The sequence below is a fragment of the Streptomyces sp. BK239 genome (genome assembly GCF_004217285.1).
Lineage (GTDB): Bacteria > Actinomycetota > Actinomycetes > Streptomycetales > Streptomycetaceae > Streptomyces.
Genome location: NZ_SHKS01000007.1, coordinates 1 through 57164 on the forward strand (window position 1 = coordinate 1; position 57164 = coordinate 57164).

The following is a 57164-nucleotide window of genomic DNA, read 5'->3' on the forward strand; positions in this document are numbered from 1 at the left end:
GGGCGAGGCTTCTTCTTCCCCATGCTCTCCATGATGGACATCCTCCCGGGGCTGAACCCCTGATCTCGGATGTCCGCCAAAACGGATCAAGCCCAGAGGTTGTCCGGGCGGTCAGTGACCGCGTATGCGTGGGTCGTACTCCGCCGCTGGTAACAGACCCAGCACTGTGCGGCGTTCTTCGAGCCAGTCAGGGTTCCGCAACAGGGGCTCTGTCGTCCTCGATCACCCCAGTCGCTCCGCACGACGAGTGGAAGAAGCCTGTGCAGGCCGCCGGTGGACGTCCGCTGCTGGTCTACCTCACTGCGTCCTGAGGAACTTCTGCGACGCCTCGCCGCACGCAACGAACGCCAAGACGCCAATGTCCTGACCGTATCGCCCGAGGCTCTGGGCGCATTCTTCGCTCGGTTCGAACCTCCCGCCGATGACGAGAACGCAGTGACCCACTACGGCGATACAAAGATCATCTACTCCATGATCAGATGGCGCCCTCGGCCATCCCTCGGAGCAGGGGTGCCAGGTATTCGGCTACCACTATCAGGGTCCGGTCCGAATAGGTAGGTCCCACGAGCTGTACGCCGATCGGGAGGCCGTTCGCGTTTCGAGCGACGGGTACGACGAGGCTGGGCAGGCCGACGTGGCTGGTGAGGTTGGCCCAGCCGGTCTGGTCGAAGAAGCTCCGTTCGACTCCGTCGACCATGAAGGAGCGGCTCCCGGCCGGGATCGCCGCGGTGGGAGCAGCGGGGGTAATGAGGACGTCGTGCTGGGCGTCAGCGAAGAACCGATGCCACGTCGCACGAAGCCGGAGGCGCTCCTCGTTGGCGCGGAGCCAGGCGCGGTGTGTCTGCGTGCGGTGACGGAGGATGGCGGCACGTGGGCTCGCGTCATCCGTGTGCAGGTCACGGGCGGCGGCGAGTTCGGCCTCGCCGGCGTCGTCGTCGGTGGCGGCCGTCGTGGTGGCGTGGAGGAGCTGCTCGAAGAGGCGGAGAGAATCAGCGAAGCCGACCGGTCCCGCGGTGCGGCGGACGCTCGCGCCGGTGGAAGCCAGCGCTCGTTCGAGGGCGGCGAGAGCATCGGCGGTCTCGCGGTCGACGGGGCAGCTCGCGTCCTCGGCCCAGACCGCCACGCGGAGCTCGTCCAACGCGCGCCGTGTATTGGGCAACCTGATACTCCAGGGGTTGTTCTCCTCGGGTGCCGGTGTAGTCAGCGCGGCGAGGAGCAGGTCGAGATCCCGGGGGTGGCGGGCCAGGGGGCCGGGGGTGACCATGTCGCTGCTGGTGATCCATCCCGGCGGTCGGGGGATGTGGCCGCGGGCTGGGATGAGTCCGTGGGTGGGGCGCAGGCCGTAGACGCCGCAGTAGTGGGCGGGAAGGCGCAGGGAGCCGGCGAGGTCGCTGCCGAGGTCGGCAGGGGTCAGGTGTGCGGCGACTGCTGCGGCGGGGCCGCCGGAGGAGCCGCCGGTGGTGCGCTTGGGGTCGTGCGGGTTGAGCGTGGGGCCGAACAGGGCGTTGTCGGTGTGCAGGTCCTGGCAGTACGCCGGGGTGTTGGTCTTGCCCATGATGACGGCTCCTTGGTGGCGGAGCCGGGCGACCGCGTCGGCGTCGCGTGTGGGGACGTGGTCGGCGAGGTCTTCCGCGCCGCTCGTGGTGCGCAAGCCGGCGGTCTCGAAGCTGTCTTTGATCGTGAGGGGAAGGCCGTTGAGGACGCCGGTGCTCTCGCTGCGGGCGCGGCGTTCGTCGGCTGCGTGCGCGGCGGCTCGGGCCGCGCTGTCGTCGCGCGTGACGACGGCGTTGATCTGGCTGGCGTCTATCTGGGCGAGGTGCAGGTCGAGCAGTTCGCGGCTGGAGATCTCGCCGCGGTCCAGGGCCCGGAGCTGGACGTGGGCGGGCTGGTGGGTGAGGTCGTTCGTCATGCGGAGACTCGCTCAAGGTGGGGGGCTCGTGCGGGCTGGCGGGGCAGGTGGCGCGCGACGTCGAGAAGAGCGTCGATGTCTTCCATGGGCCCGGTGGTCTGGCGTTCGAAGTCGGCGAACTCTGTGAGCTGGTCGGGCTCCGGGCGGGCGCCAGCGGCCCTGGCGGCGATTCCGGCGAGGATCTGGTCCGCTGTGACGGCCGCGGACAGATCCTTTCCGTGAAGCCCTCGGGCCCGGTGACGGGCTTCGCTGGCCTCGCGGACGGCGGCGTCGAGGTACTGGCGGATCACGAACCGGCCGTCCCGGATCTCGACGGCTCGGCGGTAGAGCCGGATCGAGATACGACGGAAGCGGCGCCGCTGGGCCGGGTCGACCCTGTCGATCGGCAGCTCGATCTCGGGTGCCTCGCTGTAGAAGGCCAGCCACAAGGGGCGCAGGCCGTAGTAGCTGCGGTACTGCTTGATCCGGTACCGGACGCTCTGGGCCTGGTCGCTGACGGTGGGCACGAGCCAGCCGATCAGCGTGAGCATGGCGCCGACATCGCCGCAGGTCCAGGCAAAGCCCTCCCATTCCGCGAGGGAGGTGTCGAAGGCGCCGGCGATCACGTTGCCGATACGGACGGCGCTGTATCCGAGGGTGACGGTCGCGCCGAGGGCGACGATGCGCAGGCCGACGCGGACGGACCCGCGAATGCTGCGGCGGGCCAGGCGCCAGCAGGCGCGGGCGAGGAGGACTTCGCCGATGGTGTAGGCCGTGACGTACAGGGTGAGGTACGCGGCGTACCAGTCGTCGTGCGCGTAGTAGAGCGTGAAGTCGATCGGGTGCGGCGCGTTGGGCGTCAGCAGGGCGAACAGCACCAGCAGCCCGGCGATCACAGCGAAGCCGGTCCAGAGCCACCGGCGACTGCGCCGGCGGGCTACCTCGGGCGGGGATCCCCAGTAGGTGAGGACCACCTGTTGGCAGGCCAGGAGCGCGACCACGCAGCCCTGCGCGAGGGGCACGGAGATGTTGACGGTGCCGAGCATGCGGTCGAGGTAGTTCCACATCGGCGTGATGGAGAACAGGAACGAGAGCCCTGACAGTAGGAAGACAGCGGCCAGCGCGGCGGAGGCGGGGTCGCGGCGCCGGGTGGGCACGTCCCGCAGGAGGCAGAGGAAGCCGAGCGTCGCGACGACGAGGCTGATCGGGTGGAGCAGGTCCTTCACGGCCGGGCCTCCCGCCGGCGCAGCAACGTGTGCGTGACCCGGTCCTGGACCGCGTCACCGGAGGACTCGTCGCTGCGCAACCAGCGGTCGATGATTTGCCGCTGGAGCAGCGAGGCGAGAAGTTCCGTGTCCCGCTCCTCGGCTTCGTCGTACTTGGTGCGTCCCAGCATCATTTGCACGGTGGCAGGGTCCACGCTGCTGATGAAGGTCGGGGCGAGCGCGGACACCGGGCGGCTTTCGTGGTGGCCGAGCAGCAGGTGGCTGAACTCGTGGGCGATGATGTGGTCTTGATGCATGGGGCTGGTCCGCGGGTCGTAGAACACGTGGACCGCACTCTCCGTGACAGCACATGCCCCGCACACCGAGGGCGCCTGCTCCCGGGGCTCTAGAACCACCGTCCGCCCCGTGCGGCGAGAGACCTCGTCGCATAGATCGCGGATGTTGGTGACTTGCGGGAGGTTGAGCTCGGCCAGGAGGTCAGGCTGGCGGCGCCGCCTGCGTGCAGACCACATTGCATTTCCTTGATCATTTACTGAACTGAAGCTTCTTACGTGCCAGTTGAGGGCGGCAAGCCTTCTGATTTCCGGACGCTCTCAACGACCCCGAGGACGGCATCCTTCCCGTCAGCGGACATGTCGGAGAGACGGAGGAGAACGTTCTTGATCTTCGCGTCGCGGAGCAGGGCGAGCAACTCAAGCTCCTGCACGGTCTTTTCAGCGACCACGTCGTCGAACCAATAGGCAGGATCCACTCCGAAAAAGGCTGCGAGTGCTTCGAGGTGACGCTTCGTCGGATTATCCCGTTGCCCCGTCCGCAGGAGCCACAGGTACTGGCCCGACACGGTTCCGAGCCCACGCTTCTCCATCAGCTCGGCCACTTCAGCGTTGCTGTAAGGGCCTCGTTCGGGCGGGTGCACCGTGTCGAACAGGCGGTTTAGGCGATCCATGAGCCCCTTGGGGCTCACCTGACCTTCGGTCACTCTTTCATGATCCTTTCCCGGGCGGGCTTCGTCGTCACTTCAGCCACCCTACCCCGCCATAAACACCAGTTTGACGCGCCGATCACCTGTGTGGAAAGTTCTTCCCCACCAGCACGTTTCCGCGTGGCGCGTACCGCCCGCTTCAGGTCGGCCTGTCCGTTTTTACCGGCAGGAGCATGCCGGCGGCGTGGCGCGAGCCACAATCGCCCAGCGAGAAGGTTACGTCTGGCGCATAAGGCTTTGATTTTCGACCGGAAAGCGCGGAGACGACTGTGGAAACACCTCAACCACATCGCTTTTCCGCCGCGGGGAATATCAGACACCCCCTCCAGTTCGGACAAAATGGCACATTCTCGGCGTTCGACGCAACCGCGGCAACGGTGCGCGTCGACGCGAGGGCACACCCTGCCAGGGCCTGTAGAGACGGCTGCAGCGCACGACCATTCGGTTACTCACTGCAACCAGTACAGAGATTAAGAACCAAGTCTGGATCTTGACACGGGTGCGTGCGTATGTTCGTCGTCCCCGGGCAGCCCGCCTGCGGCGACGAACGCGAGGAGAGCGCGAGCACCGACCGGACCGCGAAGGTCCACAAAACAGCGACGGCGCCCGAGAGCGGTAACTCGCGGACGCCGAACGCGAAGCGGCGTACCCGCCCCGGCAAGGGCGGAGATTGCCCACCATCACCACGTTGAGTCCTTCCGAGGGGCGCATCAGCGTGGCAACACTGCAAAGGGGAGTATCGCATGCCTCCTGTCCTGCGCAAAAGGCCCTTCCGCCTGGCCTGCGCGGCAACCACGTCCGCCTCGGTGCCTCAGTGCCCCGAGCCGGACCGGACCATCCTGGCCCCGGCGAGCCGCCGGGCCCGCCCGCTCGTCGGGAGCAGCCGATGAGCAGCGAAGCCCGCGAGTGGGTATGGGAGCACAGCTCCAGTCGAGGGGCCGCGCGCCTGGTCCTGCTGTCGATCGCCGACCGGGTGGCCGACGATCAGTGCATCTCCTGGGCCTCGCTTTCCAGCCTGGCCAAGCGCACCCGTGCCTCGGTCTCCACGGTGCGCGAAGCCGTCGAGCGCCTGCTCGCGGCCGGCGAGCTGGAGCAGCTCGATGACCTCGTAGGGCCGCAGCGCAGCACGGTCTACCGCCTGCCTCTCGCCGCCGAAGCGGTTGCCCAGGCCCAGCACGAGGAGCAGGAGGACGGCGACACGGCGGTGGCAGACGAGCCCGCCGGCCCCGCGAAACTCCGGCTCTCGGCTCTGCGGCGGTACGGAATCCGCCCGCGTGAGGTGCCGGAATCCCCCGCGAGGGTCCGGAAACCGGCAGTACCGGAAACCGGCAGGTCGAGGCGGAAACCGGCACAGCGACGTACCGGCTACCGGCACAGCGATGTACCGGCCACCGGCACACAGAACCGTAGTGAACCTGATTTGAACCGGAGGTACAGCAGTGGTGGTGCTGCCGTCCTCTCGGCTGCCGAGTGGCAGGTCGACCCCGCCACCCACACCTGGGCCCGCCAGCAGGGGCACCTCGACCGCCTCGGCGAGGAGGGTCTGCGGGCTGCCGACGCGAAGTGGCGTGCCCATCGGGCGGGCCACACCCCGAGGCCGGCGGAAGCCTGGGCTGCCGACTGGCGCTCCTGGGTCGCCCGGGAGCACGCCCCCAGCCGCCCGAACCTCTACGCCGTGTCCGGCAAGAACACCGCCGCACCGGGGGGCATGACGCGGACAGAGGCCCACACCGCCGCCCTGCTGGCCGCCCTCGACGAGCCGACCGGAACGGAGGGCTGACCGTGGACCGCCGCGAAATCGCCGCCCTGCTGGCCTACATCGGCCGACTCGACCCCCGCACCATCCGCACCGACCAGGGCGAAGCGCGCGACCAGCTCGCCCAGTGGCACGAGCTGCTCGGCGAGGTGCCGATGGCCACCCCCCACGGCTGGGACGTCCGCGTCGCCGCCCGCCAGCACATCCGCACCTCGCCGTACCAGATCCTGCCCGCGGACCTGGCCCGTCCCTGGGAGAACTACCGGCGCGACCGCCTGGCGAGGCACTCCGACCCCACGCCGTCCGTCGACCCCGACGACCAGGCCGCCTGGACCGCCGAGCTGGCCGGCACCCGCCGCGCCGTTGCTGCTGGCACCGCGCAGCCCGCGCAGGCCCGAGCGATCACCAGCGGTCGCGACGGAGTCGACCCGACGCTGGAGGCGCGGCTGCGGGAGATCGGTTCCTGCATACCGCCCGCCGCCCGAGCAGCCCTCGTGCCCTACCGGCCCGCCCGCGCAGCCCGTGAGGCCGCTGTCGCGCAGGGGCTGCCCGACGCCCTGAGCGTGCGGTGCGAGTGGTGCCTGGCCCAGCCTGGCGAGCCGTGCCGCCGCCGGAGGATCGGTCCCGACGGCGGAGCCCGCGGGACCACCCCGCGCGCCACCCCGCACCCCGGCCGCCTCGACCTCGCCGCCGCCCAACAGGCCCAGCAGCCCGCCTTGGCCTGATCGGCGCATCCGGCGCGTACACCCCCTCCGGTGCACCGCCACCCGACACCACCATCCCGCACCGGCTGCGGCACACGCCCACGCGCCGCAGCCGGCAGCCGACGCCGCACCCGCCGAGCACCGCCCTCGCCGGCGGCGCGGCAGCACATCGGAGACCCGCCTTGCGCCACATCACCACCCACGACGCGCCGACCACCGGCCTGCGCGGCATCGGAGACACCAGCTGGCACACCCGCGGAGCGTGCCACGGCATGGACGTCGAGGACGCCGACGCCGTGTTCTTCCCCGGGCCCCGGGATCACGAGGAGATCGCGGAGGCGAAGGAGCTGTGCGGCTGGTGCCCCGTACGCCGCGAGTGCCTGGACTTCGCCCTGGAGAACGTCCTCAAGGAGGGTGTCTGGGGCGGTCTCACCGAAGCCGAGCGGCGCCCGTTGCACGATGGCCTGCACCAGCGCCTGGACTACCGACGCGTGACCGCCTTCTTCCAGGGGCGCGACGTGCACCTGACCGAGGCCGAGCGGCAGGTCGTCATCGACCACGCCTACGTCCGGGGCTGGCGGCCCGACCGGCTCGCCGCCGCCCTGCAGATCAGCCACAAGCACGCCCGCGACCTGCTCCGGCAGGCCGCCAACAAGGTCCTCGACCGCGACCGCAACTACGGCGTGCCCCGCCCCGAGAGGAAGCGGAAGAAGACCTCCAAGGCCAAGGGCACGCCCGCGCCCGCAGCTCCCGGCACTCAGCAGCCGGCAGGCCGCCCGGCGGCGTTTGCCCCGGTGCACGCCCCTCTCGGAAAGGCAGCATGACCCACCCCGTCCTCGCCTTCGGTGCTACTTCGGACCTCCCTCTCCTCCTCGCCGCCGTCGTGCCCGCCGCCCTCGCACTCGTGCTGACCGCTTGGACCATCCGGCGCAGGGGAACCCGCTCGCAGAAACGTCTCGGTGGCCCGGCGGTCAAAGTCGCCGCCGTCGCCGCCCTCGGCTGCACCGCCTACAGCGCCGACACGAGCTGGCGCTTCGCCGCCGACTACCTCGACATGGCCGGCGCCGCCGAGCGAGCCGGAATGTTCGCCGCAGCTGAACTCGCCCTGTTCGCCACCGCACTGATGGCACGGCAGAACCTCGCCGTGCAGGGCGCTCCCGGCCTGCCAGGCACGCTGGTCTGGGTGATCACCACGGTGCAGGTGATCCCCGCCTACGCCGAGAGCGGCCCCATCGGCGGCACGGTCCGCGCCTTCGTCGGACCGGTCATGGCGGCGATGCTGTGGCACCTGGCCATGGGCATCGAACTGCGCCTGCGTACCCCCGGCGCCGCCTCGAACGGACTGATCGCCGTCCTGGGACGGGAGGCACGCGAACGGCTGCTGTCCCGCCTGGGCATCGCCGCGCGAGACCGCGACGCCGCGCAGATCACCCGGGACCGAGCCACCGCCCGTGCGGTCACCCTGGCCGTCCGCCTCGCCGAGCGCACACCCGAACAGCAACGAAACCGTCGCGGCCTACGGCTTACCCGACGCCTGTCGAAGGCGGTCGGCAGGGCCTCGGTCGGCACCGACCCCCTCCAGCGGGCACAGCTGCTCGACCAGCTCGCCGCCCGGCGACACGCGCTCGCGCTCGCCACGGTCCCGCTCCTTTCTCCCTGGTCCCCTGCGCACAGCAGTGCATCGGCGGCCACGGTCCCCGCACAGCCGACATCGAATGTGCCGGTCCCCGTCCCCGGTCCCGACGGTTCCGACGAGCCGGTCCCGGGCCCGGGACCGAGGACTCCTCGGGGACCGGTCCCCGAGGAGGCGGACCCGGAAGCCAAGGTCGGCGCGGGGACCGAGGGCGACGAAACGGGAACGACCGCGGGGACCAAGCTGCCTGAAGACGGCGCGGTCCCGGGGACCGAACCCGCCGATCCAGAAGCCGCAGCGGCCACGAGGACCGACCGCAACGCGCAAGAAGTAGCAGCTCAGGTCCCAGATCCTCATCGGGGACCGGGCCTCTCGAAGTCGGGGACCGAGAGCACCGAGGACCGAGGACCGACAGCCACCGCCTCCGGGACCGAGACCACCCAGGACCGAGGACACAAGGTCCCACGCCGCCGGAAGCCGGCCACGAAGTCCCGGACGAAGACCAAGGACGCGCGTGCCCGGTCCCGCTCTCCGCAGACGGAGCGCCCGGCACGCGAGCTGGGCGAGTCCGAGCGCCAGCTTGTCCACGAGGTACGCCCCCACGTTTCCGGCCTGCTCGAACGGGACGGCAACGGAACGATCACTCGGGTGCAGCTGCGCGAAATTATCCGCCGCCAGGGCCTGACGGGTGTCGGGAACGACCGACTCGGCCTCGTCCTCCAGGAGCTGCGGAACGAGGACATCACGACGACGAGGAGCACCGCCCGATGAAGACCTGCCACCAGTTCGACACCGTCCGCGCGGAGTACGAGCGAGAGATCGGATTCATGCTCGCTCACTCCGAGCGGCACGCGGGCAGGCCGGCGGCGAAGTCCAGTGCGAAGCAAGCTGCCTCGGCGAAACAGCGGATGGCGCGCGCGCTCAACAGTCACGTCGGGCGCTGCCCCGAGTGCGGCTGAACCGGCAAAGCACCAGCTCAAAGCCCCTATCCGTAACGGGTGGCCCGGCTCCGTGCCGGGCCACCGCCCCTTGGAGTACGCCGTGATTCCGCGTCCCCCTCGTTCATCCAAACCCACCGTCGCGGAGGCCGATGCCTGGGCCGACGTACTGGTCCGCCGACACCTCCTGTTCGCCGCCGTCCTCACGCCGACCGGCCAGTGGCTCGTCCAGGAACGCCCCGACGGCCCCGTCCGCGTCCTCGCGGGCCCAGCCGACCTCCTCGCGCTGGCCGCGATCCTCCAGCAGTACACCCGCTCTACGAGGCCCGAATCCCGATGACGAACGCACGCAAGAACGGCGCCACCCCGGAACCTGATCCCGACTCCAACTCGGTCTCGCGGCGAGCAAGTTGGGGCGGAAGCGTAGCTTCCGCCGAACCCGCCCCCTCGGGGGCGGGAGAGGACCTGCACCGGGGGGCGCAGGTCCTTGAGGCTTCGACCGGGGGCGGATCGAAGCCAGGGCAGGAGGAGAAGCAGACTGAACCGCGTGTACGCCGACAGCGCGCTCCTCGCGCCCGCCAGCGTCCGCGCCAGTCGCCCGAGAAGAAGCGCCTCCACCAGCCCAACACACGTTTCAATGATGATGAGTTCGCCGTGATCAAGTCCGCCGCCGCCCAGTGCAACCTGTCCGTCGCCGGGTTCCTCGCCCGCTCCGCGCTCGCCGCCGCCCGCGACCTCAACCGCACCAGTGCCGAGATCGCCGACGAACGCGAAGTCATCTCAGCCCTGTTCGACAGCCGACGTCGGCTCGGCTGGGCCGGCAGCAATCTCAACCAGGCAGTAAAGGCGCTCAACTCCGGTGCAGACGTTCCTCAGCTCGAATCGGCCGTCGCCGCCGTGCGGCGTGCCGCCGACACCGCCCACGAAGCCGCCACACGGCTGATCGAGCACCACGGCTCATGATCCCCAGCGTCAACCCGTCCGGGTCGGACACCAGAGGTCTCCTCTACTACCTCTACGAGACCGGCAAGTACGAGGATCACACCGACCCCCATCTCGTCGCTTCCTTCGACGGTATGTCCCCCGACCCCGGCCGCGACCCGAGCGCCACCCTCACAGACCTCCAGCAGCTCCTGGACCAGCCCGTGATGGCCCTCGCCAAGCACGCCCGCCCGGCCAAGCACGTGTGGCACACCTCCGTACGCGCCGACCCCGGCGACCGGATCCTGTCCGACGAGGAGTGGGCCGACATCGCCCGCCGCATCGTGGCCGCCACCGGCATCGACCCCGGCGACGGACAGCCCGGCTGCCGCTGGGCCGCCGTACGCCACGCCGACGACCACATCCACATCGTCGCCACCCTCGTCACCGAGGACGGCCACCGCCCCGACGACTTCCGCTCCGGCGCTCGCGCCCAGGCCGAAGCCCGGCTCATCGAGAAGGAACTCGGTCTCCATCAGGTCGCGCCGGGCGACGGCACAGCCGCACAGCGGCCCACGAGCGCCGAGCGCCATAAGGCCGAACGGCAGGGTCGCGAGCGCACCGCTCGCGAGGAACTGCGCGAAACCGTACGACGCGCGGTGGCCGGGGCGAGGAGCGACGAGGAGTTCTTCGACCGGCTCGCCGCCGCCGGCCTCCTGATCCGCAAGCGTGCTGCGCCCTCCGGCGACCTGCTGGGATACAAGGTCGCCCTGCCCGACGACCTGAACAAGGACGGCGAGCCGGTGTTCTATCCTGGCGCGCGCCTGGCCCCCGACCTGTCGCTGCCCCGCATCCGCGAGCGCTGGGCCGGTGAGGCCCAGGACGGTCCGGCTGCCCGGCGGGAGGATGCGACCCGTACGGGGCCGGACAGTCCGGCCGCCGCGCGCCGCGGGACGGCTTCGGCCGTGTGGCAAGCGGTGCTCGTCGTCGAGCACGGCGAGGACGCGGTCGCCGCTGCCCACATCGCAGCGACCGGCGAGGTCCTGGATGCCCTCGCGAAGACGTCCGCTGCCCACACCCGCCGCGAACTGCGCGACGCCGCAACAGCTTTCGAACGGGCCTCGCGCTCTCACGTCCGCGCCGTGCGCGGGCACGATCGAGCCCTGCGGCAGGCCGCCCGCGACCTCGTCCAGGGCGGCCCGGCCCTCGGCCGCGGCGAGGACGGAGCCACCACGGCGATGGCCATCGACATGCTGTTCTTCCTGATCACCGCCGCCGCGCACTGGCACGCGCGGAAGGGACACGCCCAGCAGGCCGAGGCCGCCACCCGAGCCGCCGAGCACCTGCGCACCGCCTACCAGGCCGCCTCCACCCAGCCCCTCAGCGTGCTCTACCAGCGTGGCCAGCGTCTGAGCCGGCCGATGCTGCAGCGGCAGACGGTGCTGCTGCGCGAGGCGCTGCCGGAGCTGGCCGAGCAGATCCTCACCGAGCCTGGCTGGTACGCCCTGGCGGCGACCCTCGCGGAAGCCGAAGCCTCTGGCCACGCCCCGGCCGCTCTCCTGTCCGACGCTGCCGCACGGCGCGAACTCGGCACCGCGGACTCCGTCAGCGACGTGCTCGTGTGGCGGATGCGGCGGACCGCAGACCTGCCCGCCGATGCCTCCCACCTGCCCGAGACCAGCACCGCGGGGAACCGGTCCGCAACACGCGGGACGACCACCAGGCCCTCCGCGTCCGGCAGGCGGCGCAGAGGAGAGGAGACCTCACGTCAGACCCGGTAAGCCCGCCGGATGCCGACACACGCCCTCAGCGCGTCACCGCGAGAAGGGACAGCGTCACCGCTCGCTCGCAATCCACAACATGGCCGTACGTCAACATCGAACCTCGGTGGCGACAGGTCCGATGCAGATGCGGTCGGCATCCGTGCACCCGCAGGACGGACGGACATGGCGCAGGTGGGGCCCGTCGAGCCAGCAGGCGTCGCGAAGTTGAGCGGCCGTGGGAGACGACGACGAGTGATCGGGCACACCGTGGCAACGCTGCCGCACCGTACCGAGACGCGCATCGTAGCCAACTCGTCATCTGCGCAGCCGAGATCGACGAGTACCCCTGCTGACCTGGCCGGAGATGACTGTGGACTGTGTGAATTGAAACCGCCGGGGGCGTGGGGCACGATCATGAAGCGCGCATGACGAGGTGACGAGGTAGAGGAGGACGCCAGGGTGTTTCACCGGATACGCCGCCGGCCCAAGGAGCCGAGCGAAGCTCAGAGGCGGTTCGCTGAGCTGCATGCACGGCTCCAGGGCCAGGTCCCGCCCGGCTTCGGAGTGCCGGCGCCCGAGCCGGAGCCCGCCGAGCCGGCCGCCGTCGTGGACGACTTCCTTCCGCCGGAACTGCGCGTGCCGAGCCACGACCAAGTCGAGGGCAAGATGATGCCGTGGAAGCAGCCCCTCGTCCTCGAAGGCGAGATGGTCGCCTGTGCCGAGTGCGGTGCGTACCGGGACTGGCTCATCCTCTCCACGCGTGGCGAGATCTGGCTGCGCTGCCGGGCAGGCCACCAGCAGCAGGAGACCCGCATCGACACCGCCTGGTACAACCGGCACTCCGGGCCGGCGGACGCGACGCACGCCACGTTCGAGGACTGCTTGCGCCACCTCGGGCACTGACCACCACTCCTACGACCCCAACGGGCCCGCGGGCCCGCACTGACCACCCGTCGCCTAGCACCAAGGGGTCAGTTCCGTCATGCGCGTTCGCGTCGCCACCACCGCTCTTGGCATCACCGCCGCCCTCCTCGCCCTGCCAGCCTGCTCCACCGACACCACGGGGGCCACGCACCAGCCCCCCTCCGCCGCCCGGACGGGAAAGCAGTCCGACGCCGTCCAGAAGCCGTCCGTGCTCTCCTCGGCCGCGCTCGAGTCCCGCCTGCTCGACCAGAGCGACCTCGGCAGCGGCTACCTGCTCAAGCCGGAGCGTCCGGCCCAGCACGACGACGTCACCGTCATCGGCTGCCCGGCCCTGAGCGAGCTGGGCGGCGACGCGGCGACCGGCGGCACGCTCGTCTTCCCGCACAAGGCGAAGTCGGGCTTCACCTACGGCGGCAGCTCCTCGGAGATCTCCGAGGAGCTGTACAGCGACAGCCCGAAGAAGCTCTCCGACGGCATCGATCGGATCTTCGACGCCATGACCGGCTGCCCGACCTATCAGGTCGTCGCGGGCGGCACCTCGATCGACGTCGCCTCGCAGAAGCTGCCCACACCCCACTTCGGCGGTGACGAGCAGTGGAGCCAACTCCTGACCTTCATCGCCGGGGGGCGAAGCAGCGTGCTCAAGCAGACCGCGATCCGCGACGGCAGCCTGCTGCTGATCGTCTCCGGCTCCCCGGCCCTCGTCGACCGCCACCTCGACAAGGCCCTCGATAAGGCCACGGCAACGAGCTGAACTGCCCGCCTGCCCCTGCGCTGCTGCCTCCGACCGCCATGGGTCGGGGGCAGCAGCGCGTTACTGACTGACGCGCTGAGCGGCGCGAGCGGCTTGGCCCGGTACCCAAGCACGGACCTGGCCGGGCTGTACGTGGAGCACGTTCGGGTTGTGACTGTGCGGCCCTCAGCCGCTGGAGGCGTTCACGAGCAGGTACGCGCCCGGGGGGAACGTGCCAGTTCCAGAACCAGGCGTCCTGCTCTCGCCCGGCGTCGCACCAGGTCACGACGGCTTTTGAGCCACGGCGGCCGTTCTGGTAGCCCTGCGTCACCTGAAGGAGTTGCCCCTGCCCGGAGCTTCAGTGCTGCTGGAATGCCTGCCACTGCGCCGCGAGGGCAGCCGTGCGCTTGCGGCGTGAACGGACCGTCAACGCGATCGTCACGGCGACGATGAGAGCGATGACCATAAAGGCGCCGGGGTCGGGGTGCATTGCCGCATCCTGCATCGTTCCGTCACAGGGCGGCAAACCATCCTGGGCATCGAAGACCAAACGGCCACTTCACCCAAAGAGCAAGAAGGTCCGGCACGCCGAACTGGGAGGGTGCCGGACTGGGATCGTCGAGAGATATGAGCGGGACGTTAAATGGCCGGCGCGCGCAGAAGGCGCTCCTGAGTGGCCTCGGGTAGCACCCGCCGCAGGACCGGTGCGGTCGAGCTGAGGGAGGCGGCGAAGGCGGCGACGAGATCGTGCGGGACGCTGGCGGCGAACGATGCCGCCCACAGACACGGTGCGCCGAGCACGGGCTCGGCCCACGCCTGCCATCCGGCCGGCCCCGTCTCGTCGTCCTCAGCGGACAGGACACGCGGGTCGGCGTCCTGGATGAGGGGCGGGACCTCGCCGAGGCTGAAGTGCGAGGTGAACGTCGGGTCCGTCGCCGCCGCCTGGGGCTGGTCGATGTCGCGGAACCATCCGTGGGCGGCGACAGCGTCAAGGACCAGGTCGGATCCGGCGAGCGGCACGGCAGGCTGGTCGCTTGCGTCAAGCGCGACGAGGAAGTCGACCACCGCCTCGCCGGGGACGTCGCGGGTGAAGTAGGCCGACCACTGGGCGAGCGGGCTGCTCGCCTCGGCTCGGGCGGAGATCTGCCAGGCGATCGGCAGCTGGCCCAGGTGGAACGGCTCGTCGGCCAGGCCCCACTGGGCCCATCGCAGGGCGTCGGGGCTGATGTGCAGGACGGTGCTGCGCAGGACCTGGCGGTCCTCCGGGGCCTCGTCCGGCTCATGCCGTCCGCGGACGATCGTCAGGCTCGTCCAGCCCAGGCCGGCGAGCGTGTCGGCGACGACGTCGTAGAGGCACCCATCGTCACCGGCCAGGTGCCGGGGGCCGACCCAGAACGCGGGCTGGCCGCCGCGCGGGGTGGACGAGTCGGGCGGGAAGTCGGGGTACAGGGGCGCCTCCAAGGGCTCGGTGCGTATCTAGTGCCGTGACCGGAAAGGTTCACCGGCTCGCGGCGCCCGGCACGGCACCTCGCCGCGTTGTCGCATCACCCGAGTACATCCAGTACACGGGTGATGCTCCGCCTTGCGATGCACCGCACCGGACGCCGCGAGCTTCCCGGCAAACCTTTCCGGCCACGGCACTAGTTGCCGCCGGCACGGCGGCGGGGGCGGTGCGGGGGTGCCTGGACGGGGCCCTGCCATGTCAGCTCGATGGCGACCTCCGGTGGCAGGTGGCCGAGCTGTGCGTCCTCGTCGCGCCCTTCGGCGAGGTAGACGACGGTCCGGCCGGTCTCGTCGACCGACTGCAGGACCTGCGCCAAGCAGTGGGCCATCGGGAAGAACGGGTTCATGGCCTGGCGGACCGGAGCATTCGGATCGCAGCCGGACAGCAGGTCGATGAGATCGCCGACGGTCATTTCCGGGGACGTCACGAGCAGCCTCCTGGGGTGTGGGGAAACGGAGCGGTGGAGCGGGCCGCTGTTCGGACGGCCAGCTCGCTCACAGTGCGGGCAGTTTCTCGGTGTCCGCGCTGTCAGAGGCGGCGTGAGGTCTCTAGCACGCGCGCTACGGCGGCGGCGACGATGTCAGCCGGCGTCTCGGTATCGAACGACAGGTGGTAGCCGCGGACCTGGGCGGTGCCGGTGACGGCAATCTTCCATCCCTCGCCGTCCGCGCCGAGGCGGCCGAGCGGGAACCAGCCGAGGTAGAACCTGCCGTCCTTGCTGCTGACGTGCACGTCCGCGCGATCATCGACGATCAGGTGGAAGTCCTCGGCGGAGAACTGGTCCATCACCAGGGTCGGCTGGCCGGGGCCGAGCTGCCATTCCCGCTGTCGCCGGGCTTCGACGGTGGTGGAGAAACCGGGGCCCTCAGGGGCTACGGTCACGGGCAATCACCTCTCTGACCTGGGGTTTCTTGCAAGGTCGTCTACGTTGACATGCCCTCGCATTCGTTGGCCAGTCTTTCCGGGATCTTTCCTCTCTGCCCCCGGCGAACTGTTGTCCTTCGACACTGAAGTTAGTCGACGTCGTCGCTCTGATCTGGAGCGGCTGACTTCCTTGTCAAGGCGTCTGCCTTATGGCCACCCGGCACAGGACGGCGAGGAGTCCTTGGCTTCGCCAGGCGCGAAGGGCCAGCCCGTCGCAACATCAATCCCACCGTCGTGGCAGACATACTCGGCCCCAGGAAATTCGCGCAGCCACGCGGCCAGAGTCTGGGCGGAGCAGTCGGGCAGGACGTCAATCCGCTCAATTGACGGCGTCGATGCCGACGTGCTTCGCCGTCTCGGCGATCTGGCGGCCACAGGCGCAACCGTCCGGCAATCGCGATCCGGGGATCAGGTCTAGGCTTTCCGGGCCAATCCCAGACCGTGAGCTCTCGTCTTTCGCCCCTGTCCCCCGCGTTGTCGGTCTCGTCGGAACGCCACAGGGAAGCGGGAGCGATCCCGGGGGCGCTCCAAACCGTCCAGCAGGGAGGCGATTTCCGCGTCGGGGCGCCACCGGCCGCGGCCGAACGTCTGCTGTACCTTCTCGCCCTCCGCGGTCTCCGGGTTGTTGCCAGAGCGGAAGTGGCTGACGAAGAAGTAGCTTCGGGGACGTGGTCACGCCATTACGACCTCGGTACTGGTGAGCTCGCGTATTCAACTGTCGCCAGTTCTCGGACAGGTCCAGCCTGATGGTGACCGTCAGTGGTCGCCGGAGGGGACAAGCGGGCACCGATTTGCTGCGCCGGGTGTGGCACGCCCGCCAGGAGAGCCGCCATCGAATACGTTCACCGCATGGATCCGTTGGACAGCTTTGCGACCCACATGACCTCTGACATGCCGCCAGCCGAGCGGATCGCCGGCCTGCTAAAGGTGTACTCCCAGGAGACCGGCGATCAGTTGAGCCCGCCGTTGGCCCCGGCTGCGGCGGCCCGGGTTCGGGCGTGGATGGTGAGCCAAGACCGCTTCCAGATTGCCCACAAGGAAGCCACGCTTCGCGCGGAGGTGCACTCCTCGGTATCCAGCAAGGCTAGTTGGTTGCAGCAGTCAAGGTGCACCAGCTGCGATGCACTGGACTTCAAGTCCACCGCAGCGCGTCCGACCTACTTTGCTGTCCCAGTACCGCCGTTCACCAAGCAGAACAAGGACAGGGCACGGCGCGTAAACAAGGCCGTCAGGCGCGAGATGGAGCGCACACACAGCAGCCGCGACCCTATGACGTGGAAGGGGCTGATGATCTGCGCCAGCGTCGTGGCGGTGCAATCCGAAAATCGCCGACTGATCGACGTGGACAACGCGGCGAAGGCGGTCCTGGATACCTTGTCCAAAACAGTGATCATTGATGATAGGTACGTCCAGCATCTTCGAGCTTCCAGGCTGATTGCTCATGGCACCGAGGGCTACTACCTCATCGGACTCTCGCCAGTGCATCCGCTGGAGGACGACGTCGTCGAGAGGTCAGGACATGTGGTTTTCGCGGGTTTGATCCAACCACCTCAGTGCCTGTGAATACTGATGCGGGGCTATTTGCGGCGCTTTACTGGTGAGCTCGCCTATTCAACTGTCGTCAATTCTCTGAGATGTCCCGGCTCGCTGGTGACTGCGTGTGGTCGCCTGGGGTGTATCGGCTCCACGTCCCGCTCCGTCTCCAACTCGGCGAGAGGAAAGGAATGCAGCGGCTGGTCGGCGTGCCAGCCAGGGAAAGCGATCAGCCTCCGTATCCGCACGGTCCGTGCCGCTGGCCGCTGCGAATGCCTCAGCGAATGCGGACGCGGCACTCACACCGGCCGCTGCCCCAACCTGAACGGACAGCCCGCGTACGGCGCCGGCTCCCGTGTTTCCTTGGCATGGACGGTGCCGCGGGCGACGTGTGGCGGGAAGGGTGCCTCCGCCCTGCTTAGACGTGGTCTCACGTGGTGGTGGTTAGCGTGGGACGGGGCTCCGGCTACGTCGTCACGCTCGTGAGAAAGGTGAGTACCTCGGCAGCAAGGTGTGCCATCTCCTCGCCGGCCGCGTGCACCGTGGTGGTCTCGAAGTGCCACTCCTCGAACGGGGGCCGGTCGTGAATGCCCCAGGTCAGGTAGACGTGGCCGCCCGATCGGTGCTCCGCAGAGATCGTCAGGTCGTATTCCAACGAGTGCCAGGTGCGCGCTCCCTCCCAACCCCGGAAGTCCTCGGCCAGTGAGGAGAGGAAGCTGTGTAGACCGTCGCCGTCCCAAGTCCGTACCGAGGTCTCGACACTCACCCACTGACCGCGTGCCTTCACGAGGAAGTCGAGCGTCGGTTCGTCGTCGTACGGGCGCGTTGGCTCGGAGAAGAGCAGGTGGACGGGGCGAGGTCCGGGGTCTCCCACTCGGACCGTGGGACTGCCGGATTCGTCGTAGTCGATCACGTGAGCAGGTTAGGAGGCCAGGCCGGGTGGTCCAACGTCGTTTTCTGGTGGGCGGGCAGCGGAGTGTGCTTCCATGGGGCATGATCGTCAACCATGGCTGCGGATCTTGGGCGTGACTTGGTTCCTGACGGACTGTGGGAGATAGCCGCGCCGCTGATACCAGCGTTCCGGCCCCGTCGACAGGGTGGTGGGACGGCGCCGGTGGCGGACCGGAAGGTGTTCACCGCGATCGTGTACGCGCTGACCACTTCGTGCGCTTGGCGCCGGTTGCCTCCTTGCTTCGGCGTTAGCCCGGCCATCGCGCACCGCCGGTTCGCCGCCTGGACAAGATCCGGATTGTGGCGGCGTCTTCGCATTGAGGTCCTCGACCGACTGGGCTCCGCGGGAGCGATCGACTGGTCCGCTGCCCTGGTCGACTCAGCCTCGGTCCGGGCGAAAAAGGGGGCCAGCTCATCGGGCCGAACCCGGTGGACCGAGGCAAACCCGGCGCCAAGCTTCACGTCCTGACCGACGCCCAGGGGCTGCCACTGGTCACTGCGGTCTCTGCCGCCAACACCCACGACAGCCTTGCCCTCAAGCCCCTGGTCAAGGCAATCCCCGCCGTGCACTCGCGTCGCGGACCCCGGCGCCGAAAGCCCAACAAGCTTCGCGCGGACAAGGGGTACGACTATCCCGAACTCCCCGTTGGCTGCGGAATCGGAACATCACTCCCAAGATCGCGCGACGCGGCATCGAATCGAGCGAACGTCTGGGGCGCTACCGCTGGAAGTCGAACGCAGCATCTCGTGGCTGTTCAACTACCGGCGCCTGACCGTCCGCTACGAACGCAAGAGCCGCTACTTCGCTGCTTTCCTCAGCCTTGCTGCCACCCTGGTCTGCTGCAAGCGATTTGCCAAGATCACCACGTGAGACCACGTCTTACTCAACCGAGGTGAACGCGGTGGCACCGGACTCGGCTCGTTCCGCCAGAGAACCGGTGGGCTTGAACACGGTGTGTCCTCCAATTGCGAGCTGAGGTGTGTCGTGGTGTGGTGGAAGGGGCCCATGGTTTCCGACCGGGCGAAGCATTCCACCAGCCGAAAACAGCCCTGAAATCCCAAGTTATGAGCGCACCACCCTCCGTCGGGCCGTCGCCGCCGTTCTGGGACTATTGCGGGCACTGCGCCGATCCCGCGACCGACCCTGTCGGCTGCCGCGGCATCCTCGTCCCCGGCCACACTGCATGCCTGGCCCACCTGGACTCCGACAACCGCGACGCCTATTACACGGGCCTTCGTCCGGGCGCGGAAATCGACCACCGTGGCACCCCTTTCACCGAAGGACTCCTCAGGGCACTTCTTCAAGCCATCCACGACCCAACGGGACAGCCCCGCCTTGGCGACGCCCGGTTCAATGAGGCGACATTCTATGACAAGGCCGACTTCGGCAACGCCACGTTCTCCGGCGACGCCTGGTTCGATAAGGCCAAGTTCTCCGGCGACGCCTGGTTTAACGAAGCAAGATTCTCTGGCACAGCAGACTTCGGCAACGCCACGTTCTCCGGCGACGCCTGGTTCGTCGAGACCATGTTCTCCGACGAGGCTCAGTTCGAAGGGGTAACGTTCTCCGGCGACGCTCGTTTCATGCAGGCAACGTTCTCCGGTGACGCCGGGTTCAAAGCGACATTCTCCAGCAGCGCCGTGTTCCAAGGGGCTACGTTCCTCAGCGACGCTGAATTCAGCGAGGTGGCGTTCTCCAGCGTCGCCGTGTTCCAAGGGGTGACGTTCTCCGGCGATGCCCTGTTCGGCGCATCGACATTCTCCGGCGACGCCTGGTTCGCGCAGGCGAAGTTCTTCGGCAACGCTGACATCGGCGGAGTGACGTTCCTCGACGAGGCTGACTTCGGCGAGGCACAGTTTGGCGGAGCGTCGTCGTTCGGACCGGTTGTGTGTGCGGTGATGATGGATCTGTCCGCTGCAGTGTTCAAGGTGCCGGTGACGTTCGAGATCGCGGCGAGAGCATTGCGTTGTGAGAGGACCCGGTGGGAGTCGACGGCGACCCTACGCCTCCGGTACGCGACTGTGGATCTCGGTGACGCGGTACTGTCCGACCTTGTAGCGGTTATCGCCTACCCCGCCCCCTTCACCACCCGCTCGGGTGCGGCAGTGGGCGAGGCCGTACTGTCAGGTGCCGAGAGTGGGGTACGGGTCGTTTCGGTGCGCGGGGTGGACGCCGCGCTCCTGGTCTTGACCGACTCCGATCTGTCCGACTGCCAGTTCGCCGGGTCTTTTCATCTGGATCAACTCCGTTTGGAAGGCGATTGCGCCTTCGCTCCTGTCCCAGCCGGCCTACACCGTCGGCACTTCATCTGGCCGCACCGGTGGACTCGTCGGAGCACTCTGGCCGAAGAGCACCATTGGCGCGCCCTGACGACCGACAATCCTGTCCCGCCTGCGGGCCAAGGTCCCTCGCCTGGGCAGTGGCGCACCGGGCCGGACCACCCCGACCCCGGCCTAACACCTGACCCGGAGGATGTGGCTGCCCTCTACCGGCAGCTGCGCAAGGCATTCGAGGACGGCAAGAACGAGCCCGGCGCCGCCGACTTCTACTACGGCGAGATGGAAATGCGCCGCCACGACCGCAATGGCACCCCGCGCGGCGAACGCGGCCTACTGTGGGCGTATTGGCTGCTCTCCGGGTACGGCCTGCGTGCCTCGCGGGCGCTGGTCTGGCTGGTGGCTGCCATGGCGGTCACAGTCGTGCTCCTCATGGGGTTCGGCTTGCCCGACACTTCGCTCGTCCCGGTTACTGGCGGGCAAGTCACTGTGGCTACGGACAAGCGTGACCCTCAGTTGACGCTTCCTCTCGGCGATCGGTTCAACGAGAAGCGTTTCGACGAGGCTTTGCCCATGGTGGTGAACTCCGTGGTGTTTCGCTCGTCCGGCCAGAACCTGACCACCGCTGGCACCTACATTGAGATGGCTTCCCGTTTGTTGGAGCCCGTTCTCCTGGCGCTGGCCATCTTGGCAATTCGCGGCCGCGTCAAGCGTTAATCGTCCCGGCCGAGGGGGCCTGTACCCACACGATTGCGAGCGGGGAGACGGGGCCTGATACTGGTGGGCTCTCGTATTCAACTGTCGCGGGTTTCCTTGGGAGCCCAGCCCGCTGGTGACCGGCTGTGGTCGCCAGCGGCGTATCGGCTCCAGGTCCCACCGCTTTCTCTGAGGAGGCGGCTGGTGGTCTTGTCGTGGTAGCTGAGGGCGTCCGCGACGACGGGGGCGGGCAGTTCGAGGAGTTGTTGTCGGATGGCGGCGCCGCGGGCGGCGGCGACCGGGATGCCGATCTCCCGCAGTCGTGAGGACATGTGGTCGGGACGGGCCGGCCGTCCGGCTCGGCGGCCGGGGAAGAGCCAGCGGGATGCCTGGTTGGTGGCAGTATTCATGTTGTCGCGGTCTGCGATGTAGGCCAGTAGCAGGGCTGCCGCTGGTTCGGGGATGGGAGAGGCGGGCTCCTCGAGCTGCAGAAGCGTGGTCTCTCCGTCGTGGAGCACGTCGTTGACTGTGAGCTGGAAGATCCGGGTGAAGGGTTGCGCGTAGAGGAGGACGATGACGCCGGCGACACGGAGGCGCATCGGCGTGTCTGCGTCGGTCAGCAGTCGGCCGAGTGCGGCCAGGCGCTCGTCCTCGCTCAGTGCGGGTCGTCTGATCAGTGCGGCGAAGCGGGCCACGGACAAGGACTGGCTGGCGGCCAAGCCCCGGTTGGCGAAGGCGTCCCGTACGGTCACGGCGGTCTACCGGCTGTGGAGCGAGCAGCTGAGCCTCGTCACCGAGCACGGCCCCGACCTGGACGCGGGCGCGATGTGGCGGGCGCTGGAGACGGAGATCGGGCCGCGGGACGAGGTCGAGGCCGTGGCCTCGCTGCTGGAGGAGCTGATGCCGCCGGGGGACGACGAGGCGGAGGCGGAGATGCGGCGCCTGCTGGCCACCCGCTACAGCACCGTCCGCCCCTTCCTGTCCCTGCTCGGGGAGTCGGCCGCGCTGGGGGCGGCCTCCGGCGGCTAACGGGTGCTGGCGGCGGTGAAGCGGCTGCCCGCGCTGGCCCGGCGGAAGGTCAAGCAGAAGCCGCTGCTGCCCCGCGAGATCGACGGCAAGCTGGTGCCGCCGGCCTGGAAGTGCGCGGTGTACTCCAACCCCGAGCTGCCGGAAGGGGCGGTGGACCGCGACGCCTACGTGGTGTGCGTGCTGGAGCAGCTCTACCGCGCGCTGAACCGCCGGGACGTGTTCGCCTCACCGTCCAACCGCTGGTCCGACCCGCGGGCGAGGCTGCTGGACGGCAAGCAGTGGGAGGCCGTCGCCGAGGACGTCCTGCACGGCCTGAGCCTGGACGAGCCGGTCGAGAAACACCTCGCCGGGCGGGTGCGGGCTTTGGATGCGGCCTGGCAGCTGATGGCCGAACGGCTGGAGGAGGCTGGGCAGGACGCCAAGCTCAGCTTCGAAGTGCAGCCCAACGGCCGGCTGAAGTTGAACGTGGACCGGCTCGGCGCCCTCGGCGAGCCGAAGTCGTTGCGCTGGCTGCGCAAGACCACCGCGGCGATGCTCCCGAAGATCGACCTGCCGGACCTGCTGTTCGAGGTCGACTCCTGGACCGGGTTCCTGGACGCCTTCGTGCACCTCGGCGACGGCCGCGCCCGCATGGAGAACCTGAAGACTTCCCTGGTGGCGCTGCTGGTCGCCGAGGCGTGCAACATCGGCTACACCCCCGTCGTCGACGCCAACGACGAGGCGCTGACCCGGGCCCGGCTGGTGCACGTCGACCAGTACTACCTCCGGGCAGACACCATCGCCGCGGCGAACGCGCGCCTCATCGAAGCCCAGGCCAAGGTGCCGATCGTGGCGCACTGGGGCGAGGGCCTGCTCGCCTCGGTGGACGGACTACGATTCGTGGTGCCCAAGCGCACCATCAACGCCGGTCCGTCGCCGAAGTACTACCACTTCAAACGCGGGATCACCTGGCTCAACGCCGTAAACGACCAGGTGGCGGGCATCGGGCAGATGGTCGTCCCGGGCACCCCGCGCGACTCCCTGCACATCCTGGACACCCTGCTGAACCTGGACGCCGGGGTGAAGCCGGAGATGGTCGCCACCGACAACGCCTCCTACTCTGACATCGTGTTCGGCCTGTTCTCCCTGCTCGGCTACAACTTCTCCCCGCGCTTCCGTGACCTGGCCGACCAGCGGTTCTGGCGTGCGGAGATGCCCGGCGTCACCACCGGCGGCTACGGGCCGCTGGAAGCCCTCGCGCGCAACCGGATGAACCTGAACAAGGGCATCACGCACTGGCCGGCCATGCTGCGGGTGGCCGGCTCCCTGGTGACCGGGCAGGTAAGGGCGTACGACCTGCTGCGGATGTTCGGCCGCGAGGGGCGCCCCACCCCGCTGGGGCAAGCGTTCGCCGAGTACGGACGGATCGGCAAGACGCTGCACCTGCTGCGTGTCGTCGACCCGGTCGACGACACCTACCGCCGGCAGATGAACCGGCAGCTCACCGTCCAGGAGTCCCGCCACAAGCTGGCCCGGGACATCTGCCACGGCAAGCGCGGGCAGATCATGCAGGCATACCGCGAGGGCCAGGAAGACCAGCTCGGCGCGCTCGGCCTGGTCCTCAACGCCGCCGTGCTGTGGACGACCCGCTACCTGGACGCCGCCGTAACCGAACTACGGGTGCTGCCTGCCGGCCAGCGTGAGCACGACGTCCTGGCGGAGGACGTGGCCCGCCTCTCCCCGCTCAAGCACGCGAACCTCAACTGCCTGGGCCGCTACAGCTTCCGGGCCTCCACCCCCGTAGGCGGCGGGCTGCGGCCTTTGCGTGATCCGCACAGCGACGGCGCTCCGGAAGACAGCGACGACGAATGAGGAGGTCGCCCCGGCGTAGATGAGGACATCGAAGCCAGCGCCGATGGCTACGCCAATCGGCCCATTACTCCGCGCGTTCGACTCATGTCGCTCTGTAGCGTTTCGGGTGGTGGGGGAGTCATCCGAACGGAGGGCAAATACGCATGCGACGAAGAACCGCTCGCCAATCCCGCCGAGGAAGTCGAGACCGAATACGTCTGCTGACTCTGGTGCCTGTACTCGCGGTGGCGATAGCTTTGCTAACGCCGTCGACCGCTTCTGCTCAGGGCGAGGCGATTACCCTGAGCCCCACTCAGGGGCCGGTCAACACGCCGGTCACCGTACACGGCACGGGTTGGCAAGACTACTTCAGCCGCGGCCTCGACGTCCCGATCAACATCGGAACACAGCAACTGGCTGACGCGCACCCGGATTCGAACGGTGAATTCACCGTCACGATCACGATTCCCGAATCAACGCCTCTTGGCGTCACCCGAGTAGATGCCATTCTCGGAAATGGCGGATCGGCGAGCGCCTCGTTCACGGTCACGGAGCCAGGCTCTGTACCCCCGTCCGCTGAAGAAGAGCCTTCGGTCCCACCGTTGGATCTGACGCCTGGGGAGACATCAGAAGGCTCTGCTCAGCAGGAGCTGGGCACCGGGCAGCCCCTTCCCACTCCGCGGTGCGAGAAGGGCGTAAGAACCATCTACGTTCCTGGATACAACGACGGAACGGACGGGACGTGGGCAGCCGATCCCCTGAAGGAGCGGCTCAAGAAGAAGGGCGTCACGGTCCTCAATGGGAAGCCCGACAAGGTGGACTACCTCGGTGCACGAGGCGGAGCGAACATCCCAGCACGCGAGTCAGTGACCGATGACGGTCGAGACAAGCTCCTGGCGAAGCTGAAGAGTCTCCCCGCCGACGAGTGCTTCGTCCTCATCGGCTACTCAACGGGGGTCATCGCCATCGAGAAGACGCTGACCGTGCTCCCCGCCCCACTGGGAAGCCGAATCGTGGCAGTGGAGCTTTTCGCCGACCCGGTGAACGTTGCCCCCCTCCCCCACAAGGTGCCAGCGGCCTACAGCGCTCGCGTTCGGTATGAGTGCAACGAAACCGATCCACTGTGCTCTCTTGCGCCGATCGGTACTCACACTGCCGAGGAAAAGCAGAAGTGCAAGGAGGAGCAGGACGCGGTCAAGGCGGGCAGGAAGAATGCGCTCGATACAGCAGGCCCCTGCCTAACACCAGCCCACCTCACCGACGCCTACAAGAGCAAGGCTGAGGACGCGGCCGAATGGGCGGCCTCCCAAGTTCCGGGTGGCCATTCCACTCCGAGCCACCTCGCCGTTGCGGTCAATGACACCCTGTGGGATCTCGCGGCGACGTATCTCGGTAACGCCACGGACTGGCGGGCGATCTATAACGCCAACCGATCGCTGATCGAGCGGACCGCGCAAGCCTACGGAAGGCCAACCAGTGACAACGGTCACTGGATCTTCCCGGGAACTACTCTCGCGCTTCCGGCTACGGCCTGATCGCAGCTTTCCTCGACACCAACACGAAGAGTTCGTGCTGGAGGCTCTGGCCTTGAGGCCGGGGCCTCTTTGGTGCGCCTGCGCGGCGAGCGAGCATCCGCCCGTCGGCGATGACATGCAGCCGTGAGGCGCGGAGTCGTCCCGTCGTCGGTGGCGCTCCTCTCCCATCCGCACCTTTCTCACAAATGATATCTGTGAGAGTTCTGCGAGAGCCCCGGACGCGACCACGTTTCCGCAGGTGACCGCTCGCAAAAGTCCCCTCGAAACTCGCGCGTTGTGCGACGGGGTTCTGAGAGACTCCGATCATGGATGTGACGCCCGATCGGGCCGCATTGGCGGTAGAACGCTACGACTGCCCGAACTGTGAGGCCCTGGCGGGCAGTGCCTGCCGCACCCGGGGTGGCAGGACCGCCGCGAAGCACCACACCCCCCCCGCTTCGTCCTCGTTCCCACGCTGCGCGAGGAACTCGAAGTCCCGGTGCCTGCCGACCGCGGCCCCGGCCGCGCATGGAAGCAGAGTCCGGCGCTCGCCGTCGTGCCCGCGCCCCGCACCGAGCGGCCCGTGAGGATCGGGTACGCCCGTACGTCGACCGCCCGGCAGGAGCTGGCGAGCCAGCTCGAAGCTCTCCGCCGGCGCGCCGGATCCGTTCCATGGGCCTCGACGATTTCCTGAGCTGCCGCATCCCCGGCACGGAGGTCCACCTCGGCATGTCCCGGAAGCTGTTCGCCGCCTGCGAGCGCCTCCAAGAGGAGGACCTCGCTATCGCCCGGCGAACCCCAGGACTGCACGCCGAGGACCAACCGCCCGCCGACCGGGAACTCAGCGACGAAGCCCAGAAAGAACAGCGACTCACCCAGCGGCGCATCTTCCGCGAACAGCAAGAAGAAGCCCGCCCCGGCTGCGCCCCCTGCTCCGCGACGCCTGCGAGCGAGGTATAGCGAGCGACTGGAGCGACCTTCTCCGTCGTCCCCAGGAACCGGAACTCGACCTGGACGGCGACAAGAGCCTCTCGAAGCAGCGACGCCGGAACCCTATGTGGCCGTCTACCGCTACGACCTGCCCCCGCACGCGCCTAGACGACCGTGGCAAGCAGTTACCTCGTGTGACTGAGCACGCTCCATGGCCAGTCTGGGCATCACGGTTGGCACACAGGTTGCGACTCATTTGCTCACCCGATGCCGGGTCAGCACGAAATCGCCTACGGCGAACCCCCTTGAGGTCAGCTGCGCTCGGATTCTTAGCGGCTCCAGTGACCGCCGCCTCCATGCCAGACGCACGCGCGTCGAGGTTCGCACGGTGGCACTCACGGAGTGGGGAGGCAGCCCGGCGGAACGGAGAGTGTGGCACTGCTTACGAAGCGGTCATGAGTGACGGAGGTCACGCTTCCTCGTGCCACAACTCCAACCGCCTGAACAGCGGCTGGGCGAGCCGAAGTTGCCAAGCGACCGCCAGCTAACCCGGATTCCTAGATCATCTCATGTCGCGCGTTGCACGCCCAAAGGGGTGGTGTTCCACTTGAGTGGTGGGGGAAACTCGGCGGCACGGTTCGCCAGGGCCCACCTCTGGAGTCGTCATGGCTGAGACAAGGAGAGGAACGGCCGGGGCCCAGCTTTCGGTGGCATTGTGCCTCTCGGGCGGTGGCTACCGAGCGATGCTCTTTCATGCGGGCGCGCTTTTGAGAATGTGCGAGACCGGATGGATGCGCAAGCTGGACTTGGTTTCGAGTGTGTCCGGAGGGTCGATTGCAGCGGGGCAGCTGGCCTCCCAGTGGGACGCCATGATGAGCGGGGACGACATCGTGCCGAGCTATCACCGCTTGGTACTCGACCCCTTGGTGGCGCTATCGCGCCGGACGATCGACAAGCCGGCAACCATCACGGGCCTCCTCACTCCAACGGGCAGTGCTGGGAGAGTCGCAGCGGCCTATCGAAAGCATCTATTTGACGAGAAGACCCTGCAAGACATACCCGATCATCCGCGGTTCATTATCAATGCTACGAACATGCAGAGTGGAGCTCTCTGGCGCTTCTCAAAGCCGTATGCCCGCGATTACAAGATCGGCGGTATCGAGAAGCCAGGAATCAAACTTGCGGATGCTGTGGCAGCATCCTCGGCGTTCCCCCCATTCTTGTCGCCAGCAATCCTTAATTTCTCCTCTGACGCGTGGAACTTGCCCGGCGATGCTCCAGATCTGCAGCACGAGCCGTACACCACGCGTTTGGTACTGGGCGACGGGGGAATCTACGACAATCTCGGCCTGGAGCCTGCCAAACGTTCCACGACGCTGCTGGTGAGTGACGGTGGCGGGCGCATGTCTCCCGTGGCCAGACCGCATGACAACTGGGTTGGCCAACTGCGACGCGTCCTTGCGATTGAGGACCACCAAGTTCGAGCACTGCGGAAGCGTGCCCTGATTGATGGTTACAGAAGAGGGGAAATTTCTGGCGCCTACTGGGGCATTCGAACCGAAGTGGGAAATTACCATATCGCGGATGCTCTCCCCTGCCCCCACGCGGAGGTTATGCGACTTGCGGCAATTAACACACGCCTATCAAAAGAATCGCCAGGCGAGCGCGATCGACACAAGCTAGTGAATTGGGGATATGCCGTTTGCGATGCCGCGCTACGCAAGCACGTAGATGGTGAACTAAGCGCTCCAGCCGGATTTCCTTTTGCTGAGGCAGCACTTTAACCCAGCATCACAGCGAGTTTCCAGAGGTGAATTATATGACTCATGGCGTCATGGAGAGGGGTGTTGGGGTGGTTGGTCGCCTGAGGGCGTGGGACCCCACGTCGGCCGACGAGGGAAAGACACTCAACGTGGAGGCCCTCATGAGACAGTGGACTCGATACGATTTCTATTATTTGGTCGTTGAGGAAATAGCCGTCGATGTAGTCACCTTTGAAGTTTCACGATGGCCCATGTTGGACGAGTTCGGACGCCCGCACTTCTTGGCCACTAATCTCCCTCAAGGGTTCGAGGAAGACGAGAGTATCGCTCTCTTGTCTGTTTCTGTAGATGCTCTACACGAGAAAAAACGTGTGCACTTTGGGAGTGCAATCCAACAGACGATCCGGGTTGATGACGCCTTCGGTGCTGCCATCAACCTGCAGAAGTGGGCCGAAGTGCCAGAAGTTGTCAGCGCTCAGGATCTAATGACACTGATTCCTTCACCGCTGTATGACGTCAGTGCTGAAGCGCGAGAACTAGCCCGTATTACGAGGCTTGCTTCGATCGTCCAGCCGCTCGAAGAGAAGGATGCTGCCGTCGCCGAGGAACATTCGGGACAATTGGATGATTAATCCGTAATGCTTCCAACGGGAGGCCGGGTTATGGGCGAGCCGAAGCCGATACCTGCTACCGACATCGAGGCTCCGCCACGTGGCAGCGATTTTCTTGCTGCCATTACGGAAACCGATATGGTGTACTTCCTACTCAATGTCGGCAACGCTGATGCCCAGCTCATCATGCTCCCACAACACGACGGTAGACGTCGACTCATCGTGGTCGACGTCGGGGGATTCGCAGTAATGGATCAATTGATCAGATCCCTCCAGGCTGCAAATTTTGTTCCGAGTGAACCGGAAATTGCCGTCGTTGTTGCAACCCATCCTCACTGGGATCACATTTCTGGGATGAGTTCGCTCCTCAAGGCTTATAAAGTCAATGAGTTTTGGGATCCAGGCTACGATACGGGAAGGCCCGCATACATCAAGATGTACGCGGAAGCCGAGTCTAGAGCTCACGTCTGCATGCCGACGAGCGGTTACGAGAAGAGATTTGACCTTGTCCATATACGGGTATTGTCTCCATCCATCGCACTTAAGCATGAGTTCGGGATTCAGGGCATTGAGGAGAATAACTCCTCTATTGCCCTGATGATTGAATATCCCGAAAAGCGCGTGGTCCAGCGCTCCAGGGAGAGAAGCGAACTCCGTCGCAGCCGGGGGTCTCGCCTACTGCTTGGGGCAGATGCTCAGACCGCCAGTTGGGCCCACGTGGAGACAGACTTTCCCGCCTTGGAAACCCGGACATCTTGGCTTGCCCGTGAGATGCTGCATCGCCAGGGAGCGGACTACCTCGATGCCGACATTTTCAAAGTGCCGCATCACGGTTCGAAGTATGGCATGAACATCGAACTAGTTGAGAGAGTAGGCCCCAAGTACAGTCTCGTGTCTTGCGCCAAGGGTGGAGGAGTGCATCGTTTCCCCCATGACATCGCTCAGGAGATCTTGCGGGAAGCGCGCCAGCGGACAGCCGGCAGAGGCAGGGCACGGGCAGCTGATCATAAGCTTGGAATCCACTACACGAGTGACCATGTCCACAGCTCAAGTGGTGACAAGCCGCTTGGATCTATCGCCGTCATCGTGGGATTGAATTCCCAGCGGCTACAACTGTGGCGGCTATGCGATGATGTCAAGGCTGGCTATCCAATCGGTCTCAGCCAGGCCGTGAAGGTCAAGTAGGATGCCGTGAGCCCACGCCAGGCCAACAAGGTCATGTGACACCCGGCCGAAACCCCTGGTTCCACACCCGGCTACCAGTGGCTCGGGCTGCCTGGGATGACTTGATGACGAGGAACGGCAGGCCCTAGGTGTATTGATCATGAGCGTTGTTAAAGCCGGCCGGACTTGATCATGGCGAAGGCCTCCGTGTGTGGTGGAGGTGTCGAATCTTCACCGCACGGAGGCCTTCGTGTCCCACCGTAATGCCCGGCTGACCGTTCACGGCAGGCGGCTGCTGGTCGAACGTGACCGCACCGGACGCCCTGTCGCCCATGTTGCCGCCGAGATGGGCATCTCCCGCGTCACCGCTCACAAGTGGATGCGTCGCTGGCAGACCGAAGGCGAGCAGGGACTGCGCGATCGCTCCAGCCGCCCACGCACGACACCGCACCGCACGGCGGGGGCGATCGAAGCCCGCGTGTGCCGCCTTCGGCAGGACCGCAAGCTCGGCCCGACCCGCATCGGTCCGATCCTGGGCCTGCCGGCCTCGACCGTGCACCGCGTCCTGGTCCGCCACGGCCTGAACCGCCTGTCCTTCCTGGACCGGCCCACCGGCCAGGTCATCCGGCGCTACGAACGCGACCGCCCCGGCGAACTGGTCCACGTGGACGTCAAAAAACTCGGCCGCATCCCCGACGGCGGCGGCCACAAAGTCCTGGGCCGCCAGGCCGGCCGCGCCACACGCAACGGCATGGGCTTCGACTTCATCCACTCCGCAGTCGATGACCACAGCCGCCTCGCCTACAGCGAGATCCACGGCGACGAGAAAGCCGCCACCTGCGCGGCCTTTCTGCGCCGGGCGGCCGCCTTCTTCGCAGCCTCGGGCATCGACCGCATCGACCGGGTCCTGACCGACAACGCCTGGCCCTACCGCAAGAGCTTCGCCTGGCAGCAGGCCCTGGCCGACCTGGGTGCGGCCGGCAAGCTCACTCGCGCCTACCGGCCGCAGACCAATGGCAAGGTCGAGCGCTTTCAACCGCACCCTGCTCGACGAATGGGCCTACCTACGGCCCTACGCCAGCAACACCGAACGCACCGCGGCCCTGGCAGACTTACTGCACACCTACAACCACCACCGCTGCCACACCGCACTCGGCGGCCAGCCACCCATCACCCGCGTGAACAACCCTGCGGGTCAATACACCTAGGAGCTCCGCCGCGGCAGTGCTCGGTGTTGTTCCCGCGCCGTCATCGTCTCGGCTCGGTCAGCAAACGCCTCGTCTGTCCCAAACGAAGCCCCAGCGGTGAGTACACCGCAAGGCGACGTGTGGACCTGGCGCGCGCCTAAAACTCGTCGCTCCGATGAGCCTTCAACCGGTCCCGGGCTGCTCGTCAACAGGGATGTCGCGTGCTCGTGGGCTCGGGCCGTCCTCGCAGGGGTGAAGCGGATTAGCCAACTGTGATGCTCCGAGTGGCCAAGTAAGGCGCTCACTGGCCGACTAGCGTGCTCGGTCACACCTCGCCTATCGGCTCACCTGCAAGAATGCGCCAAAAAATCGACAGCGGTCGGCACTGCGCTCCTCGGCGCGAGCCCTCGCCATGGTCTTCGGCCTGGGCATGCTCATCCTGCTGCTCGGGCCGGTCTCGGGTGCGCACTTCAACCCGGTCGTCACACTCGCCATCTGGTTCACCGGCCGCCGTGATCCGGATGGCCCGACCCTGTGTGACGTCGCGTCGTACGTGCCCGCCCAGGTCACGGGGGGAATCGGCGGGGCAGTCTTGGCCGATGCGATGTTCGCCAAGCCACTGGTCAAGTTCTCCGCCCACGACCGGTCCGCCGGTCACCTGCTGCTGGGCGAGGTCGTCGCCACGGCCGGGCTGACCCTGGTGTTCTTCGGCCTCAGCCGGATCGGCCGCGCCGTGCTCGCCCCGTCCGCGGTGGCCTGCTACATCGGAACCCGTACTGGTGCACCTCCTCCACGTCGTTCGCGCACCCGGCGGTGACCACCGGCCGGACGTAACGAGGCCGGCGCGCGTTCGTGGACGACAGAGCCACCGGATTCCAGGCTGTGGAATCCGGGGGCTCTGAGTCGTGGAGGGGGGCGGGTCAGCTCTCAGTGGAGTCGTCGGTGGGGCTGCGGCGTGCCAGGAGGAAAGCCCTACGCCTGCTGCGATCAGCATGGCCGCGCCACCGATCAGCCACGGTGTGGCGTCGGCTCCGGTGTGGGCGAGGGAGCGACGACTGAGGTAGCCGGCTGGGTGGGAGTGCTGCGCGGGGTACGGCCAGCCGCGCGCCCGGGCGTGGACGCGGCCCAGGTGCCGGGGAACCAGACGGCGGTGTACTGCTCGATGGCGTCGCGCAGCCCGGTGGTGACGGCCCCGTCCCACGGCGGGCAGCCGGGGCGGTGATAGGTGTCGAAGGTGCCGTACTGCTTCGTGTTCGGCCCGGTGTTGGTGGCTTCATCGCGGCGATGGAAGGTCCCGTGGTCTGCGAAGCTGAGCACCACCGCGTCGATCTCGCCGCGTTCCGAGTGAACGACGGCGACACGCAGCCCTCCATAGGTGTCCGCGTGGATGGTGCGGGTGAAGTCGATCCGCATCCGCAGCGGTGCATCGGGGATCGGGACAGCGAAGTAGGTGTTGCCAACAACGGTGTGGTCGTGGAAGGGAAGGCACAGCTCGGCGAAGAACTCTGCGGCTTGCAGGGACAAGAGAGGCTCCGGTCGAGGTCTGGCTGGTCCTACCGGCGCGGGCCGGGCAGGGCCGGTCGGCTGGTGGTGCTCCAGCGTGGAACGCTGGCTGCGGGCAGCGCAGCCGGACGGCGGGATGCGACGGCCCGCTGCACGTCGAGCGGAGTGGGAGCCGGCGGGCCGGGCGGGAGGATCGAGGTGAGCTGGGCCATCCCCTTGATGTAGCTAGAGGTCACCGCGCGCCACCGGGGCAGGGGTGCCGGATCGGCGACGCACTCGGTGACGGCGGTGAGCAGGGCGACAGGGGTGTCGGTACTGGCCGTGGCGTACCAGACAGGCCGGTCGACGGACTTGCCCGCCCACAGCTGCCAGCGGGCGTCCCGTGTGGTCAGTTCGGCTTCCGGATCGAGGTCGCCGGTGGTGAACTCCATGCCGGCGAGCCCGTCCGGGGCCTGGACTGCGAAGACGCCCCAGCGAGGGCGGTCGATCTCCCAGCCCTGCTTCAGGAGCGGCACGACCGCGAGGAAGGGATCGTGCTCGTCGATGCCGGAGACCGGCCGGGCAAGGTAAGCATCCGGTCCCTGCTCGTACGCCGTGGCCAGGACGGTGGTGAACGCCTGGACAAGCTCGGTGGGGACGCGGTCGTTGAAGCAGACGCCCCACGCCGGCGACCCGAAGGAGTCCTTGTAGGCGTTGATGCGCCAGAGCCCGTCGTCCTCGCCTTCGGGCAGGTAGCCCAGGCGCACGCGCCGGTCAGGAGCGCTCACGTACACGTTGGAGTCCTCGTCGTACCGCAGGTCCCAGCCAAGTTCGAGCAGCGGGGCAAGGGCGGGGTCGCCGGTTCCGGTGGTGGAGGCGAGGTGGCGCGGGGAGACGTAGACGTCGCCGTCGATCTCGTGGTGCGAATCGGGCTGTGGGTTCATCGGTCCGCCCTCGTGGTGACGGTGATCTCGTCGGCGGCGGTGTCGAGGCGTTCGGTGACCTCGGCGGTGGTGCGGCCGGTAACGATGTAGAACCCGGCCCGGGCGGTGAACAGGTCGCCGTCGGGCGGCAGGACGAGCTGGTCGCCGATCTCGCGGATCCACTGCACCTGGCGCAGCCAGGGGGTGTGGGCGGCGAAGGGCTGGTTGATGTGCCGCGCGGTTAGGGTGCCGGAGGCGTCCGGGTAGAGCATACGGATGCCGGCAGCCCCGCTGCGGGTCGGGGTGAGGTCCGGCGCTCGGCCGCAGGCGAGATCGGCGGCGGCCCGGGGCAGGTCGATGCCGGTGGCTAGACGGACGAGGTGACCGATCATGTCGCCGCCGATGCGCGCGTTAACCTCGATCAGCCGGGGCCGGCCGTCCACCAGGCGCAGCTCGACGTGCTGCACGCCGTCGGTGATCCCCAGGGCCTTGACCGCAGCAGCGGCGGCCGGGGCGACCTGGGCCAGGAGCGGGTCGGAGGCATCAACGGTGTGCCCGGTCTCGGCGAAGTACGGTGCGGGACCCAGGTGCTTGCGGGTCACGGCGACCGCCGTGGTCACGCCGCGGTGGGTGACGCATTCGACCGAGAATTCCGGCCCGTCGAGGTACTCCTCGACCAGGACGCCGGTGTCCTCGCGGCTGCGGTTCGCCCCGGCCGAGGCGAATGCGAACGCGGCGGGCAGTTCTTCGGGCTGGTCGACGCGGATCACGCCGATGCTGCCCGCGAAAGCCACCGGCTTGATGACCGTCGGCAGGCCGAGGGTCATCGTCGCCAGGCCGGCCTCCAGCAGGGTCCGCGCCTTCATCGAGGCGGCCGAGGGCACGCCGTGGCGGGCGAACAGGGTGCGTGCGGTGGCCTTGTTGCGGCAGGCCCGCATCACCTCGACGGACGTCGCGGACAGACCGAGCGCGCGGGCGAGGCGGGCGGTGGGGACGAGGTGCCACTCGTCCCAGGTGACCACGCCGGCAAGGTCGTGGCGCTCGGCCAGCGCCCGGCCGCCGGAGAGCAGCGCTGCGGGGTCGCTCAGGTCGACGACGGCGTGGTCGACGATGAACGGCTTCTCCCACGACGGCTCGGTGCCGGTGAGCAGGACGACGTCGTACGCGGCGGCCACCTGCTCCAGACAGTAGGCGCGATAGGTCTCGTCGCCGGGAGAAACGACGAGCACGAGGGGACGAGCGGACAAGAAGGGGTTCTCCGTATCGGTGGACGGCAGGGCGAGAGAAGAGAGGGGCGTCTCAGGCGGCACGGCGGCGGCGCAGCTCGAACGCCGCAGCCCAGTGCGGGTGTTCGCTGATCAGGCGGCGGGCGTAGAGGGCGGTGTAGTTGTTGTTCAACCCGGCGATCCCGTGAGGGAGCTGGCGGCGCAGGTCCTCGAACAGGTCCTTCAAGCTGACCCGAGTGGCGCCGGCGGCCAGTCGGCGGGCGGCCATGCCCTCCAGGGTCCGGTAGACGTGCGGGTTGCGGGCGTCGAAGGCGTGGAACTGCTTGGTGATGCTGCGACCGGTCGCGCGGTGCGATCCGAGGGCGGCAATGGACATGAAGTTCTCCACAGGGTGGGGGCGCAGCAGGGTCAGGCGCGCAGGGCGGGATCAGTGCGCAGGCGGGCGAAGGTGCAGAACAGACCCAGGGCCTGCAGCGCGGCGCAGACGGTGATGACGTGGCCCAGCGCGTCGGGCGGGGTGAGCGCGGTGAGCGCGCCGGTGACGGGGAAGGGCAGCAGGAGGATGAGGATCGTCGCCGACAGGGTGCTGCCGAACTTCTCCGGAGGGATCAGACGGGAGCGCAGGGTCCGCAGGACGACCGTCATGCCGCCTTCGCCCGCCATGAGGACCGCGACCAAGACGAGGTAGGACCGGTAGTCGGGGGCCTGGGCAGCGGCGAGACATCCGAGCGAGGAGACGGCGGCGCAGGCGGCGCCAACCGGCCACAGGCCGAGGCGGTCGAGCGCGAACCGGCAGAGCGTGACGCTGAGGAGCGTCGCTGCGGCAGCGGCGGACCAGACCAGGCCGACAGCGGTGGTGGACTGCCCGAAATGCTTGACGACGATCACGGGGCCGGCCGCTTGGAGAAGGCCGGTGGCCAGGTTGGACAAGGTCAGCCCGGTCACGAGCCAGCCGAGCACGGGCAGCGAGCGGATGGTGCGCCACCCGGTGAGCAGTCCGCCGCCGGACTGCCCCTTCGGCACACGGGCCGGTGCCACGGGCGAGGGCGGGGTGCGCAGGGCGAGCAGCGCGGCAAGCAGCGAGAGCATGGTGATCACCGCGAGCATCGACGGCGGCCCGGCAAGCAAGAGCACTCCGGCGAGCGCCGGACCGGCCAGGGTCGCCGTCTGGTCGATGCCGAGCAGGACAGCCTGGACACGGTGGGCCGGCCGTCCTGCTCGGCGTCCGGCGGCGGCACCCGCGGTCTCGGCCGCGATATAGCTGAACTCGGTGAGCACGCCGGTCGTCGCCGCCAGCACCATCACGGTCGCGCTCGACACGTTGCCGGACGGGTGGAGATGGAGCAGGACCGCGCCGGCGGCGAGAGCCAGCGCCCTCCCCAGGGAGGCCATGTGGAAGACCACCGCGGCACCGCGCCGGTCGACAACCGATCCGGCCCACCCGAACGCAGCCAGCCGCGGAAGCCACTCCAGGGCGAAGGCGGCGCCCGTCAGCGAGGCGGATCGCGTCGTGGCCAGGACGAGCAGCGGGATGCCGTAGGTGGACATCGCGAACGCCAACGCGTCCGCCGTGCGCGGCAGATAGATGCTGCGCATCAGCCCGCCCGTGCGGCGTGCGTGCCGGGGTGTGACCGCTGCGTTCACGCGACCGGCTCAGGCTCAGACGCCGTGGCCACCTGGGGGTTGTCGGCCAGCCACTGGATCAGGAGCGTGCGGGGACGAGCCAGCCCCGCCTCGGCTCCGTCGCCGATCAGCGGGGAGAGAGCATCGGCTCGCTCGGCGGTGAGCGATGGTGCCAACAGGTCGAGGACGTGCCGGATACGGCTGCTGAACTCGCAGACGGGGGCCGGGACGGCGTGGCGCCGGGCCCAGCGGGCCATCGCGTCGTACAAATCTGCCAACTCCGTCCCGGCGTCGGTCAGTTGCAGACCAGCGCCGGGCGCGGCCCGGACGAGACCGTAAGCGCGGGCCGTGTGGGAAGCACTCCGCAGTTGGTGCGTGGAGAGGTCGGGCAGGATGCCGGCCAGCCGTCGCGGCGGTATGGCGCCGTTATCGTCGATCTCGGTGACCAGGCGGACCAGGGGGCGCGAGGCGAGGAGTTCGACAGCGCGGTGCACTTCGGCAGAGCTGTAGGGGGTGCTCATCGGCGCGGGCCTCCCGCCGGGATGGCTGCCTTCGGGCGGGCGGTCGTGGCGTGCGAGAAGAGATCACGGTTGTGCCACGCCGGAGAGGACTGGGGCGTCCGAGCGGGTGGGAGCGCCGCGGGGGCCGGCCGTGACTGGCTGCTGACCCACGGCCTTTGCGCGGGCTTCGCCCGCGGGTTCCCCCAGACTGGGTGTTGGGACGCCTGGTCGAGGGGCTGCCCGGCGGACCAGGCGGACAGGGTGCCGAGAACGGGGCTCAGGCCGTCGCCTGCTGCGGAGAGCCGGTAGGGCCGGCCGGTGCCCTTGGTGTCGACGAGACCGTCGGCGACCAGCTGCCGCAGCGGCGGGTAGATGTTGGTCCAGTCGCTGCTCGGCATCACGATCCGGGCCAGGGCCCGCCCGCTGACCTCCTGACGGGACTTGAGCACCCACAGGATGGCGGCGGCGTGACGCCGGGTGAGCAGGGTGAGGCTGTCCTCGATCTGCTCGATCGCGGGCAGCGGGCGGTCCGCCTTCTCCAGGTGTTCCTCGGCCCAGGTGACGATCATCGGCAGGACCGGCAGCAGGGCAACGCCACGGTTGGTGTGGCCGTAGGTCACGTGCCGTGAGGTGTGTTCGGTGCGTTCGACGAGTCCGGCGTCGCACAGCGCCGTGAGCTTGGGGTGGAGCTGGCCGCTCTGCAGCCAGGACACCTTCGCCGCCAGCTCGTTGTAGCGCAGCGGCGGGCCGGAGAGGGCCAGGAGGATCCTCACGTTCCAGCGCGGGGTGATCATGGCCAGGGCCTCGGTGACCCGGGCGATGTCGGCGTCGGTGTCAGCGGGCAGAGCGGCGATGGCCAAGGGAGGAACTCCTGGGTGAATGAAAGGGGAATGGCCTGCGGGTCAGCGGCTGTGCGCCGGGCTCTGCGCCGCAAGAGGCGGAGCTGGAGCAGGCGAGGGAGTTGGCGGGGCTGGCGTCGGGGCCGGGATGCGGGCCAGGCTTTGCAGGACGGCGGTGACCGATTTGGCCTGGACCTCGCGGACGGCGACGGCTCCGGCGAGGCGGCGTGCACCGTCGAGGAGGTGGGAGACCTCGTGCGGGCCGATCTGCCGCTCGGGCTGGAAGAGCCGGGCGAGGTGGTCGCGGTGGAAGTCGATGCTGCGCTCGACGAGGGCGAGATCGTCGTGCATGCCGAGCAGGGCGGAGAGCATGCCGGGCGGCTGGTCCTGGGCGTGGGCTTCGAGGTCGGCGAGCGGTGCGCCGTACAGGTCCTCGATCCGTCCGGCTATGTCGGTGGACGTGGGGTGGGGCAATCGGGGGCTTTCACGGTCGGCGGCCCCGGGCCGCCCCGGCACGCGGGGGTGCCGGGGCGGCGGACGGGGGCAGGGTTGCGGTGGCCCTGAGCTGTGCCGTGCGGACGGGACGGGCCTGCTGCGCAGGCGGCGGCATGGTGCGCAGCAGCTCGCCGAGGGCGGCGCGGTAGCCGTCGCGGGCCTCCAGTGCCGCGTCCAGCCACTGCGCGTCGAAGCGGAGCCTGTCGGCCGACAGTTCGCTCATGTCGCGGTCGGGGTCCATGTCGGCGTGTACGCGGTCGCGGACGCGGGCGACCTGCTCCTCGGTGAGCGCCAGGAAGGACCGCAGCTCCAGGGCACGGGCGAACGCGGGCGAGGCATCGTGGCCGGCAGCCGCCTCGTACAGCTCGGGTACCGGCTTCCCGAAGACCTTCTGCAGGTCGCCGTCCATGGTGCTGGCCTTGTCCCGGCTCATCGGGCGGCCCTCGTCGACCGCCACGCCGTCGCCGGTGCGGCTGTACTCGCAGGCCGGTTGGGGGCGCTGGTCTGCACCGCCGGCCCGGTGCGGGGCCGAAGACGGGCGAGGCGCTCTGCGGCGAGGCCCTTCTTCCCTGGGGCGTCCGGGTCGAGGAGCCATCGCACGACCAGGGCCCGGCCGTCGCGGGCGGTGACGGCCGCGTTCACCCGGTGAGCGAGGCCCATCGTCGGGTCGTCGACCTCGCTGGGCTGGGTATGCAGTGCAGCGAGGAGGTCGTCCTCCGCGCGCTCCAGCACGGACTGGGCCTCAACGAGAAGGCCGTGCCACTTGACGACGTCGGTGGCGTCAGGGTTCGCGGTCGGCGCGGCGGCGACCGCGGCCTTCAACTGGTCCATGCCCATGTCGAAGCGTGCTTCGATCCGTTCGGTGAGAACGCCCACGACATTCGCAGAACCCTCGGATATGCCGTCGGACAAAAGGATCTCCTGTTCTGGATTGGCCGATGCGTAGGGAATGTGAGGGTCCCCGTACTGGGCGATCAGCCGCTTGCCGGGACGTGCTCAATCCGGTTAGTCCAGGCACATACGGACGTCGCGGTAGACGTACGTGCCGGAAACCCAGCCCTTGACGCCGGTCGTCTTGTCCGTGATGTAGACCCAGTTGCCGCTCATCTTGGAGACGGTGAACTTGTGGCTCTTGTAGAGCACGCCGAGCGCCGTGGACTTCGAGCTGGCCTTGGACCGGATGGTCACGGCCTTGGCGTGCACTGCGTACGGCAGCGGCGGGAGGGACGAGCAGCTGCTCGCAGGGAGAGCGGAGGCGGCGGTCGGTGCCGCGTTGGCGGTGGTGGCGGACAGCACCGGCAGAGCGAGTGCGCCGAGCATCGCGGCGGATATGGCGATTCGGGTGGAGCGCATGCGGAAGGAACCTCCGTGAAGGCGTGGGGAATGTAGGGAAGGGCGCCGCGGGGTTGTCCTGGCGGCTGTATAAGAGTCCGGAGAATCGCCGGTTTGGCTAACCGGCGATCGTCGGCTATGTTGCGCCGCCCGCGTCGGCTGAGCGCTCAGCGCGAACGGCCGGGCGGGCGCGGAGCAGGGGCCTTCGCCACACCGGCCGGACGGCTGGCGGCGGCTGCCGGGCGAACCGGCGGGAGAGGGCCGGCCTCGCCAGTGAGCCGGTCGTCGCACCACTGCAGGGCCTCGCCCACCGTGTCGAAGCCGCCCTCGCGCAGGGTGTGCGTCCACGTCTCGGTGTCGACCTCTTCGACCACGACGCGGAACGGCGACGGGGCGCGCTCGTCCAGGGCGCGCAGGGCCACGACCACGACCATGTCGTCGGGGTCGTCGCTGGTGTAGGAGTAGCCCATAGCGTATTGGTCGCCGTCGCTGGCGAGGCGTCGCTCCAGCGCTCGCGAGGCCTCGTCCGCCGGCGGCGGGCCCAGTTCGGGGACGAGGCCGATGGCGTCGTGCGGGCAGCCGCGGTGGATGAGCCAGGACTGCGCCATCGCGGGCAGCGGCAGCGGGGCCTGCTCGAAGCTGAACGTCTGCTTCTCGTAGTCCCGTTGCAGATGCACGGCGAGCACCTGGGGCGTGCCGGGGCGTCCCCAGGTCGCGGTGCGGTCGAACAGGACGTAGTAGCTGTGCGGCCCGTCGTGGTGTTCGGCGAGGGGGACGAGCATGTCCTCGTGGACGCCGACCTTGCGGCAGAAGTCGAGGTATTTCTCCTCGTCGGCGTCGAGGTCGTCCAGATCGAAGTCGACTTGGGGGATGGACTTCCGGACCGGCTCCGGTTCGGTGGGAGACAACAAGGGGCCTTTCGGTGGAGAGCCGCTGCGCCGGGGTGGACCGCGATCTGCCGGGTCGAGCTGGGGCCTTCGTCGTGCCCGGTGGCGGCTTCGAGGCGATGGTCGAGCGGGGAGACCGCGCGCCGGCGGGGTGGGTGTCGGCGCGGGTTCAAGGGGGATAGGCGACGCTCCGTGCGTTCAGCGGGTGGGATGGTGCGCGGGGTTCGGTGCGGGACGGGGCAGACCCGGCATCGCGGTGGGCGGCGGAGCGGGCCGGGGCACGGGCGCGCGAGGGGTCAGCTGCGGGGAACGAGAGCGTGCCGCGTGGGTGCGGGCGCTCAGCGGCCGGCGAGTCATGCCCAGACGGCGGCCGACCTCGTCGTAGACGTCGTTGCCCACTCGCGGCCGGATCGCGACGACGTAGATCTCCTTATGGTGGACGGATTGGGCGGGCGCCGGGCGGACTCCGTAGACGACGCGCCAGTCCTTGCGCGAGTCCACGAACAGCTTCCTGAAGCCCTCCAGGTCACCGTCGAGGCGCAGCCCGAAGCGCTGCCCGTTCACGACTTCTTGCAGGTAGGCGAGAGTGAGGTCGCGTACATCGCTTGGGGCCTGGAGGAGATCGGTCAGCGCGCGCGGGTCGAAGCTCAGTCCGAAGGCGGGCTGTCCCTGTCCCGCGGTCATGACGTCGGCTCGTCCGGCTCGGCGGGCCCTGTGGCTTCCGCCGTGGCCGCCGTCTCCGTGCGTACGGAGGGCGGCGGGCTAGGCAGGAGACGGTGTGCAGACCGGTCGGGAGAGGTCATGCAGGCCGACAGCGGGCCGCCCGGTGCACGGATCGCGGCGACGGCGTGGGTGAGGAAGTCCCGGTGCCACACAAACAGGCCAGCGAGCCCGGATTCGGGGTCCTTGTGCTGCTGGTAGGCGAGCCACAAGGCATGCAGCCAGGCCACGACGTCGTCGTGCTCCTGCCACTGCAGGCACCAGGGCGCCGCGGTGGTGACCTCCGCCCCGTAGACCGGGAGGAAGAAGTCGTCAACCCAGTCGGACAGGGCGTCGAGTTCGTCCTCGCGTTCCTCTCCGTCCAGTTCCAGGATCGGACGGGGCTCCGATGGAGCAGCGGTCGGCGAGCCGCCGAGTCCCGGCATGCCGAACGCGGCGAACGGTGATTCACTCGGCGACGGGGCGGACGCGAGGTGGTCGAGTTGCTGAGCCTGTTGCGCCGACTGCTCCATGAGCCGCCGCACGCTCGCCTCGATTCCCTCCAGCTGCGGATCCGGAATACGAAGCGGCTCCAACTCTCCACCGTCGGCGGGTTTTGCGGATTCGGGCATTGAGAAGTTCGGCCTCCTACGAGACGCGGAATGAGGGAAGTGCGGGGGCGCTCTCGCGCGCATCCGCCGGCGGATTGCACGTTGCTTCGGCGGTATTCCGCCGACGGCTGCGCATGGAAGCTGGTCGCCGTGGCGACGGGCAAGGGCCCGGCTCAGGCAGTGAGAACCACGTCGTCCTGCGCAAGGGACTCGCGGATCGTCTCGGTGAGCCGGTCGGCCGCGATCGACGCGTAGTGCTCGGTCTTCTCCACGCCGATGAAGTCCCGGCCTTCCAGCAGGGCGGCCACGCCCGTGGAGCCGGAGCCTGCGCAGAAATCGAGGACCGTGCCGCCCTCGGGGCTGATCTTGACCAGCTCGCGCATCACCTCGACCGGCTTCTGCGTGATGTGCTGGCGCTTCGCGCCCGAGGGCTGCGACGCCGAGTACATGCCGGGCAGATAGACGGGGTTGCGGGAGCCGTCGATCGGCCCCTTGCTGGCCCAGACGATGAACTCGCAGTTCTGGGTGAACCGGCCCTTCTGGGGCCTGGCCTGCGGCTTGTGCCAGGCCAGGACACCGCGCCACAGCCATCCGGCAGCCTGGATCGCGTCCGTCGTGGTCGGGAGTTGGCGCCAGTCGGTGAACAGCAGGGCGGTCCCGCCGGTCTTGGTGAGGCGGTGGGCTTCGGTCATGATCTGCGTCAGCCAGAACGCGTAGGACCTCTGGTCCATGTTCTCGCCGGTGAAGTCGGCAAGGTCGTTCTTGGAATCAGCGGAGGTGTACTTCTGCTTCGCGGAGCGCGTGGTGCGCTCCTTCGCAGTCCGGCCTCCGCTGTTATACGGCGGGTCAGTGACGACGGAGTCGACGCAGCCGTCCGGAAGGCTGGAGAGAACGGCCAGAGCATCGCCCTGGTGAAGGGAAAAAGGCAAAGAGGAACCCCGATTCGGTGCGGAAACGCGGAGGGAAATAGCCGCCTCGCGCAGGAGTCCTCGCGGGCCGGAAGAGGGTATGCAGAAGCCCAGGGCCGCAGAGCGAGGAGGGCGAGGGGGAGTCCAAAAACTGTAGAGGCGAAACCGCCGACGACCAAGAAGTGCTCTGTCGAGGTATCGGTTTCCGGCACCTCACGCCGGCTATTTGGTCAACCGCCGATCCGCGCCTACTGTTTTTGAACCGCCCGGCGCACCCGCCGCTGGCTACTCCTCTGCCACATCTCACGGAGGTACCCTCTGCCCCGGCATACGTAGCTCACAGCCCGGCCACACGGAGCGAGCGGCAACTCGCCCACACCGGTCCGCCTTTGATCGCCCACCCCGGCCGCCGCGCCCTTCCGAGACGCCTCGCGCACGCGGCACGCCGGACACCGCACCCCCAAGGACACGTTCATGACGTCTCGCTGCCAACCCATGCCCGAAACCGCTGACCGGCGAGCGGTCCGCTCGGGTTGAAGGGGCTCGCCGCCGGCATCGGCGTCGTCTTCCTCTCCCCGATCCTGATCGCCGGCACCGGCATGATGCTGGCCTCCTCGGCCGACGCCGTGCAGATCAGCGGCTCCTTCAGCAACTGCCTGACCGACATCGACAGCGACAAGGTCGCCGAACAGGTCACCACGATCCTCGACGGCGCCTCCGGTAAGGACGTGCACGTCGAGGGCCTGGATCTGCCCGCCGAGCAGGTCCCCAACGCCCAGACCATCGTGGCCGCCGGCCTCTCCCTCGACGTCCCCAAGAAGGGACAGATCATCGCGCTCGCCACGGCGATGCAGGAGAGCCGATTGCGCAACCTCTCCTACGGCGACCGCGACTCCCTCGGCCTCTTCCAGCAGCGCCCTTCCCAGGGCTGGGGCAGCGCCGAACAGATCCGCGACCCCACGTACGCGAGCGAGCAGTTCTACAAGCATTTGCTCAAGGTGAGCGGGTGGCAGCAGATGACCGTCACCCAGGCCGCACAAGCCGTGCAGAAGTCCGGCCTGCCGGACGCATACGCGCAGTGGGAGAAGCTGGCCACCGCGCTGCAAGGTGCCATCGCCAAGACCTTCCCCGGCGGCGGTGACGCGGACGGCAAGGACACGGACCAGCACCAGGACCAGGACCAGCAGTCGGCCACGACCGGCTGCGTGCCTGGCCAGGACGGTCCCGGGTTCGGCCGCATCCCCGAGGGGAGCGTCCCCAAGGGTTACTCGATCCCCAAGGACGCAGATCCGAAGGCGCGCAAGGCCATCGCCTGGGCGATGCAGCAGCTCGGCACGCTCTACCAGTGGGGCGGATCCTGCACGAACTCGCACGGCCCCGATCCCATGGGCCGCTGCGACTGCAGCTCGCTGATGCAGCAGGCGTACGCCCACGTCGGTGTCACGCTCACTCGCACCACGTACACGCAGGTGGGCGAGGGCAAAGCGGTCTCGCCCGCCCATCTCAAGCCCGGTGACCTGATCTTCAGCCGCGGCAGCGCCGCACGGCCCGAGCACGTCGGCATGTACATGGGCGAGGGCCTCGTCATCGAGGCACCCCGCACCACCAAGCCGGTCCGGATCACCCCGATCAAGGACTGGACGATCCTCGCCGCCCGCCGCATCCTCTGACGCCGCACCCGCCCGGCTTCGCCCCGGGGCGGTCCGGCCTTGCGGCCACTTCCACGCCTTCGCGCACCTCCCCCTCCGCTTTCTTTCACCTTCCCTGCCAGCCCTCGCTGGGCCCGCGTATGCAAGGAGCCCCACCACCCCTATGTCCGTCCCCCTCGCAGGCCGCGTCATCCAGCTCGCCTACGACCCAGGAATCTCGCCCAAGGGCGGCGGCCTGCCCGGCCTGAGCGTGCTGAAGAACGTCGTCAACTCGATCAACATGTTCGGCATCATCGCCGTCGTCGGCGCCCTCGCCGTCTCGCTCGGCGTCTGGGCCTGGGGCCACCACACCGGTGGCCACCAGGCCGAGGCCAACGGGAAGAAAGGCGCCGTCGTCGCCGCAGGCGCCGCCCTCGGTCTGGGTGCCGCGAACGGCATCGTGGCCTTCTTCTCCGGCCTGGGCTCGCAGGTCCACTGATGCGGAAACGATCCCCCTCCCTCTCACTGTCCTCGTACGGCTCGGGGTGGTCGGCCAACCGACGCATCGCGACCGTCGCCGCCGCCGTCGCCGTCCTGCTCGCCATCGCCGGGGTCGTTGCCATGCTGACTGGGGGCGGGACCAGCCACCAGGCTCCGGACACCGCGGCAGCTGCCCCTACGGGCAGCCCGTCCTCCTCCGAGGCCGCACCGAAGCCTTCATCCGGATCCGGGTCGGTGCCCAAGCCGCCGCAGATCTCCGAGCCGGTCGCCTACGCCAAGGCAGCGGCCCAGATGTTGTGGTCCTACGACACCCGTGACACCAGCCGCGACGAGCAGCTCGCCGGCATGCGCGCCTGGATGACCACCGAGACCGAGTACGCCGACTGGGCCTCGGTCTCCGGCCAGGTTCCCGACCCGGTCCTGTGGTCGAGGATGGCCGACCAGGACCAGCAGGCCACCGCCCACGTCACCGAGGGCCACTATCCCGGCGCGTTCAAGCAGGCGCTGGCCGAAGACCCGTCCGCGATCACCGAGGCGTACATCTACGTCGTCACCGTCAACGGCAAGCAGACGCTCAGCTGGAAGAAGGGCGGCGGCGGGGCCGAGGGACGGGCCGTGACCCTCGCCGTCCAGTGCCGCCCGAACCACGACTGCACCCTGGCCGCCATCGCTCCGAGCGTCACTCAGTGACCCGCGCCTGAGACAAGAAAAGGAGGAGTAACTCCTCGTGGGTTTCTGTGATTACCCCCTGGCCGACAAACTGTGCACGGTCGGTGAGGCGGTGGATTTCGCCTCGGATCCCGGCAAGGCCATCGGTGACTGGATGGCGAAGTCCGCAGGTGAACTGGCTGCTGCTGCAGCCGATTTGGCCGCCGAGGCAGTCAACACCACCACGAAGGTTGACCTCAACGCGACGTGGTTCGTCGACAACTACGAGATGCTGCTGCCACTGGGCCTGGTCCTGCTGGTCGCCACATTCTGCGCGCAATTGGTCCGGGCCGCCGTCAGACGCGACGGACAAGCTCTGACTCAGGCATTCACCGGCACCATGAGCGGCGTCCTGTTCGCCTTCTCCGCCATCGCCCTGACCACAGTCGCCGTCGAAGCGGTCGACGCCGTCAGCGACGGCCTGTTCAAGACCGCACACCTGAACATCGAGTCGGCCGTGCGACGCATCGTCAAGGTCAACCAGATACCGGGCCTGTCCGGGCTGGGCTGGCTCGTTGCGGTCGTCGCCGGGCTCGGCGCTGCCATCGGCGCCTTCCTCTACTGGTGCGTAATGATGGTCCGCAAGGTCGGCATCCTCGTCATGGTCACCCTCGCCGTGTTCGCGTCCGCCGGCGGCGGCTGGGAAGTCGCCCGGCGCTGGCGCAAGGGCTGGATCGAAGCCACCGCCACCCTGGTCGTCTCGAAGCTCCTGATGACCGTGATCTTCGTGCTCGGTATCGCCGCCATGGGCAAGACCGAGGCCAAGGACGGCATCGCCGCCCTCGCCGACGTCATGTCCGGCATCGTGATCATGATCCTGGTGCTGCTGTGCCCGTACGCGGTCTTCAAGTTCGTGCACTGGGCGGCCGACGGGACCGACGGGGAGTCCATCCACCGTGCCGGCGGCGCCGGTGCGCAGATCGCGAAGGCTCACGCCGAGAAGGCCGCCCGCAGGGCCGCCGCCGCCGCGGCCACCGCCGGAACCGGTGGCGCTGCGGCCGGCGCCGGCGTGGGTGCCGCACCGCAGGGCCCCGACGGCGGTGGGTTCCCCGGCGACATCGCTGCCAGCCCGACCGGCGGAGGCGGCGAGGGCAAGGAGGGATCGCAGAGCGGCGGAACGGGTGCCTCGCCAGGCGGCGACGGGGTCAAGTCCGGCCTGGAGAAGGCCGTTCAGCCCGCGCCGACGAGTGTGTCCGACGACACCAGCGGCCAGGTGGGCGGCAGCCCGGGGCCGGGCGGATCCGGCGCGAGTACCGCGTCAGGGCAGAGCGGCGGATGGCAGTCCACCCCGCCGACCACAACCCCGCCGCCGCAGGGCGCACCCCCGTCCTCCGGAACGCAGAACGCCCCGTCCAGCGGGGCGAGCGGGCCGCCGCCTCCGAGCGGCCTGTGATTCCCTGACCGACTCCCAGGGGCGGGACGTGCACGCGCCCTCCCGTCCCCGGGTTCAACCCGCGCCTCCAGGACCCGCCCCATGACTGATCTCTCCGTCGCCCCGGTCACGGTGAAGTTCCCGCACCGGAGCCGCCGCGGCATCCTCCTCGGCCTTTCCCTGCCCCAACTCGTCCTCGTCTCCTGCACGCTGGCCCTGCTGCTGATGACGGTGATCTCCACCGGCCTGCTCGGCGCCATCGCCCTGGCCCCGCTGTGGGCGGCATCCGGCGCACTCGTCGCGATCCGCCGGCACGGCCGCTCCCTCATCGACTGGGCACCGATCGTCACCCGGTACGCGCACCGCCGTCGCACCGGCCAGACCCTCTGGCTCGCCCGGCCCGTCACCCGGCCCCGGCAAGACGGCGTCCTCCACCTGCCCGGCACCACCGCTTCCCTCAAGGTCGTCACCCCCGGCGACTCCGCCAACGGCGCCGCAGCCGTCCACGACCCGCACCAGCAGACCCTGACCGCCATCGCCCGCGTCACCAGCCGCGCCTTCGCCCTCCTCGACCCCGCCACCCAGAACCACAACGTGAGCAGCTGGGGACGCGCGCTCGCTGGCATTGCCCGCACCGGGCACATCGCCACCGTCCAGGTGCTAGAACGCACCGTCCCCGACAGCGGCGACACCCTCACCCGCCACTGGACCCACCACGGACAGCCCCAGACCCCCGTCGCCGGACAGATCTATTCCGAACTGGTCGCCTCGGCCGGCCCCGCCGCCGCCCCGCACGAGACCTACCTCGCCATCTCCCTCGACCTCAAGGCCGCCCGACGCCTGATCTCACAGGCAGGCGGAGGGCTGCCTGGGGCGTTCACCGTCATGGAGCAGACCACCGCCTCCATCGCGCAGGCTGCCCGCAACGCCGGGCTCCAGGTCACCGGCTGGCTGAGCGCGCGGGAAATCGCCGCCGTCATCCGCACCGCCTACGACCCGAAGGCCCTCGCCGCGCTCCAGCAGTGGTCCGAGACCGGCCGCGCCGAGGCCGACCCCGCAGCCGCCGGTCCCGTCGTCCAGTTCGAGGAGTACGACCGCCTCGCCACCGACAGCGCGCGGCACGCAACGTACTGGGTGGAGAACTGGCCGAGGACCGAGATGGGAGCCGGGTTCCTGCACGGGCTGATGTTCACGGCCGGCGTGCGCCGCAGCCTCTCCCTCATATACGTGCCGCAGGGGCTCGAGTCCGCACTGCGGGACGTCCAGCGCAAGAAGGCCGCGATCATCGCCGACGCCAACGAGCGCGCACGCCGCGGACAGGTCGATTCCGAAGAGGACTCCGCCGAGTACGCCGACGTCAAACTCCGCGAACGCCAGCTCATCGCCGGACACGCGGATGTAGCACTGACCGGCCTGGTCACCGTCACCGCCGAGACCGACGCCCTCCTGGACGCCGCCTGCGCACAGATCGAGACCCACGCCGTCACCTCCGGTGTCGACCTTCGTCGGCTCAACTACCAGCAGCCGGACGCCTTCGCCCTCACCGCGCTCCCGCTCGCCCGCACCGCCCTGTGAACCAGCCGCGCCCGTGTGCACCCTGACCCACCGCACTCCGGCTCACCTGCGACGGGACGCCCCCACTGCCCTGCCTACCGGCAGGAAGGACCACCACCTTTGACCTCTCCTACGCGCCCCGACGACGCGCACCCCTACCTCCGCGCCGCGAGCGCCGGCATCCGCCACCACGCACGGGCCTTGGCACCGTCGGACGCGGACACGCCCAAGCCCGGAGATCGTCCGCACCTTGACGTGCTGCACGCCCACCTCACCGCTCTGCTCCAGCTTCTGGACCGGCTCGCCGACAACACCCGGCCCCCGCACCCGGCCGCCGGACGTCACCTGGCCACCGCCCACACCAGGCTCTGGCAGGCCACCAGCGAAGTCCACGCCGCCTTCCACCTGCTGCCCGGCACACCCCTGGCCGACGCTGAGACAAGCGCCTGCCCTCCAGAGCGGCTCCCCGAGGGCCCGCCCGTGCTGACGATCTGCCAGCGCCACCTCGCCGCCGGCCACGTCGTCCGCCGCAAGACCACCCCCACCGACCTCCGCCCGCACAGCGCGGCCTGCGTGCGATGAGCACCACCCGTAGAATCGAGGGCCCCAGATGAGCCACCGGCCCGCCCGTCGCGCCCGCCGCGCGTCCGCCAGCCCGCTGTTCACCCCCCACGGCACCGACCGCGCCAGCCGCAAGGCCGCCCGCCGTCAGCTCGCCGAGGCCACCGCCAAAGCCCGCGCCGAAGCAGGCGCCCACCAGAGCGACAGCCCGCCCGCCGAGCACCAGATGCCCGCCGCGCTCTACCCACCGGGCGGACGCCCCGGGCCCGCCTCCGCGCGTGGGAACCGGCTGCGGCTGCCCGCCCACCGCATGACCACCGCGGTCGCGGCCGGCGCCTTTCCCTTCCTCGCCGAAGGCGGCCTGGGCGCCGAGGGCATCTACATCGGCCGCGACGTCCACGCAGAAGCGTCGTTCGTCTTCGACCCGTTCGCTCTGTACGGCAAGGTCGAGGGATTCACCAACCCGAACGTGCTGCTCGCCGGCGTGATCGGCCAGGGCAAGAGCGCCCTCGCGAAGTCCTTCGCGCTACGGTCGGTCGCCTTCGGATACCGCGTCTACGTACCGTGCGACCCGAAAGGCGAGTGGACGCCGGTCGCCGAGGCCCTCGGCGGCCGGTCCGTCGCCCTCGGTCCCGGACTGCCCGGACGCCTGAACCCCCTTGACGCGGCGCCGCGCCCGGAGAGCGTGTCCGAGGCCGACTGGGTCGGCGAGATCCGCAAGCGGCGCCTGCTCCTGCTCGGCTCCCTTGCCCGCACCGTCTTGGGCCGGGACCTGATGCCCATGGAGCACACCGCGCTGGACGTCGCCCTCGACGCCGTCGTCACCCGCGCCGCCGACACGCACCGCACCCCGCTCCTCGGCGACGTCGCCGCCACCCTCAACAACCCCCACGCGCTCGACGAGGCTGCCGGGATGATGTCGGGCCAACTCGGCGACGCCGCCCGCGACCTGGCCCACGCCATGCGGCGCCTGGTCCACGGTGACCTGGCCGGCATGTTCGACGCCCCCTCCACCGTCGCCTTCGACCCGAGCGCGCCGATGCTCACCATCGACCTGTCCCGCCTCGGCGGCTCCGGGGACGACACCGCCCTCGTCCTCTCCATGACCTGCGCGAGCGCCTGGATGGAATCCGCCCTCTCCGACCCGAACGGCGGCCGGCGCTGGATCGTGTACGACGAGGCATGGAGGCTGATGCGGCACGTCGGTCTGCTCCAGCGGATGCAGGCCCAGTGGAAGCTCTCCCGCGGTCTCGGCATCGCCAACCTCATGGTGATCCACCGGCTCAGCGACTTGCTCACCGCAGGTGACGCCGGATCACAAGGCCGGGCCCTGGCCGAGGGTCTCCTCGCCGACTGCAGCACCCGGATCATCTACCGCCAGGAGACCGACCAGCTCCACGCCGCGGCCTCCCTGCTCGGCCTGACCTCCGTCGAGATGGACGCCATCGCGCATCTCAACCGAGGACGCGGTTTGTGGAAAGTCGCAGGTCGGAGCTTCATTGTGCAGCACCTCCTGCACAGCCACGAACTGGCGCTCTTCGACACCGACGCCCGTATGCACTGAGGATCAAGAGGCCCGTGAAGCCCGACTTCCAACGCGACCTGATACCGAGCGACGAGGTGCTCCAGCTTATCGGCGCGCCTAACGCGATGAAGGACTCTGCCCCGGTCTGCCAACCCGACCGACCGGCACTCCCTCACGAACCGCATGGTCATCGACCATGCCTCGGCCCGCGCCTTCCTGCGGCTCACCTCGGAATCCCTTCGTGACGCGGCTATGGAACTCGACGACCACCTCGGCTTCCAACTCTTCCTCGCGACGCTCACCCGTCAGGGCGGTCCGCCGGCGCCTCCGCCACCCAGGGCGGGCGGTGGCAACCGCTGACCGCGCCTACCGCGGAGCCGATCCACCCACGTCCCCAAGGAATGCTCTGAACCGCCCCGCTCATTTCAGCGACGCCGACTGGGCCGAATACCAGCTGTGTCAGGCCGAGCACGACGGCCTCATGGCGCAAGTCGCCGACCGTGAAGCCCAGATGGAACACGACCTGAAAACCGCCTACGACGAATACGAACTCGACGTCAGTCCAGTTCCGAAGCCGGAAACCGACCTCGCTCGCCGAACGCCTCCGCCACACCGAACGGCGTCCCGCAGGAGAAGCCGTGGCCGCTGACGAGGTGAACGCCACCGACACCCGCGCGGTTCCGCTCGCGCCACTTCCCGACCACCGCGACGTGAACATGCCGTGGTGGCAGGAGCTGTGGTGTCGCCACGCGCACATCACCACACCGCTGCGAGCGCGCGGACTGCCATGCGACATCGAGTTCGGCCTCAGCGCCTACATCGTGCGCGTCTCGCTCCCCGACGACAGCCACCTGCTCATCAGTCCGCCGCAGGAACCGCCCTCCAGGCGCCCGCCCGGAGACCCCGAGGGCTGGATAGCGACCCGCGAGCACCCCGACGACCAGACCCTGTTCGAGGTCCTCTACGACTCGGCCCCCTCCGACGATCCCCGCGCTCGCCAGCGACCCGAAGCCCGCCACGGCGGCAGCGCCCAACCCCTGATCGACGCGATCGACCACCGCCTCGCCCAACTCGGACTGCTACCGCACCCCGCCCTGCCCCACGAAAGCCCCCATGTGCACCGAGCCCAACCAACGCCCCCGCCCCCGGCCCGGGCCATCCCCGGCACACCAGACCGTGGCCCCGTGTACGTCTACGGCGATGCCCTGCGTGCTCTGACCGACCGGCTCAACGGAGCCGAGTCGCACGCGGATGCCGCTGCCCTGCTGCATCAGATCCTGGAACCCACCGACGGCCTGCTGGCACAGCTCGGCGATTTCTTCGAAGCAGCCGGCGAGAAGGCCAAGGAAGCCGGGGAGGACGACGGCTTCGACCTGTCCTACGACCTCGCCGACGCCGCCGCCGAGATCCGCAGCCTCGGAGAGGTCCTGCACGTGGCCGAGGACCGGATGCGGGACCTCACCTCGCTCGCGCCCGCACCGCGGCTGCCCTCCACCCCGACCCGTGCACCGTCCCTTCCGCCGCGAGCTCTCCGGTCAGCGCCGCCGCGGCACACGCGCTGACGCCGCACCGCCGCCTCCTCCGCTAATTCTTCCCGCCCCGCAGATCCCTGGAGCCCTCATCCGCACCGCTCGCCGTACCCTGCCGCTCCTAACCGGCGCCGCCTGCCTTGCCCTGGCCCTCACCGGCTGCGCCGGCGAAGACGGCCCCGCCCATGCCCGGCAAACGCCCAGCGCCAGCACCGCCCCGAAACCCGTGCCCGCTCTCAGCGCCGCCCAGGCCCGCGACGTCATCACCCGCTATTCGGAGATCAACAACGAGGCCAACGCCGACCGCGACCGGCGCCTGCTCGACGCGGTCGAGGACGGCCCGCTCTACGCGATGTCCGTCTCGGACTACACCGAGACCGAAGGGCTCCCCGCGGCGGACCGCAAGCCGTACAAGCCGTGGTCCTACGACTCCGCGGACGCCAAGCTGTACATCCCGCGCTTGGGAGCCGGACAGGACCGCTGGTTCGCCGCCGCGCTCTCGGACCACAAGGGCAGGGCCCCCTCGCGGCTGGCCGTGTTCGCCGAACGCCCCCAGCACAAGCGCTGGGAGATGGTCTCCGTCGTCGACCTCGACAGCCAGGACCTGCCGGACATCGCCCTCGACAACGACGGATACGCGACGGCCGCCGCCGCCGACGGCAACAAGCACCTCGCCGCGGACGCCAAGCTGCTGCGCGCCGCGGTCCTCGACAACTTCGCCACCGGAGGCACGAACACCGGAACGAAGGTCTTCGCACCGACCAAGGCGAGCAAGCGGCAGATCGAAGTCCACGACAAGACAGGCACCCGCTACGGAACCCAGGGCACCACCGTCTTCGCCGGCGCCGCCAACCACTACACGGACGCCTACGCCCTCGAGACCACCGACGGCGGCGCGCTGATCCTCTTCTCCCACAGGCACACCCAGACCGACGCCGTCGCGCACTCCGGCCTGCAGATCAACCCCGGCAAGGACGACCGGGCCTGGCTCCACGACGTGCCCCGCACCTCCATCACGTACACGTTCGTGTGCAACGACGCTGCCACCGTTCCCGCGAAGGCCGAGCCCTCCCGCCTGATCGGCTACACCTGCGCCCGCACCGACGCCTCCGGCCCGCCGGTCCCGTCCTATTCGGACCGCGCGTAGACACACCCTCACGCCACCGTGGCGGCCATCGAACATCCCCCTCAGCACGCTCGTTCCGGAGAACCTCCTGTCCACACGCTCCTTCATCGCCCGCCCCACCCTCGGTACGGGATACACCGGCATCCACGTCCAGCTCGACGGCGTACCCAGCCACCACCTCCCCCTGCTCCTGGCCGCCTACCAGTACAAGTTCGGGCGCAACGTCGGGGCCATGTCCCGGCACCTCATCGACGACGTGGCCGTCGGCTGGGACGAGCTCGGCACCGATCTCCTCGACGACGCCCCGCCCGCACTCGTGAACGCGCTGACCAGCGGCGAGCACTGGCCCAGCCGAACCCTCGACCACCTGATCACCCCGGACGGCTCACCCCCGGTCCGTATGTCGGTCACCGACACGACTGTCGACGAACAGGACATGCAGTGGGGGTACGGCCTGCATAAGCAGGGTGTCGAGGTGATCAGCCTCCTGCACGAGGACATCGGCCCGATCGTGAGCTGGTCCACCGACCCGCGCACCGCATTCAACGACCACCCGGCGGCCTGGTCGTCCCTCGACTCCCCGCCCGCCATCCGGGCATCCCGCGGCAAGCGGCCCCTGAGCGCTCCTGCCGCAGCCCCGGCGAAGGCCGGCACCCCGCGCCCCACCGCCCGCCGCTAGTCTCCCTCGTCTTCCCAGAGCCTTCCCTGCCCCCGCACACCACGCCCCTGATCACCGTCGTCATCGCCAGCCGCCTGCGCGAAGACCGGCTGGACTACCTGGCCGCCATGCACGCCAGCCTCACCCGGCAGTCCGTGCCGTGGGAGGCCGTGATCGCGCTCGACGGAGCATCGCCCGACCGCCTGCCGACCCCGCTCGCACAGGACCCCCGCGTTCGCACGCTGGTGCCGCCCCGGCCGGTCGGCGCCGCCTGCGCCAGGACCTGGCCCTCGCTCACGTACGCACCCCGTACACCAACTGGGCAGACAACGATGACCTGTTCACGGACGACGCGATGGCCGTACGGCTGAACACCCTGGAATCCACCCGGGTCGGCTGGTGTGCCGGCTGGAGCGAGGACCAGCACCCCGACGTTTTCCGGCCGTCGGCGTCGCTCTGTGGCCGATGACCTGGGATTCAACGTAGCGGACATGTACGTGACGGCGCGCCCGACCGGGCTCCGTTCCACTCAAACGGGTGCCGCAGAGGACCAGTTGTCGAATGTCGCGCGAACCGCAGCGGCTCCGAAAGCTAGATGTTGCGGGTCAGGACGTTGGTGACGGCGCATAGTGGAGCGCAAGGTTGGTGGTGAGGTCGCGAAGGTGAGCCCTGACTTCGGTGGGGCCGTGCACAGTGATGGCGCTCCCGAACGGCAGGAGCGCTCGCACGTCCTCCAGATGCAGGAAGCAGATCGTTACCTTGTGGCCGGTAGCGGATTCCTCATGGTCGTCCCGGACGAGTCGTTGGCCGAAGATCCGTTGCGCTCGCTCGATCTGGGTTCGGTCGATGGTGGCGCTGACCTCTATCGCGTGGTTGTGCTCCCACTGAGCAACGAGCGCTGCAGCGGCGGTGGCCAGGGTCTGGCTCTCGCGGATCCGTCGTAGCTGGTCGACTTCTTTCCACGTAGTGATCCGTTCGAGTCGGTACATCCGTGGCACTCGGGCGCAGTCGGCGACGAGGTACCAGATTCCGGCCTTGGCGAACAGCCCGTAGGGATCCACGACCAGGTCGCGTGGGCATGACTCGCGTGAGCTGTCGTACTCGATCCGTAGCCGGCGACCTCGCCGCACCGCGCCGATCAGAGAAGCCGGAGTCGTGCCGGACGTAGGTGCCTGGAGCCAGGGACGGCTGTCCACGTGCACCACGTCGCTGAGCGGCAAAAGCTCATGAGCTCGGCGTGGCTGTGCAGCGGCGATCTTGGAGAGCGCGCGTCGGCTTTCGACGGATGCGTTGAGCTCCGCACGTTGCCTCTCGTCCAGCCCGGTGAGCGACAGATGATCTCGCTCGCCCGGAGTGAGTCGTGTGAGGTCGAGCCCGGATCCGGGCAGCATGGTCACGCCTCCGAGCCGGCCCCGTTGCGCGGTCACCGGCAGACCGGCGTCGCGGAGCCAGTTCAGGTCCCGGGTGATGGTTCGAAGGGACACCCCGAGCGCCGAGGCAAGGTCCTGCGTGGTCACGGCATGCCTCGATGCGAGAAGCAGCATCAAGGAGAAGAAGCGATCCGGCGTCACACCTCAAGTTTTGCAAGAACTGCGACATGATGCGGCGTATTTCCCGGTCAGGCTGCTGGATGCGCACCAGCGACCTGCGAGAAGGAACAGCCATGACCACATCCGTCCTGTCCATCGTCTACGTGAACGACGCTCCCGCCGCAGCTCGTTTCTACGGCGACCTCCTCGGCATGAGCCCTTCGTTCGAGACTTCGGGATTCATCACCTTCGACCTCGGGCCCGGCGCTGATCTCGCTGTGTGGTCCGGCCGGTTCGAGGGTCTGTCACCGGACATTCCGCGCACCAGTGAGGTGTGCCTGGCTATCCACGGAGGTGGGCCCGATGAGGTCGATGCGATCTTCAAGCAGTGGCAGTCCAAGGGCGTCACGATCCTGCGCGAGCCTCATGATGCGGGGTTCGGGCTGACCTTCCTCGCAGCCGATCCTGACGGGAACCGTATCCGCGTCGCACCGCGGGACTGAAAGGTCGCAATGCGGCAGGTGCGCACGATGGGCGTCGCGCCTGCCGTCCTCTGACTTCGAGAGGAAGACGAGTGCCCCACGCGAATGCGCCCTTGAACGTCGAGGGCCGTAGGCGGCTCGTGAAGCGGTGCCAGACACGTCCCATTGCCCACGTCGCCGCTGAGATGGGTATCTCTCGCGCATGCGCCAGCAAGTGGGTAAATCGCTGGCGACTACACGGTGATGTGGGATTGCAGGACCGGCCGTCGAGTCCGCACCGGAGTCCGCACGCGACCCCAGCATGGGCCATCGCGCAGATCGAGTCCTGGCGCCGGAAGTTCAAGTGGTCCGCACAACGGATCACCGACGAACTTGTCAGTATCGGTTTTGTGATCGACCGGCGAACTGTCAGCCGGCACCTGACCCGGCTTGGCCTCGGTAAACGCCGCTTCATCGACCCAGGCGGTGAGAACAACCGGAAGCCGGGCAAGATCACCGCCCGCTGGCCTGGCCACATGGTGCACCTGGATGTGAAGAAGGTCGGCCGGATCCCTGATGGCGGCGGGTGGCGGATCCATGGCCGGGACAGCGATCAGGCCAAGGTCGCTAGTCGGGCGAAGTCGGCTGGGGCGAAGCGCGGCTATGTCTACCTGCACTCCGTCGTCGACGGCTTCTCACGGCTCGCCTACACAGAACCGCTGGGTGATGAGAAGGGCGCGACGGCGGCTGCCTTCCTCGCCCGGGCGAAGGTCTGGTTCGCCGCCCACGGCATCAACCACATCCACCGGGTCGTCACCGACAACGGCGCTTGCTACCGCTCCGGCGACTTCGCCCGCATCGTCGGGCAAGACACCCGGCATCAGAGAACCAAGCCGTACACACCTCGGCACAACGGGAAAGTGGAGCGCTACCAGCGCATCCTGGCCGAGGAAGTCCTCTACGCTCGCGAGTTCAGCAGCGAGGACGCCCGGTCAGCTGCGATCGCAGTGTGGAACATCCACTACAACTACCACCGGCCGCATAGTGCTGCCGCCGGAAAGCCGCCAGCAGCACGCCTCCGCGAGAGCGTCACCAACGTCGAGCCC

56 protein-coding genes and 6 pseudogenes (1 of these 62 running past the window's edge) are annotated in these 57164 nt (G+C 68.6%); 35 read left to right on the forward strand and 27 right to left on the reverse strand.

The features are described from left to right. Positions 1–475: 475 nt before the first annotated feature. From EV567_RS21695 to EV567_RS21710, 4 genes are all read right to left on the reverse strand, one after another. The gene (locus tag EV567_RS21695) at positions 476–1909 is read right to left on the reverse strand and encodes an amidase family protein (RefSeq protein ID WP_130442689.1); all 1434 of its coding nucleotides are present in this window, start codon (positions 1907–1909) and stop codon (positions 476–478) included. Further along, on the reverse strand, positions 1906–3114 hold the full coding sequence (locus tag EV567_RS21700) for an MAB_1171c family putative transporter (protein WP_130442691.1): 1209 nt from the start codon (positions 3112–3114) through the stop codon (positions 1906–1908). The genes EV567_RS21695 and EV567_RS21700 overlap by 4 nt, the downstream gene beginning before the upstream one ends. Then, positions 3111–3410 carry a secondary metabolite protein gene (locus EV567_RS21705; RefSeq protein WP_242620947.1) on the reverse strand — a complete coding sequence of 100 codons (300 nt, stop codon included), beginning with the start codon at positions 3408–3410 and terminating at the stop codon, positions 3111–3113. Before EV567_RS21705 ends, EV567_RS21700 begins: the two co-directional genes overlap by 4 nt. A 251-nt stretch (positions 3411–3661) precedes the next feature. Continuing rightward, a complete protein-coding gene (locus tag EV567_RS21710; protein WP_242620948.1) occupies positions 3662–4093 on the reverse strand; it encodes an XRE family transcriptional regulator in 432 nt (143 codons plus the stop codon). An 889-nt stretch (positions 4094–4982) separates the two neighbouring features. Between EV567_RS21710 and EV567_RS21715 the strand changes: the two genes are divergently transcribed. From EV567_RS21715 to EV567_RS21760, 10 genes are all read left to right on the forward strand, one after another. Further along, positions 4983–5876 carry a helix-turn-helix domain-containing protein gene (locus EV567_RS21715; protein WP_130442695.1) on the forward strand — a complete coding sequence of 298 codons (894 nt, stop codon included), beginning with the start codon at positions 4983–4985 and terminating at the stop codon, positions 5874–5876. A gap of 2 nt (positions 5877–5878) precedes the next feature. Further along, complete coding sequence (locus EV567_RS21720; protein ID WP_130442697.1) at positions 5879–6577, forward strand: hypothetical protein; 699 nt, start codon at positions 5879–5881, stop codon at positions 6575–6577. A gap of 161 nt (positions 6578–6738) precedes the next feature. After that, entirely contained in the window at positions 6739–7380 is a 642-nt protein-coding gene (locus EV567_RS21725; protein WP_130442699.1) for a WhiB family transcriptional regulator, read from the forward strand. Beyond that, positions 7377–8960 (forward strand): hypothetical protein, encoded by a 1584-nt coding sequence (locus tag EV567_RS21730; protein WP_130442701.1) that lies wholly within the window; start codon positions 7377–7379, stop codon positions 8958–8960. The genes EV567_RS21725 and EV567_RS21730 overlap by 4 nt, the downstream gene beginning before the upstream one ends. Next, positions 8957–9148, forward strand: a complete 192-nt coding sequence (locus tag EV567_RS21735) for a hypothetical protein (RefSeq protein WP_057608355.1) — start codon at positions 8957–8959, stop codon at positions 9146–9148. The genes EV567_RS21730 and EV567_RS21735 overlap by 4 nt, the downstream gene beginning before the upstream one ends. Before the next feature lie 82 nt (positions 9149–9230). Further along, positions 9231–9467, forward strand: coding sequence for a hypothetical protein (locus EV567_RS21740; RefSeq protein WP_130442703.1), 237 nt, complete (start codon positions 9231–9233; stop codon positions 9465–9467). Positions 9468–9781: 314 nt separating this feature from the next. Further along, positions 9782–10090, forward strand: a complete 309-nt coding sequence (locus EV567_RS28515; protein WP_130442705.1) for a mobilization protein — start codon at positions 9782–9784, stop codon at positions 10088–10090. Continuing rightward, complete coding sequence (locus tag EV567_RS21750) at positions 10087–11829, forward strand: relaxase/mobilization nuclease domain-containing protein (RefSeq protein ID WP_130442707.1); 1743 nt, start codon at positions 10087–10089, stop codon at positions 11827–11829. Before EV567_RS28515 ends, EV567_RS21750 begins: the two co-directional genes overlap by 4 nt. A 441-nt stretch (positions 11830–12270) precedes the next feature. Beyond that, positions 12271–12714, forward strand: a complete 444-nt coding sequence (locus tag EV567_RS21755; protein ID WP_130442709.1) for a hypothetical protein — start codon at positions 12271–12273, stop codon at positions 12712–12714. Positions 12715–12793: 79 nt separating this feature from the next. Continuing rightward, positions 12794–13489, forward strand: a complete 696-nt coding sequence (locus tag EV567_RS21760) for a hypothetical protein (RefSeq protein WP_130442711.1) — start codon at positions 12794–12796, stop codon at positions 13487–13489. Positions 13490–13826: 337 nt separating this feature from the next. Here the strand turns inward: EV567_RS21760 and EV567_RS21765 are convergent, their stop codons facing one another. The 5 genes and pseudogenes from EV567_RS21765 to EV567_RS28285 form a co-directional block, all read right to left on the reverse strand. After that, the gene (locus EV567_RS21765; protein ID WP_130442714.1) at positions 13827–14018 is read right to left on the reverse strand and encodes a hypothetical protein; all 192 of its coding nucleotides are present in this window, start codon (positions 14016–14018) and stop codon (positions 13827–13829) included. A gap of 89 nt (positions 14019–14107) precedes the next feature. After that, a complete protein-coding gene (locus tag EV567_RS21770) occupies positions 14108–14929 on the reverse strand; it encodes a DUF317 domain-containing protein (protein ID WP_130442716.1) in 822 nt (273 codons plus the stop codon). 179 nt (positions 14930–15108) lie between these two features. After that, positions 15109–15399, reverse strand: coding sequence for a hypothetical protein (locus tag EV567_RS21775; RefSeq protein WP_130442718.1), 291 nt, complete (start codon positions 15397–15399; stop codon positions 15109–15111). A gap of 101 nt (positions 15400–15500) precedes the next feature. Further along, positions 15501–15854, reverse strand: a complete 354-nt coding sequence (locus EV567_RS21780; protein ID WP_130442720.1) for a DUF317 domain-containing protein — start codon at positions 15852–15854, stop codon at positions 15501–15503. 473 nt (positions 15855–16327) lie between these two features. Further along, positions 16328–16556 (reverse strand): annotated as a pseudogene (locus EV567_RS28285) (SAM-dependent methyltransferase); the annotation flags it as partial. A 189-nt stretch (positions 16557–16745) separates the two neighbouring features. Here EV567_RS28285 and EV567_RS21795 point away from each other — a divergent pair. Next, entirely contained in the window at positions 16746–17459 is a 714-nt protein-coding gene (locus EV567_RS21795; protein WP_130442724.1) for a RusA family crossover junction endodeoxyribonuclease, read from the forward strand. Positions 17460–17895: 436 nt separating this feature from the next. On the opposite strand, the gene EV567_RS21805 is transcribed toward EV567_RS21795, so the two are convergent. After that, complete coding sequence (locus tag EV567_RS21805) at positions 17896–18342, reverse strand: DUF6228 family protein (RefSeq protein ID WP_242620950.1); 447 nt, start codon at positions 18340–18342, stop codon at positions 17896–17898. A 93-nt stretch (positions 18343–18435) separates the two neighbouring features. On the opposite strand from EV567_RS21805, the pseudogene EV567_RS21810 reads away from it, so the two are divergent. Both EV567_RS21810 and EV567_RS21815 read left to right on the forward strand, forming a co-directional pair. Beyond that, a pseudogene (locus EV567_RS21810) lies at positions 18436–19251 on the forward strand (IS5 family transposase). A gap of 194 nt (positions 19252–19445) precedes the next feature. After that, on the forward strand, positions 19446–21374 hold the full coding sequence (locus tag EV567_RS21815; protein ID WP_130442728.1) for a pentapeptide repeat-containing protein: 1929 nt from the start codon (positions 19446–19448) through the stop codon (positions 21372–21374). A 77-nt stretch (positions 21375–21451) separates the two neighbouring features. Here EV567_RS21815 and EV567_RS21820 read toward each other — a convergent pair whose 3' ends face one another. After that, entirely contained in the window at positions 21452–21952 is a 501-nt protein-coding gene (locus EV567_RS21820; protein ID WP_242620951.1) for a hypothetical protein, read from the reverse strand. Between the two features lie 55 nt (positions 21953–22007). On the opposite strand from EV567_RS21820, the pseudogene EV567_RS21825 reads away from it, so the two are divergent. The 8 genes and pseudogenes from EV567_RS21825 to EV567_RS21865 form a co-directional block, all read left to right on the forward strand. Then, positions 22008–24233: pseudogene (locus EV567_RS21825) on the forward strand (Tn3 family transposase); the annotation flags it as partial. A gap of 209 nt (positions 24234–24442) precedes the next feature. Then, positions 24443–25747 (forward strand): cutinase family protein, encoded by a 1305-nt coding sequence (locus tag EV567_RS21830; RefSeq protein ID WP_165430452.1) that lies wholly within the window; start codon positions 24443–24445, stop codon positions 25745–25747. A gap of 651 nt (positions 25748–26398) precedes the next feature. After that, on the forward strand, positions 26399–26686 hold the full coding sequence (locus EV567_RS27990) for a hypothetical protein (protein WP_207228828.1): 288 nt from the start codon (positions 26399–26401) through the stop codon (positions 26684–26686). 635 nt (positions 26687–27321) lie between these two features. Next, entirely contained in the window at positions 27322–28440 is a 1119-nt protein-coding gene (locus tag EV567_RS21845; RefSeq protein WP_130442732.1) for a patatin-like phospholipase family protein, read from the forward strand. A 140-nt stretch (positions 28441–28580) separates the two neighbouring features. Then, positions 28581–29051, forward strand: coding sequence for a hypothetical protein (locus EV567_RS21850; RefSeq protein ID WP_130442734.1), 471 nt, complete (start codon positions 28581–28583; stop codon positions 29049–29051). Between the two features lie 30 nt (positions 29052–29081). After that, entirely contained in the window at positions 29082–30215 is a 1134-nt protein-coding gene (locus EV567_RS21855) for a ComEC/Rec2 family competence protein (RefSeq protein ID WP_165430453.1), read from the forward strand. Positions 30216–30444: 229 nt separating this feature from the next. Beyond that, positions 30445–31402 (forward strand): annotated as a pseudogene (locus EV567_RS21860) (IS481 family transposase). Positions 31403–31793: 391 nt separating this feature from the next. Further along, positions 31794–32209: pseudogene (locus EV567_RS21865) on the forward strand (aquaporin); the annotation flags it as partial. Positions 32210–32389: 180 nt separating this feature from the next. Here EV567_RS21865 and EV567_RS21875 read toward each other — a convergent pair. The 15 genes from EV567_RS21875 to EV567_RS21945 form a co-directional block, all read right to left on the reverse strand. Further along, positions 32390–32905 (reverse strand): hypothetical protein, encoded by a 516-nt coding sequence (locus tag EV567_RS21875; RefSeq protein ID WP_130442738.1) that lies wholly within the window; start codon positions 32903–32905, stop codon positions 32390–32392. A 29-nt stretch (positions 32906–32934) separates the two neighbouring features. Further along, positions 32935–33807 (reverse strand): DUF317 domain-containing protein, encoded by an 873-nt coding sequence (locus EV567_RS21880; protein WP_130442740.1) that lies wholly within the window; start codon positions 33805–33807, stop codon positions 32935–32937. Beyond that, the gene (locus EV567_RS21885; protein WP_242620952.1) at positions 33804–35033 is read right to left on the reverse strand and encodes an ATP-grasp domain-containing protein; all 1230 of its coding nucleotides are present in this window, start codon (positions 35031–35033) and stop codon (positions 33804–33806) included. The genes EV567_RS21880 and EV567_RS21885 overlap by 4 nt, the downstream gene beginning before the upstream one ends. 52 nt (positions 35034–35085) lie before the next feature. Then, positions 35086–35388, reverse strand: a complete 303-nt coding sequence (locus tag EV567_RS21890) for a hypothetical protein (RefSeq protein WP_130442742.1) — start codon at positions 35386–35388, stop codon at positions 35086–35088. Between the two features lie 32 nt (positions 35389–35420). Next, on the reverse strand, positions 35421–36656 hold the full coding sequence (locus EV567_RS21895) for an MFS transporter (protein ID WP_130442745.1): 1236 nt from the start codon (positions 36654–36656) through the stop codon (positions 35421–35423). Further along, a complete protein-coding gene (locus EV567_RS21900; RefSeq protein ID WP_130442747.1) occupies positions 36653–37156 on the reverse strand; it encodes a regulator in 504 nt (167 codons plus the stop codon). Before EV567_RS21900 ends, EV567_RS21895 begins: the two co-directional genes overlap by 4 nt. Beyond that, positions 37153–37995, reverse strand: a complete 843-nt coding sequence (locus EV567_RS21905; protein WP_130442749.1) for a helix-turn-helix domain-containing protein — start codon at positions 37993–37995, stop codon at positions 37153–37155. Before EV567_RS21905 ends, EV567_RS21900 begins: the two co-directional genes overlap by 4 nt. Positions 37996–38037: 42 nt before the next feature. After that, positions 38038–38448, reverse strand: coding sequence for a hypothetical protein (locus EV567_RS21910; RefSeq protein WP_165430454.1), 411 nt, complete (start codon positions 38446–38448; stop codon positions 38038–38040). A 10-nt stretch (positions 38449–38458) separates the two neighbouring features. Next, entirely contained in the window at positions 38459–38902 is a 444-nt protein-coding gene (locus tag EV567_RS21915) for a hypothetical protein (RefSeq protein ID WP_130443084.1), read from the reverse strand. Continuing rightward, complete coding sequence (locus EV567_RS21920; protein ID WP_130442751.1) at positions 38899–39381, reverse strand: hypothetical protein; 483 nt, start codon at positions 39379–39381, stop codon at positions 38899–38901. The genes EV567_RS21915 and EV567_RS21920 overlap by 4 nt, the downstream gene beginning before the upstream one ends. A 93-nt stretch (positions 39382–39474) precedes the next feature. Then, positions 39475–39822, reverse strand: a complete 348-nt coding sequence (locus EV567_RS21925; protein ID WP_242620953.1) for an SH3 domain-containing protein — start codon at positions 39820–39822, stop codon at positions 39475–39477. Between the two features lie 146 nt (positions 39823–39968). Further along, the gene (locus EV567_RS21930) at positions 39969–40712 is read right to left on the reverse strand and encodes a hypothetical protein (RefSeq protein WP_130442753.1); all 744 of its coding nucleotides are present in this window, start codon (positions 40710–40712) and stop codon (positions 39969–39971) included. A 174-nt stretch (positions 40713–40886) separates the two neighbouring features. Continuing rightward, positions 40887–41372 (reverse strand): hypothetical protein, encoded by a 486-nt coding sequence (locus EV567_RS21935; RefSeq protein ID WP_130442755.1) that lies wholly within the window; start codon positions 41370–41372, stop codon positions 40887–40889. After that, entirely contained in the window at positions 41369–41920 is a 552-nt protein-coding gene (locus EV567_RS21940; protein ID WP_165430462.1) for a DUF4913 domain-containing protein, read from the reverse strand. Before EV567_RS21940 ends, EV567_RS21935 begins: the two co-directional genes overlap by 4 nt. Before the next feature lie 251 nt (positions 41921–42171). Next, complete coding sequence (locus EV567_RS21945) at positions 42172–42927, reverse strand: site-specific DNA-methyltransferase (protein ID WP_130442759.1); 756 nt, start codon at positions 42925–42927, stop codon at positions 42172–42174. A 512-nt stretch (positions 42928–43439) separates the two neighbouring features. Here EV567_RS21945 and EV567_RS21950 point away from each other — a divergent pair. The 12 genes and pseudogenes from EV567_RS21950 to EV567_RS28290 all read left to right on the forward strand — a co-directional run. Continuing rightward, positions 43440–44576, forward strand: a complete 1137-nt coding sequence (locus EV567_RS21950) for a C40 family peptidase (RefSeq protein WP_130442761.1) — start codon at positions 43440–43442, stop codon at positions 44574–44576. A 142-nt stretch (positions 44577–44718) separates the two neighbouring features. Then, positions 44719–45033: a DUF6112 family protein gene (locus EV567_RS21955; protein WP_130442763.1), complete on the forward strand. Its 315-nt coding sequence runs from the start codon at positions 44719–44721 to the stop codon at positions 45031–45033. Then, complete coding sequence (locus tag EV567_RS21960; protein WP_130442765.1) at positions 45033–45725, forward strand: hypothetical protein; 693 nt, start codon at positions 45033–45035, stop codon at positions 45723–45725. The genes EV567_RS21955 and EV567_RS21960 overlap by 1 nt, the downstream gene beginning before the upstream one ends. Before the next feature lie 37 nt (positions 45726–45762). Beyond that, positions 45763–47136 carry an ATP-binding protein gene (locus tag EV567_RS21965; protein ID WP_130442767.1) on the forward strand — a complete coding sequence of 458 codons (1374 nt, stop codon included), beginning with the start codon at positions 45763–45765 and terminating at the stop codon, positions 47134–47136. Between the two features lie 81 nt (positions 47137–47217). Beyond that, positions 47218–48690 carry an SCO6880 family protein gene (locus EV567_RS21970; RefSeq protein WP_130442769.1) on the forward strand — a complete coding sequence of 491 codons (1473 nt, stop codon included), beginning with the start codon at positions 47218–47220 and terminating at the stop codon, positions 48688–48690. Positions 48691–48789: 99 nt separating this feature from the next. After that, positions 48790–49251: a DUF6238 family protein gene (locus EV567_RS21975; RefSeq protein WP_130442771.1), complete on the forward strand. Its 462-nt coding sequence runs from the start codon at positions 48790–48792 to the stop codon at positions 49249–49251. A 28-nt stretch (positions 49252–49279) separates the two neighbouring features. Then, entirely contained in the window at positions 49280–50794 is a 1515-nt protein-coding gene (locus EV567_RS21980; RefSeq protein ID WP_130442773.1) for a VirB4 family type IV secretion system protein, read from the forward strand. Positions 50795–50938: 144 nt separating this feature from the next. Then, positions 50939–51115 (forward strand): hypothetical protein, encoded by a 177-nt coding sequence (locus EV567_RS21985; protein WP_242620954.1) that lies wholly within the window; start codon positions 50939–50941, stop codon positions 51113–51115. 278 nt (positions 51116–51393) lie between these two features. Continuing rightward, positions 51394–52317, forward strand: coding sequence for a hypothetical protein (locus EV567_RS21995; protein WP_130442775.1), 924 nt, complete (start codon positions 51394–51396; stop codon positions 52315–52317). Positions 52318–52510: 193 nt separating this feature from the next. Next, positions 52511–53431 carry a hypothetical protein gene (locus tag EV567_RS22000; protein ID WP_242620955.1) on the forward strand — a complete coding sequence of 307 codons (921 nt, stop codon included), beginning with the start codon at positions 52511–52513 and terminating at the stop codon, positions 53429–53431. A gap of 211 nt (positions 53432–53642) precedes the next feature. Next, positions 53643–54089, forward strand: coding sequence for a hypothetical protein (locus EV567_RS22005; RefSeq protein WP_347400500.1), 447 nt, complete (start codon positions 53643–53645; stop codon positions 54087–54089). Between the two features lie 107 nt (positions 54090–54196). Further along, a pseudogene (locus EV567_RS28290) lies at positions 54197–54501 on the forward strand (glycosyltransferase); the annotation flags it as partial. Positions 54502–54673: 172 nt separating this feature from the next. On the opposite strand, the gene EV567_RS22015 reads toward EV567_RS28290, so the two are convergent. Next, the gene (locus EV567_RS22015) at positions 54674–55639 is read right to left on the reverse strand and encodes a YafY family protein (protein WP_130442779.1); all 966 of its coding nucleotides are present in this window, start codon (positions 55637–55639) and stop codon (positions 54674–54676) included. Between the two features lie 92 nt (positions 55640–55731). Between EV567_RS22015 and EV567_RS22020 the strand changes: the two genes are divergently transcribed. After that, positions 55732–56100 carry a VOC family protein gene (locus EV567_RS22020; protein WP_130442781.1) on the forward strand — a complete coding sequence of 123 codons (369 nt, stop codon included), beginning with the start codon at positions 55732–55734 and terminating at the stop codon, positions 56098–56100. A 71-nt stretch (positions 56101–56171) separates the two neighbouring features. Beyond that, on the forward strand, positions 56172–57164 hold the 5' portion of the coding sequence (locus EV567_RS22025) for an IS481 family transposase (protein WP_130442792.1). Its footprint extends 12 nt past the window's final position; only the first 993 of its 1005 coding nucleotides appear in the window; the start codon lies at positions 56172–56174; the stop codon falls past the right edge of the window.

Bases quoted from the DNA above. Each gene is read 5' to 3' on its own strand.
- EV567_RS21695 (WP_130442689.1), bottom strand. From the start codon at position 1,909: ATGACGAACGACCTCACCCACCAGCCCGCCCACGTCCAGCTCCGGGCC.
- EV567_RS21705 (WP_242620947.1), bottom strand. From the start codon at position 3,410: ATGCATCAAGACCACATCATCGCCCACGAGTTCAGCCACCTGCTGCTC.
- EV567_RS21715 (WP_130442695.1), top strand. From the start codon at position 4,983: ATGAGCAGCGAAGCCCGCGAGTGGGTATGGGAGCACAGCTCCAGTCGA.
- EV567_RS21730 (WP_130442701.1), top strand. From the start codon at position 7,377: ATGACCCACCCCGTCCTCGCCTTCGGTGCTACTTCGGACCTCCCTCTC.
- EV567_RS21735 (WP_057608355.1), top strand. From the start codon at position 8,957: ATGAAGACCTGCCACCAGTTCGACACCGTCCGCGCGGAGTACGAGCGA.
- EV567_RS21750 (WP_130442707.1), top strand. From the start codon at position 10,087: ATGATCCCCAGCGTCAACCCGTCCGGGTCGGACACCAGAGGTCTCCTC.
- EV567_RS21760 (WP_130442711.1), top strand. From the start codon at position 12,794: ATGCGCGTTCGCGTCGCCACCACCGCTCTTGGCATCACCGCCGCCCTC.
- EV567_RS21795 (WP_130442724.1), top strand. From the start codon at position 16,746: ATGGATCCGTTGGACAGCTTTGCGACCCACATGACCTCTGACATGCCG.
- EV567_RS21815 (WP_130442728.1), top strand. From the start codon at position 19,446: ATGAGCGCACCACCCTCCGTCGGGCCGTCGCCGCCGTTCTGGGACTAT.
- EV567_RS21820 (WP_242620951.1), bottom strand. From the start codon at position 21,952: ATGCGCCTCCGTGTCGCCGGCGTCATCGTCCTCCTCTACGCGCAACCC.
- EV567_RS27990 (WP_207228828.1), top strand. From the start codon at position 26,399: ATGGGCCTCGACGATTTCCTGAGCTGCCGCATCCCCGGCACGGAGGTC.
- EV567_RS21845 (WP_130442732.1), top strand. From the start codon at position 27,322: ATGGCTGAGACAAGGAGAGGAACGGCCGGGGCCCAGCTTTCGGTGGCA.
- EV567_RS21850 (WP_130442734.1), top strand. From the start codon at position 28,581: ATGAGACAGTGGACTCGATACGATTTCTATTATTTGGTCGTTGAGGAA.
- EV567_RS21855 (WP_165430453.1), top strand. From the start codon at position 29,082: ATGGGCGAGCCGAAGCCGATACCTGCTACCGACATCGAGGCTCCGCCA.
- EV567_RS21880 (WP_130442740.1), bottom strand. From the start codon at position 33,807: ATGAACCCACAGCCCGATTCGCACCACGAGATCGACGGCGACGTCTAC.
- EV567_RS21890 (WP_130442742.1), bottom strand. From the start codon at position 35,388: ATGTCCATTGCCGCCCTCGGATCGCACCGCGCGACCGGTCGCAGCATC.
- EV567_RS21900 (WP_130442747.1), bottom strand. From the start codon at position 37,156: ATGAGCACCCCCTACAGCTCTGCCGAAGTGCACCGCGCTGTCGAACTC.
- EV567_RS21915 (WP_130443084.1), bottom strand. From the start codon at position 38,902: ATGAGCCGGGACAAGGCCAGCACCATGGACGGCGACCTGCAGAAGGTC.
- EV567_RS21925 (WP_242620953.1), bottom strand. From the start codon at position 39,822: ATGCGCTCCACCCGAATCGCCATATCCGCCGCGATGCTCGGCGCACTC.
- EV567_RS21935 (WP_130442755.1), bottom strand. From the start codon at position 41,372: ATGACCGCGGGACAGGGACAGCCCGCCTTCGGACTGAGCTTCGACCCG.
- EV567_RS21940 (WP_165430462.1), bottom strand. From the start codon at position 41,920: ATGGAGCAGTCGGCGCAACAGGCTCAGCAACTCGACCACCTCGCGTCC.
- EV567_RS21955 (WP_130442763.1), top strand. From the start codon at position 44,719: ATGTCCGTCCCCCTCGCAGGCCGCGTCATCCAGCTCGCCTACGACCCA.
- EV567_RS21960 (WP_130442765.1), top strand. From the start codon at position 45,033: ATGCGGAAACGATCCCCCTCCCTCTCACTGTCCTCGTACGGCTCGGGG.
- EV567_RS21970 (WP_130442769.1), top strand. From the start codon at position 47,218: ATGACTGATCTCTCCGTCGCCCCGGTCACGGTGAAGTTCCCGCACCGG.
- EV567_RS21980 (WP_130442773.1), top strand. From the start codon at position 49,280: ATGAGCCACCGGCCCGCCCGTCGCGCCCGCCGCGCGTCCGCCAGCCCG.
- EV567_RS21985 (WP_242620954.1), top strand. From the start codon at position 50,939: ATGGTCATCGACCATGCCTCGGCCCGCGCCTTCCTGCGGCTCACCTCG.
- EV567_RS22005 (WP_347400500.1), top strand. From the start codon at position 53,643: ATGTCCCGGCACCTCATCGACGACGTGGCCGTCGGCTGGGACGAGCTC.
- EV567_RS22020 (WP_130442781.1), top strand. From the start codon at position 55,732: ATGACCACATCCGTCCTGTCCATCGTCTACGTGAACGACGCTCCCGCC.